The following is a 48313-nucleotide window of genomic DNA, read 5'->3' on the forward strand; positions in this document are numbered from 1 at the left end:
ATAGCATTAACCCCGTCACTAGCAAGACGCTGCGATATGCGCCACGCTAAAAAATTATTTATAAAGCTCTTTGCAAAAGCAAATTCCTAGGCCTTGACTATATCGCGAATGGCATTGCGACAAATAAAGTAGCCTTCGCCCAGCAAATGGAGCTCGTCATCACTAAAACCCATCGCGAATTGAGTCATCCGCTTTATCTAAAAATAGTGGGTAGCGATTTACCCAAGCGGCCTCGCCTGCTATATTTTTTTCAATCATCTCATTTAGCATTTCAATCTCAACTCCATAACTCCCGCGCGAGGAAGCACACTTTGAACATAGATTTTCGTACTGGGCGATGTTGAATTAATTTTCATTACAATTTTATTAATATTTTCGACTGAGCTCCCTATCATTAGTACCGATCAGTAAAAAATATTTTTAGGCATACCAGCAGCCACATCACCGGAAATGCCACGATTGCGCACTTCACTCCTAGGAAAGAGTTCTCCCCGTCAATGATTGAATCACCTAAAAATACAATATCCACATTACCAATGGCTAACAGTTCGAATTGCGAAGCCCAATGATCATAGCCAGGTTGAATCAATTTCGCTAAGATCAATTTTTGGCCGCCCACTGCAGTTACTAACACAGTTAATAAAACCAATACCTTGGTGAAAACTGACAGCCCAATAAATAACCTATTAGTTTCCATAACGCACGCACCATCATAATGTCTAGTTTCTTATGCTTTTAAACTTGCAGTTTTATACACTAAGGTTACTTAAAAGCGCGCTTCCAAACTCACACCAAGTACTCGCGGCGGCAGTGGACTAAAATATGTTAGTGTGGGAGTTTCAGCACCTACCACAATAGGTGATAGCGAGCCGAAGAATACATCAGTATGGTTTTCTATATTTTCTGCAAAAGCATCTACCTTCCATGTCTGTAGTGGACTCGCCCAAGTCAAACGAATGTCGCTACTGACATAGCCTTCAATAAGGTCTTCTGGATTACCATAGCCGCGACGATATTGTTCCCCCCGCCACGATGTTTTGAGCTGCGGTGTAAGTGTGCCGTAGCCCTCAAATGAAAAGGTGTAACTTGCCAATATCGCAGCTGACGTTTTTGGCGCAGCTTGTAAATAAGCACCGGAAAAATCACCACGGGCGTCGTCGGTACACCCTAGGTCGGCTTGCTCTCTTGGCGCGCTAATATCGGTTCCACAAAATTCCCTATATCGAGAATCCAACCAACCTACACTTGCTTGCATATAGAACTCTGCACTTGGTGACCAGCGCATTTCTAGGTCGAGGCCTTTAATAATTGCGCTAGCGGCATTCTCGTCGATGTAGGCGGTTCCGGTTACTTGAGTAACTTGCAAATTAGTGTAGTCATAGTAATAAGCAGACATATTGAGCAAAAATTGGCTGTCAAAATACTCTCCTTTCCAACCTAGTTCCAGTGCGTCAATATGTTCAGCCTCCACCGGTTTTTGCGTTGTATTACCATTCAGATCAGTGATTCGCTGTGCAAATCCTGGCCGGTATCCGCGGCCCCATTTTGCATACACTAAACGATCTTCGTCATAAAACCATCTTGCAGCTATTTCACCCGTCGTTGCAGAAAACTTAGCAAGGCCATCAACTACATTACTATCGTTAGCCAACTCCAGGCTAAATGGCACATTTTGAACATGGGAGATGGTGGCAATATTTTGCCGGTTTTTGAGGGTCGGCTTGTCCCAGTTTTGTCTTATGCCAGCGGTAATTTCAACACCGCTCAAACCCAGCAGTTGATTCATATCAAAATCGAAGCTAGCGTAAGTCGCTAGGCTTTCATCTTCTCGATACGCTCCGATAAATTCAACCGCTAAACCCGTTAATACTGAGGGATTATTTGGCACCGTCGGCAGACCGAGATTATCCTGAGTCAAGTACACGCTAACGTTATAATTTGTATCAGTCTCTAAATAGCTGTTATACCAAAAAACGCCTGCTAACCAGTCTATTGCCTGTTCACTGGCCGATACAAAACGCAGCTCTGCGTTGCTGCGCTTGTCTAAGTTACTGTCGATTGAACCTTCTAATATCGCCGCTTCGGTGCCATCAATGTCGATAATGGTTCGGAAATTTCGCCGTTGTTCCCCGCCGATGAGTACGACATCGACATCGCTAAGCAATGGAAGGTCTGTCAATGACCAAGTAATGTCAGCTTCAAGCCGAGTGTATTTGTCGTAGGCGTCACCTAATCGCGAGGTGGGATTGGAGCGAACAATCTGGATGTCATCTGGTAAAGGTGCTGGGGACCCCGCCTTTTCAAGTTCACCACCGCGTCGCGTCAGCAAACTCGGACTACCATAAGTAATACCTTGTCCGTTCATGCTTTCAAAGCGAACAGCTCGCAATGACAGTTGCAGTGAGTCACTTGGCATACTTGATAAATACAGACGTACAAATTGGTCGTCAACCGAATAGGGATCGCTTTCATTGCTAGTGAAAAGATCATCCAGACGACCGTCACTACGCCGTTTCATACCTGCCATTCGCCCTAGCAAACGTTCATCGCCCTCGCCGAAGAAGGGTATATTCACATAAAACTGAAATTGCTCTTCGGTCAGCGAAGACTGGCGGTAGTTACCGCCGACTCCCCACTCAGAAGCCGGCCTGGCCCATTTAACATTGATCGCACCACCGGTCGCGTTGCGGCCATATACTGTACCTGACGGGCCCCGTGTTATTTCAATATTGGCTAAGTCGTAAAAGGGTTCGCCGCGACTATCAATAAACACCCCATTGACATGCATCGCTACGGGCGAGGAGCCTGCAGCGCTAGTCTTGCTGAGTCCTCGAATCGAAATGGAATTTTCATCCTGCACTGTCATACTCGGAACAAGGTCTGCAAGATCTTGAAATTCTTGAATATTATTGTTCTGTAGATCGGTGCCCATGACAGCGGTGACGGCGCCAGAAACATCCTGAATAGATTCATCTCGCTTTGTAGCGGTGACGATAACCTCTTCTAACGCATGATTGCTACGCTTTTTTGGAGTTACGTCGCTAGCGATGATCTGGGCCTGCACGCGCCCACCAATAAGTACGACAACGCACGCAGCAGTGATGAGAATACCCGCATTTCTTTTAATCATTATTACCTCTGCTAGAGAGAAAGCTTTATTATTTTTAATGCATTAACTTAGAGCCAATACATTACTGCTTAGACTACTATCTCTTATTTAATTTGAGTCGTCAATTAAATATTTGACAGCTGTCTAATATTATTTCGCGCGACGAAAATAAGTCTTATTTTGCGGGTATACATCGGATTGAGCCCACCACAAAAGCAGAACCGTCAAAAGCTTTGACAATAAAGTTAGTTGTAAGTACCTAGCAGTAGACGAGATTGGAGATTTTCAATCAAAAACGCTAACCGCTCTATACTTCTTAGTACTCCGAGCACAAACCAGTTACCTTATAATGATTATTATGAACTGAAGTGTCACCTAGGCAGATAATAGTAGGTCAAAGCGAAGCAGCGCTTTCTCAGAGATCTCACATCGCGATTGGCAAGCGATTTTGCAAATCACCACCGCCACTAGAATGCAGTTTTAACTTTCAAAACTACTTACCTTAGCGGAGCCAACCCAAATTCAATGAGAAGCTGTAAACTTGCGCCGCGCATTAATTGACTACCTATGCCGCCATTAAGTTGATCAAACGAATGCTCACCGTATGGGAATCCAATTACTCGGGCATCAACGCCTGCCGCGATCGCTTTTTTAGCGAAAGCATACACCGGCTCGGGGTGCAGAAGATGATCGGTCAAGCCGGGCAACAAAAGCGTGGCCGGCGCAGATGAATTGATATGTGTCTCAGAAGATATAGCCTTGTAGCGGCCTGGAAACGCCTCGGGCGTGCCACCGGTATATTGAACTCCCATCATACGAGCGAACCGTCCAACGATAACGTCGTCGTTTTCATACATCTGCCGAGCATCAATAATTGGATAAGCAGCAATACTAGCAACTATATTTGGCACCTGCCCTTCACACATGGGTTTTATTAGTCCGGCATTGGCCTGATAAGAGACATTCAATACGAGATTACCACCTGCCGATTCGCCAAACATCGCTAGACGCGAGCCATCACCGCCATAGCGCTCAGCGTTGCGGCCAATCCAAGCTAAAGCGCATGCAACCTGTCGCTCAGCAACGCCCCAAGTGTGGCGATCTTCCGCCGACAAGCTGTATTCAACGGAAAAAACAAGGTAGCCTTGGTCCGCAAACCAGCGCATATCTGCCGCCCGATCATGAACCGTGCCAGCTCCCCAGCCACCGCCATGCACATACACAAGGACAGGCTTTGGCGATTTCTCCTTGCTATTGGCCTGGGAGTATATCGCCACAGCCAAATCGTGGTCTTCATAACGTGTGTAGGTCTCAATAACAGCCGTCACACTCCCATGCCGCTCCCCACCTAGCCACAAGGTTCGAAGCAAGTTTATGTCAACGCCATTTTGCTCAGCCACCGCAATTTGCTGTATTTGAATAAAAGCAGTTCCGGCGAATACAAAACTGGTAAAGGAAGTTAAAACCAGAATTCCGCGCTTACCAAATTTGCGCCAACGAAAAAAAAATAACAACGCAGCAAGCAACGATAAGATCGATACCCACGGGCCAAATGGAAAAACTATTAGCGGTCCAATCACGCCAAATACAGGTACTTGGGGTAAAAAGCAGGCAAGTGTTGCGATTGCGAGAATAGCGGAAAAAGTATAAACGATGAATATCATCGCCTTTTCTGAAATCAACTTTATTGTAGACATTATATTATTGCTAGTATTGCTCATTAGTCAGTGTTCCACTATACGGCCCGCACGGCGGGCCGTACTTTACTTAGATGTAATCGACTTCTGTAACTTCACCTTGGTATGAGATATTTTCCAACCCTGCTCAGTGCGCACTAGCGTTCGATAATACCAACCATTATTTGAGTACTGGCTGTCGTTGCCGGTGAACATATAGCTCTGTATGGTTTCAGCTGAGTCCCCGTCGAGGGTAATGCGAGCCGGGCCGCCGATATGCACGCCGTGCGGCGCCTGCGACAGCATCGCCGCAACTTCATCGTGACCACGCAGCGTTTGACGAAACACTTCGTACACAGTATCAGCGGTAAAAAGATCCAGCCATTCGTCAAAGGTATTCACTTCAAGACGAAGGCAATATTCGTCAAGCACCTCTTTAATAGCTTGTTTATCAATTACGGTCTGTAGGTCCATATTCACTGCCCCGAGTTTCTTATTTTTTAACTTTCTTCACTGCGGCCAATCCGCTCAATCATCATGTTCGCTATTTCACGCCGCGCCACCTTATTACTCGGCAACATTGGCACCTCATCTCGACTGATAGCAATATATTCTCGAGGCACTTTAAAACCCGAAAGTTTTTGACGCAGCTCTTTTTGAACTAATTCAAAATCGAGCTCGACACCATCGCGAGGCACCACCGCCGCAACCACCAACTGCCCCCGCTCTTGGTCAGGAATACCCACAACGTAGGCCGAATGCACGCCATCAATTTGTTGCAGCTCCAGCTCGACTTCAGCGGGCGAAACATTGGAGCTTGCCGACTTAATCATATCGCCGTTGCGGCCCACAAAATGAATGCGCTTACCCTCTCGCACCCCCATATCACCGGTGTGATAAAAGCCATCGGCCGCAAAATAAACGTCGCGCTCAACCTTGTGCAAACCGGGTGTTAGCGGATAGCCGCGCACTTGGATCTCGCCGGGAACTCCCTCTGGAACAGGCATATTATTTTCATCAACCACACGCACTTCATAACCGTCGGCAATATGATCTAAGGGCGCGCTTAGCGGATAACCCTCAGCCCTCAGCTCGTCTCCATAGGAGTATGGCCCAAGGGTCTCGGTCATTCCTAAGGCCCACAACGTAGTGCCCTCTGGGAATTTCGGCATATCTTCTTTCGCTAAAACCGAACCCATCGCGGCGCGACTATTGGTCGAGGTTCCCTCGGTACACATAACCACAGCGCCAACTTCCCATGCTGACAGGAGAAACAGCATCAAACCGCCCACCCAAAACATGGGCAAGGATGCGGGAATTGGCATGCCACGGCCCAGCATACTCTTAGAGCAAAGATAGTGAGTACGGAACATTGTCGGGCCGTGATTGTGTTTTACGCCTTTGGGCAAGGCCATGGATCCGGAGGTATATATTTCTATTAGCTGATCGGTCGGATGAATTTCCGCCTCGACTTCCGCTAATAACTCCTCGCTAACACTCGCCGCAGCAGACTTGATCCAGTCTAAATCGTGAAAAGATTCTGGTAGTGAGTCACCAGTCGATACCAGCCAGCGCAAAAACGGTGCCTCAGGCAAGCGTAAATCCGCGCTACCAGCCTCCGACAAGCTTGGAAATGCATCGCAAAACCGCTCAACATAATCTTTGCCAAGCAGCGTTCGCTGTACAATCACACCGGTCACATCAGATTGACGTAACACTCGAACTAATTCATTACTTTTAATCAAGGTACTGATCGGAATGGCGATAGCGCCGGCTCTGGCAATCGCCGCAAACATCAAAGCAAATGACGGGCCATTACCGTATATAAAGCCAACGCGAGTACCCTTGCCCACACCGCGCGCCAACAAGCCCCGCGCTAGCTCAGCGGATTGGCGATCTAGCTCAGCAAACGAGATCGACTGGTTCTCGATGGCGTCACCTGCGAGATTAAGTGCCACATCATCGCCGTATGCCGCCGCTGCAGCACGGATAAACTGCGGAAAGGTTTTGGCTAGCCGAATGTCGTCGATACCACTCACGAAAAACTCCTTAAGCGTGCAATTTAGTAAAGCATTCCAAATTATGGACCAGCCTTAGCGGCATGAACTTGGGATTCACAAAATTAGGCCTGAATTATTTATTAAATGTTATGCGGCGCTGAGGCTGACTTCAGCCACCAACAGCCCCTCTGGCAGGAGGCTAGAATCACGCAAAATAACACAATGCACATGGATCATAGCATTAATATAAATAGCGACACAATTGCAAGAACGAGCCTCAAAAGTAATCTACGCAGAGGCATCAACACTAGAGGGCAGTATAATGAACGCTGAAAATAGCCCACACTACGGCATTCTAAGTGCGACGACATAAACAGTTGCAATACATATAGGTCATTGCATTATAATGAAATGAGCTATGGTGCCGTAAGAGTCGCCAATTCGCGCCGGCTAAACGCTAATCACACCAAGCGTAAGGCTCCCGCGACTCACGTCAAAGATCGCACTATCTCTTTGATTCAAAAGAACTAATTAATACATAACAGTAAATATAAAGACATTTTTCGCTCATTTTCAGAGCCACACAGGAGTCTACCATGCAGCTCAGCTTGCCAAATGACAGCGTACCGGTAAAAGAAATGTTCGAGCGCTTCTTCGCGACCGAATCCACCTCAGAACGCATTCGAGCTGCAGAACCAATAGGTTTCGACCCCGCACTATGGCGCGAGCTCATCGCCCTAGACCTCCCTTTCATGCGGATGTCAGAGAAGGCCGGTGGCAGCGCTATGAGTCTGTTTGACGCCTGTTTAATGATGGAACAAGCCGGTCGCCGGCTGGCATCTGTGCCCCTTGCCGAGTCGGTGGTTGCCCTGCGTATTCTGGGCGAGCTAGGCGGCGATGTCGCGACTCAGTGGATTGAACAAGTTCGCGACGGCGAAAGCGTACTAACGATTGCGCTACACCCTACGGTTACCGGCAAGCCGCAATTGGTGACCGGCGGCGCGGTTGCCAAAGGCATACTGAGCTTTAACGGCACTGAAGTAACAATCGAAGTGCCATCGCAAGCTTTAGAAGCACCTGCGACCTTGGGTGGCTCTGCCATTGGTGTATTTGTACCTGGCCAAGGCAAGCGCCTCGTCGTGGCCAGTGGTGAGCAGGCCAAAAAAGTTTGGGCGGCTGGAATTGAAGAATGGAAGATTCTCACCGCAGCGGCCTTAGTTGGTCTGTCCCGCGAGGCACTGACCATGGCCGCGGAATACGCCTGCGAGCGGATCGCCTTCGGCCAGCCAATCGGCGCTAATCAGGGCATTGCACACCCCCTCGCCGTGGATGTGATAGACGCCGACGGCGGCGCAATGTTGCTGTGGTGGACCCTCGACGCCATTGCAAACAAACGCGATGATGCTGGCGCCAATATTTCCGGCCTATACTGGTGGGCTAGCCGCACCGCGAGAAATTCCGTCGCTCACGCCATTCAAACCTTTGGCGGCTATGGACTCACAATTGAATATGACATCCAGCTCTATCATCGCCGCGCCAAATCCTGGGCGCAGGTTTACGGTGACCCAAATACCGAACTCACCCGCGCCGGTCGGCGCCTATTATTAAACGAGCCTGTTACCTTACCGGATGTCGGTTTGCTCGAAGTCAATTTCGAGGCCCCGACATTCACTCACCCGCTTGGCGACGAGGCACGGGCGATCTACTCTGCCCTTCTCGACCCAGAGCGCGAAGATTTTGGTGAGCAAAACTTTGAAGCCCACAACTGGGACGTTCATCGCGCCCTAGGCAAAGCCGGACTACTCTACCCCGACTGGCCGTCGAAATGGGGTGGCCGCGACGCAGACTCCGACGCAAGTAAAGCCTGTATGGCGGCGGCGGCGGAAGCGGGTTATGCCGGGCTCGCCCGGGGCGTAACTAGTATGGCCGGTGTTCTAACGCAAAAATTTGGCCAAGCGGAATTGCAAGAAGAAGTCCTGCGCGCCTTCGCCAGCGGAGAAAAAACCTCCTGCCTCGGTTTTACCGAGCCCTCTGGCGGTTCCGACGTCTTTGCTGCCAAAACTCGTGCAGTGCGCGATGGCGATGAGTGGGTAATCAATGGCCAGAAGATGTTCACCTCCGGCGCGGAACTGGCTAGCTACGTACTCCTGCTGACCCGAACAGACCCCGACGTGCCCAAGCACAAAGGCTTAACCCTTTTCCTTGTGCCTCTTGATCATCCCGGCATTGAAATTCAGCCTATACATACCTTTATGGATGAGCTGACCAACGCGACATTCTATGCCGATGTTCGCATACCTGACCGCTACCGCTTAGGCGAAGTGAACAGCGGTGTGAAAACCATGAGCGCGGCGCTCTCAATGGAGCAAGGCGGTAGTTATTACCACTTCCAAATGCGCGACATGCTCGATGCGGTAGCCGAATGGGCCAAAAGTGAAGAGCGCGACGGTGCAACAGTCATCGAGCACCCAGATACACTCAGCCGCCTCGCCCGAGTATTCACCCAGGCCAATGTCAGCGAGTCGTTAAACGCACGCGCACAATGGACTCAAGTTGCCGGTGAAACCGATTTTGCCTACGGCCCAGCATCAAAAGTATTCTCGACTCAGGCATTTATCGATAACTCTGCAGATCTACTCGACCTCGCCGCGCCGGCGTCGATGATACGCAGCCACAAGGGTCTAGGCGTGGTTGAAAAAGGCTACCGTCACTCATCGGCGACATCGGTGTACGGCGGCACCAGTGAAGTGCTGCGCAGTATGGTTGCCGAGCGCCGCCTTGGTCTGCCGCGCAGCCGTTCCTAGCGTATTAAGAGGCTAGTTTGTAGCGATATCGGCAATTATTGTCGACATCGCTACACTGGCAAAATAGCGCCCCTTAATAGCCAAAATAGCACAACGCTAACGTTTTAAATTTAAGGATGACTGTCTATGAATCCGGGAGTTTACGCAAAAACACAGGGTCACAAACCCGCGGTTATCCAACCGGCCACTGGGAAAATGCTTAGCTATAGCGAGCTGAATGCACGCTCAAATCAGCTCGCCCATTTACTGCATGACGAAGGCTTACGCGCTGGCGATCACACTGCTATCTTTCTAGAAAACCATCTCGCCTATTTCGAAGCGATATGGGCCTGCCTGCGCTCCGGCCTGTACTTCACCCCGATCAATAGCCACCTCTCAGCGACAGAAGCGGCCTACATTGTCGACGATTGCGATGCAAAAGTATTGATCGGTTCCGCGGCGCTAGAGCAGACCGCTGAGCTGGGAAAACTCGCCCCCCGCTGCAGTTTGAAACTCTCCGTTGGCGGTGCCATTGACGGGTTTGCGGACTACGAAATGGCACTGAAGGGAAAGCCCGCCACGAATCTCGCCGAGGAACGCCTCGGCACCATGATGCTGTACTCCTCAGGTACCACGGGCAGACCCAAGGGCATATTGCGACCACTGTCCGACGCCCCTGCAGAAAAAGGCAGCCCCAGCGTGCAGTTTCTTGCCGACCTGTTCGGTTACGACAAAAACACCGTTTACCTCTGTCCTGCACCGCTCTACCACGGCGCGCCAATTGGTTCTGCTGCTGCAGTCATTCAAAACGGCGGCACCGTCGTGGTCATGAATAAATTTGACCCAGAGACCGCGCTTAAATTAATTCAAGAACACAAGGTCACCCACAGCCAGTGGGTGCCGGCTATGTTTATCAAAATGCTGAAACTGCCGGAGGCAATACGCAAGCAATACGATGTATCCAGCCTCAAGCACGCAACACACGCTGCGGCTCCCTGCCCCGTCGACGTAAAACGCCAGATGATCGAATGGTGGGGCCCAGTCATTGACGAATACTACTCCTCCACTGAAAGCGCTGGCATGGCGTTTATCAGCAGCGAGGAATGGCTGGAACGACCAGGCTCAGTGGGTAGAGCAAAGGGCAAGGCCTTTCATATTTGTGACGACGACGGCAATGAATTACCCGCCGGGAAAGAAGGTGTCATTTACGGCGAAGTACCAGCTGGCCCGCAGTTCATCTATCATAAAGACCCTGAAAAAACCAAATCTGTCACCCATCCCACTAATCCATCATGGATCAACGTCGGCGATATTGGCTACCTCGACGACGAAGGCTATCTCTATATCACCGATCGCAAGTCGTTCATGATTATTTCTGGTGGCGTCAATATCTATCCCCAACAAATTGAAGACGCACTGGCGCTGCATCCAAAACTCACCGACGTTGCCGTCATCGGGGTGCCAAATGATGATCTCGGCGAAGAAGCCAAGGCCGTAGTGCAGCTCGCACCGGGCGTTACGCCGTCTGAGGAATTGACCGAAGAATTAAAAGAATTTGTTCGCGCCAAACTCGGCAAGCAGTTAGTCCCCCGCTCGGTGAGCTATATCGACGTGCTCCCACGGATGCCCACTGGCAAGCTCAATAAAAAAGAATTGCAGGCCAGATACAAGGCCGCCGCAGCGTCTGCTGCCAACTAAGCATTTGAGAAGGGGTACCCATGCCATTTAAATATGAAGAACTGATAAACAAAAGTTCTGATGACATTGCCTTTAGCTATACTGACACGCAAATGCTGCTGTACAACTTGAGCATTGGGATGGGCCGCGACCCACTCAATGGGCAGGAATTGCCTTTCGTTTTTGAGCGCCCTGCACTGCAAGTCATGCCAAGCGCGGCGGCAGTACTCGGCGGTGGTCGCGCCAACCTTCTTGGCAAGGTGAATTTAAACTGGACAAAGATTCTTCACGGCGAGCAGCGCCTGACCTGCCATAGCACTATTCCACCCGCTGCCAATCTCATTGGCAAAACACGGGTTTCTGAAATTGTCGACAAGGGCGCAGATAAAGGCGCGCTTATCACCTTGCAAATGGACGTGCGTCTCGCCAGTGGCGAGCCACTGTACACAATAGAAAATGTTACCTTTGCCCGAGGTGACGGTGGCTGCGGCGGACCAAACTCTGCGGCACAAGCGCCCCACGCCATCCCCGAGCGCGCGCCAGATATTATTCATATTAGCGAAACCCGCATCGATCAAGCCCTGCTTTATCGCTTAAATGGCGATCGAAACCCACTGCATGCCGATCCGGCGCTAGCGACCAAAGCTGGATTTGAACGCCCTATTCTGCACGGTCTATGTACCTACGGAATCGCCTGCCGAGCGGTATTGGCCAGTGTTTGCGGCTATCAAACAACACGAATGAAAAGCTTTGATGTGCGCTTCACGTCACCTGTTTTCCCCGGCGACACCATCCATACCGACATATGGATTGACGCCAATGTGGTGTCTTTCCGCTGCCGAGTCGAAGCGCGAAATATCATTGCCCTGAATAACGGCCGCTGCGAAGTTAGCGCCTAACAACAATGTTTTTGGAGAATATTATGTCCTCGAATATCAGTGAATCGCCGGTTGCCATTGTGACTGGCGCCGGACGCGGTCTCGGTCGTGAACACGCCTTGGCATTGGCCCGCGCTGGCTACAACCTTGTCGTTAATGATCTCGGTGGTGCTGGCAATGGCATTGGCGCCGACGCCACGCCAGCACAGCAAGTCGTCGCCGAAATTGAAGCCATCGGACGTAAGGCCGTGGTCGATGGCGCTGATGTGTCGAACTGGCAAGCCGCGGGCGAACTCATTCAAAAAGCCATCGACACCTTTGGCAGGCTGGATGGGCTTGTTAACAATGCGGGCATCCTCCGCGACCGCACCATCGTCAATATGACCGAGGAAGACTGGGACCTTTCCATCGCCGTTAACCTGAAAGGCACCGCCGCCCCCCTGCACCACGCCGCAGCCTACTGGCGCAATTTAAGCAAAGCGACTGGAGCACCAGTGCGCGGCGCCGTCGTTAATACGACTTCAGCTTCCGGCCTGTATTCTGGCACTGGTCAGGCGAACTATGCCGCAGCAAAAGCCGGCGTGGCGTCAATGAGCCTAGTCGCAGCTCGGGAGTTAGAACGCTATGGCGTGCGGGTGAACTGCCTTGCCCCCGCGGCTACAACTCGGCTAACCGAGGCGGTAATGGGCGACGAGATGAAGGCAAAATTAAACCCCGCGCTGGTATCCGCCTTAGTGGTTTACCTGCTCGGACCGGAAGCGGTCGAGGTCAACGGCAGAGTATTTGAAATGGGCGGTGGCGCCTACGTTCCTGTCAATATGCCCAGCCCCGGTGCTGGATTGCGGGCCCAGGACGGCGTATGGACGGCGGAACGCATAGCCCAAGTCACGCCAGGCCTGTTAGCGCAGATGCCCGCCTCAACCACACCAGTTGATGCAATTAAATACATGTTCAACGCCCCCGTCGACGGCGCTGAATAAGTTAGTGTACAGCCACTCGCCATCGACCAAGAGCTTGCACAGTCGTTGGCGAGAAATTAAAAGATATTCCTTAAAGCGAAGCTTCAATAATCATAAAATGGAAGTAATGTATGCGTAAACAATTTCAAAATCGTGCCCTGTATCTTCACGAGACGACCAAACTCGGCATCGGCGATATCGAACGCTATAACACCGCTTTTAGCGAACACTATTTACCAACCATGCAGGCGCTAGGCGCCCGTTTATTTGGCCACTGGAAAGGCAGCCCCTATAATTCACACTGGCCGCAAACCACCACAATCTGGGAAATTGACGGCTACGCTCACCTAAGTCAGATTGGCGCCGCCCGCGCCGGTCAAGGCGAGTATGTGCAAGCCTTTACAGCCTGGGACAAAGCCCTGGCGGAATTGCAGGCAACAGGCGAAGGCGCGCTGTGCTACGCAAATAGCCAAATCAAATTAGTCAGTGAATTAATTGCTGACAATTACGATGCCACCGTGGTTATTCAAGAGTTCATGACCACCAAACCCGGCAAACAAGAAGATTATATTGAGCAATTGGAATACGCCTATGTACCATGGTCAGAACGCACCGGCAAGAAGTGGTTGGCGTCTTTTGTGCCGATTTTCAACAATGAACAAGTAATCCACTACTGGGCACTCGACGGGGGCTGGGACGGCTTCGGCAAATGGTTCCCAAGTTGGAAGGGCGATATCCCCGACGATATTAAAAGCTGGATGAAACTCGCGCCGGCATTGCGCGAAAGCTGGGACGACTCCTTTTTGTCGGCGCTACCCACGCACCCATTAATGAAGTAACGATGACTTTAAACGCCAAAACTCGCACTAAATACTCAGAAGGATTCGGCCATGAGCACTAAAATACCATCAGAATACGCCGCGAAACTGGTCGACCCCGCTGTCTACGCGACGGATGAATTGTATGAAATTTACGCGACCTTACGAGCGAATACACCGCTTGCGATAGCTGAAGTCGAGGGCTTTGATCCCTTTTGGGTGGTCAGTAAACACTGCGACGTTATGACTATCAGCCGAGACAATAAGCTGTTCCCCTACGGCGACAGGGCCACAACCCTGCTGAGCAAGGCCAGCCTCAAGATGTCGATGCAAACGGAAGAAAATCGCACAGTCGTCTCCTTGGTCCAAATGGATCAACCCGAGCACATGAAATATCGTTTGCTGACCCAGTCTTGGTTTATGCCGGTGAACATCAAAAAGCGGGAAGCGCAAATTCGCGAGATTGCCCTCAAGGGCGTAGCACGGTTGCACGCTATGAATGGCAACGGCGACTTTGTCACCAATGTCGCGCTCAAATTCCCCCTCGAAGTGATCATGAATATTCTCGGTGTGCCAGAAGAGGATTTTCCCTTCATGCTGCGTATCACCCAGGAGATTTTTGGTCCTCTCGATCCAGACACCAAAAAAGCCATGGCCAAGATGTCGCCGGACGAAATAACCAAAATTCAACGCGCGACAACCAATGAGCTGGTCGCATACTTCAATAAGATCACCGCCGATCGCAAAAATAACCCCACCGATGACTTGGCGACGGTGATTGCCAATGCCAAGGTCGATGGCGAGCCTATCAGCGAAGCCGCTATCAATGGCTATTACATGGTCATCGCAACAGCAGGCCACGACACGACGTCGTCTACAACATCGGTCGCGATGTGGGCCTTGGCGACCCAAGCGGGCCTATTGCAAAGACTTAAATCCGACCTCTCACTGATTCCCGCTTTTATCGACGAATGTATTCGCTGGGCAACACCAGTGAAGCACTTTATGCGCTCGGCCGCAGAAGATACCGAAGTCAGCGGCCAAAAAATTAAAAAGGGCGACTGGTTAATGCTCTGCTACGCCTCTGCCAATCGCGACGAAGACATCTTTGAAAACCCCACTGAATTTAATATCGATCGTTCGCCTAATAAGCATATCGCATTTGGTTTTGGTGCCCATCTCTGCCTTGGGCAACACCTTGCCAAAATGGAAATTCGCGTTTTACTCGAAGAGATACTGCCACGCCTAAAATCAGTAAAACTCGCCGGCGAACCACGTATGGTTGAAAGCTTCTTTGCCAATGGCCTGAAAAATCTGCCCATCGAATTTGAAATGGAGGCCTAAGTTACTTTAAATCATCGGATTAGCAGGCTATAAAAAGCGGTTGCCGTACTTTAAATCTAATCCCGTATACGGAATTACGAAATAGATCATATTTACTTTGCGAAACGTCCTTTTCCCTTTACGGTTTAGGTTTATCAAATAATAAGCTAAGAGTGTTAGTAATGAGCGAGCCCACCCAAGCCAACCCAGCGTCTGACGATATTATTCACGAAAGCCTAATCACGCTCCGGCAAGCACTCGTGCTTCTCGTTTGTTACTTTGCCTATATTCTCGACGGCTTTGATATTGTCGTCATCTCCTATACTGCTCCGGCTATATCCGCTGATTGGGGTATTCAATCTCAGGAGCTCGGGCTGGTATTCAGTTCGAGCTTACTGGGTATGACCTTAGGTGCAATGTTTCTTGCCTCGCTGGCAGACCTCTACGGCCGCAAACTGGTCGTCGGCGGCATGCTGCTCGTGGTGGGCCTAACAACAATCGCCGTGGTCTATGCCGACACCGTTTGGCAGCTGGTGGCATTACGCTTCATCACCGGTCTTGGCCTTGGCACCATTATGGCGGCGCTCGCGCCGCTAGCAGGTGAATTTAGCCCTAGTCGCTATCGCACTCTGATTCTTGCCCTACTTGTCTCTGGCGCGTCGCTAGGCCCCATTCTGGGCGGCTTAGTCACCAGCTCCGCTATCGACACCTACGGTTGGCAATCGGTCTTTATGGCTGCGGGTGTACTTACACTCATTGCCGCGGCTTTGATGTTTGTCCTTGTGCCCGAGTCGATGGTCTTCATCATCCGACGCAAACCGCAAGGCGCCCTAGAACGAGTAAACAAAACCCTCACTTACCTCGGCCATGCATCGCTTGAACAATTGCCCCCTGTTAATGAAGCAGCGGCCAAGGAGTCAGCCTCAGTGAAGTCACTGGTCATGCGTTCGCGCTGGATAGTCACACTAAAAGTATGGGGGGCGTTTTTCTGCGCCTATTCGGCGAGCTACTTTCTATCGAGCTGGCTGCCCCAAATACTCGTCCAAGCGGGCTTCGATCAGGAGCGTGCTATTCAAGCGGTCGTGCTCGCATCTCTGGGCTCACTGGTTGGTGCAGTAATATTTGGTTGGCTCGGCCGGTGGTGGGCCCTAAATCGGCTAATCGCCAGCTCCTTCGTGATTGGCGCATTGTCATATTTGATTGTCGGTGGCCTTATCGACGACATCGACGCGGTGAACCCGGGCTGGTTCTTTTGGACGCTCCTGTTTGTATCCGGCTTCACCACTTCCGGCGCATTTTCTAATTTGTACACCGTTGCAATGAAGATCTATCCCGCGCAAATCCGCAGCACCGGTATTGGCTGGGCGACGGGTATCGGTCGCTGCGGCGCGGTTGTGAGCCCTGCACTAGCGGGTTTTCTCCTCGCGGCTGGGGTATCACTAACAAGCTTACTCGGCGTATTCGGTATCTTTTTCTTGGTTGCGGCGACCTGCGTGTTCCTACTCACCATGCGGGAGTTACCATCAGGATAAATGCCTGAATAGTGACGCCTTTCTTTCATTTACCGCAACTGATGACCGTAAGTTGACTAAGGTTATACAAGTCGATAATAAAACATTTAGTCACGTTTTATTATCGACACCGGTTTTATGCTAATCAGCTACCACACTCCATTTGTCACTCGAACCACATAAAAACCACTATAGCTGTCGGTATACCAAATCTCTTTGCGCTCGGGTACAAACGCCGGCTTTGACATCGCCCGGCTACTTGCTGGCGCGGGTGCAGGAACAATTCTGGATTGAACAGGCGGATTAAAATATGCGACTTCGCGGGGGTTTTCTGGGTCGCGAATATCGAAGATTCGCAGTCCAGATATAATCATACTGCAAGCCGCTATATCGGGGTTCACTCTAGTCGGCACATCACAGTAATGGCCTGCGTAGCCGCCGGTGGTATTGGATGCACCCGGATCGTCAGCAATTTCGGCGCGATTCTCCGGCTCATGCACGGCAAGCCGCAAGTCAGAAACAATTCTAGGTTTAGTCTCATCACTAATATCAATGATGCGCCCGGCACCAACGAACTCACCGTTAGCTGCAAGCGCAGCCGAATTGCCCGGTTCGCTGACAGAGTATTCATCAATTTCTAGAAGATAGGCTTTGCCGTCGCGGCTAAAGGGCATGGCATTTTGGGGAATACTTTGGTTTTCCCAAGAAATAGTAGAAATTTCACGAACCTGGGGGTCCGCCTTTCGTGACTGTATTTCAGAAACATCGAGTATTAGAACACCGTGGCCATTACCCGCCGCGACATAGGCGCGATTACCGTCATCACTCAAAGACAGCCCGTGCGAGGAGTAATCCCCAGTCCATAATTGCTGCGGAAACGAGGGGTCAGATATGTCAACTGCGGTCAGCGTTGGGGCGCTCGGTGTGGCCGAATAGAAGGTCTTCCCATCGGGTGCCATGCCGCTTTCGTGGCCGAGTACACCCACCAAAGCCGAGGAGCGCAACTGGGGATCGCGGCAGTCCTCTGCCAGATCATAGACGTCGACCAATCCGGGATAAGTTACCGAGTTACCTAATACCGCAGCGAGTAAACCCGCTTCTTGCGACACCACCAATGACTCGTGTGGCGATAGCATAGCCGGGGTGACCAAACGATTTGCCAACATCGGCGCGGTTGGATCACTCAAGTCCAAGACATTCACACCAACTTCCATGTCGAGGACACTGGTCGGAAATATCAGGGTGCTATCGTAATAGGCACACTCTCGACCTTCTTTATCGACATACCTTTCGACTTTATAGCCACCCACTGTGCCAACCGCATTGGGCACGATGTACGAACCAACAAGCTCGGTATTGCAGGTGTAGCCCTCCATCGCGCGGCCACTATCGTGTTCAGCTTTCGACACCCGTCCCTGCATACCGATTTCTGGATTGGATCCGGCGCCGCATTGGCTTACCTTGGCTTCGCTGACACCTGCGGGATCTTTGCTGCCACCGCCACAGGCGACCAAGCTCGTGGCGACGCATGTAACTAAGAGTCGATAAAGCGAGTGTTTCATATTTACTCCTCAGGAACGTTTAAACAGCCACAGGGTCTCGATTCAAACGATTCGCAGCAATGAAATAAAACGAAGCGGCAATCAGCATAATCGCGACCGTCGACACCAATGCCCAGCGTAAAGGGTCGGCCAAGCCCATTGAGCGATACAAATCACTTACTACACCGGTTATCTGCGGCCCAAAGCCATAACCGCCCAAATTCAGCGCAATCGACACGTAGGTGATAATTGAGCCGCGCATGTTTAGCGGTGACAGATTCAAAATGATGGATAGACTCGCTGCATAGAAGCAGGTGCCAAGCACTTGAAATATAAATAGGCAAGGAATGGCAACGGCAAGTACCGGAGTACTAAAACCAATCATGCCAAAGGGTACTGCGAGCATCGTCACAATAGCGATAAAGCGGCAGCCACCGCCCGCCGATGTTTTTGCCATTTTATCGGCCATAAAACCACCGGTGATCGTGCCTATCGCAAAGCCTAAGCCTAAAATTAGCCCTGTAATTAGGCCGGCTTTCCCCAACTCAAGATCGTGAACGCGAACAAAAAATGTCGCGCTGAAGGAGCCACTGCCGGCCTGCCCCATAATGACTAATATGGCGCCGCCCGTTACCCACAATAGCGTTTTATCAGCGAATATCGTTTTGAAAATGTCTTTTAGGCCTGCGGGGTGGTCGTCGCCTGACCGTTTCGGCGCTGGATCAAAGCCACCGCGCACGGGCTCCTTCAGAGTCAGCAGCACCAGCAAGGCTAATAACATCCCCGGCATAAAGGCGAGTACAAACGCCATGCGCCAACCGTATTCGGCGGCAATAAAGCCCGACACAGAGAACACCAAGATAGTCGCTATAGAGCTATTAACACTAAATATACCAACCGCGCGACCGCGCTCATGCTTTGGGAAATAATCGCTAATTAGCGCGAGCGTCGTCGGGTTACCACCAGATTCAGCGGCCGCGACCCCCACACGGCACAACGCTAAGCCGAGAAAACTAGACGTCTTCGCTGTTAATAGCGTTAACAAACTCCAGGCCACCAACAAGCCCGCTAACAGTCGGGTGCGGTTGACCCGATCGATCAACAGGCCAATCGGTATCGACGCCACGCCGTAGGCTACCGAAAAAACCAAGCCGACCAATAATCCCAGCTCGGAATCACTGAGATCAAACTCAAGCCGAATCGGCTCCGCCAGCGCCGGTATCAAGGATTTATCTATGGTGTTTAACACCGACACCAGAAAAAGCACAGCGAGTGCATACCAACGATAGGCCGTCGGCTGCTGCATTTTCTCAGCACTTTCATCTGCTATATCTGACGGCGTAACCAAGCGCATTACTCCTTTTATAATTTTTTTCTGTTGCGCGAGATTTAACCTGCTTTAGTAACGTTAACTACCCGCGCTTGGGTGTATTCATGCAAACCTTCTTGCCCCAACTCAACCCCCATACCGGACTGTTTCGCGCCCCGGAATGGAATAAGCGGGTCTAGGCCGAGATGACTATTCACCCACACGGTGCCGGACTCAATACGCTGAGCAACGTGTTGCGCGCGTTCAAGATCATCGCCCCACACTGATCCAGCCAAGCCGTACACAGAATTATTTATTCTGGCGATAGCATCATCCAAATCCCCATAACTTAAAACGGGCAAAATTGGACTAAATTGTTCCTCAGCGACAATACTGGCGCTATCTAAAACATCGCGAATAATCGTCGGCGGTACAAAATAGCCGGGGCGATCCAGCGCTTGGCCACCCGCAATGACCTTCCCGCTCGCTCCTGCCTCAAGCAATAGTTGTTTTACTTTCTCGAATTGCGCGCGATTTTGAATCGGGCCGATTTGGGTAGCCTCCTCGACGCCGTCACCGACGATAGCCGCCGAAGCCAAGCGCGCCAGCTCTTCGCAAAATTCATCGTATTTTGCCGCAGGCACGTAAACACGCTTAACCGCCACACAGATTTGACCAGCATTGTATGTCGCCGCGTTATAAATTTTAGCGGCGACCGACTTCACATCAACATCATCTAAAATCAATGCTGCATCGTTGCCGCCCAATTCCAGCGTCACCCGTTTCAATGAAGGTGACACGCTGGAAAGCACTTTTTTACCCGTCGCGGTTGAACCAGTAAACGACACTTTTGCAACATCGGGGTGCGCGGTTAATGCCGCCCCGAGATCGTTCTCGTCAGTAATCACGTTCACCACCCCTGCGGGGAATATGTCCGCGCAGAGTTCACCAAGCAGCAGCGTTGTTAAAGGCGTGGTGGGCGCTGGCTTTATAACAATAGTATTACCTGCCAGCAGTGCCGGAGCCATTTTATTCACCAGCAGCATCACCGGGAAATTCCATGGCGTAATCGCAGCAACGACGCCAAGGGGGGTGCGGTACTCGACGATACTTGAGCTCTCGTCCTCGCGCAAAACCCTAGGTGACAGCGCCATGCTGGCGAAGGTTTTAATGCTATAAACAGCCGTCATCATCTCAACCCGCGCCTGGGCCAAGGGTTTACCCTGTTCTCTGGTAAGCGTTTCTGAAAATTCTGGCAATCGCGCTTCGATGGCCACGGCCAGCGCCCGCAACTTTTCGGCCCGCGCATCCGCCGAGCATCCAGCCCATGCCGGATAGGCCGATTTTGCTGCCGCTACTGCTTCATTAAGTTGGCTCTCATTCGCACGAGGTGCTGTTTGAAATGATTCACCTGTGGCAGGGTTAACAACCGCCATTTCGGCGGCGCCGTCAACCAATTTCCCGTCAATTAACAATTTAAAGTGTTTCATATTTTCTTCCTATCACGCGGTGATGAAACCCTGCGTTATCGCTAGTGAATTGGCCATTTAGGCGGGCATTTTAATAATTGCTTTAATCGTGGCACCGCACTCGGCATCTTCAATTGCTTGATTGATATCAACTAAATCATAGTACTTAATGATACGGTCTACGGGGAATTGCCCCTGCTTATAGTATTCGAGTAAACGCGGAATAAATTCTTTAATATCAGAATCACCTTCCATCACACCCTGAATTTTTTTACCGCTAGTCATGAACATCGACGCGTCGAAACTCACCTTCGCGTTCAGTGCGTAGCCAGCGACCAAGGCTAAGGTACCCTGACTCACCAATAAATTTACGCAGCGTTCCACTAGCGGCAAGTAAGCGGTGGTGTCGATAATGTAATCGACACCAGCTGGGCAAATTGACTTTATTTCACTATCAAACTCGTTGCTTGCACCATGCACACAGTGCGTCGCACCAACCGACCGTGCCAGCTCCAAACGACTGTCATGTATATCTACCGCAATCACCGTTTCCGCTGCCGCAATATGTGCCGCCGCCATGACGGCGGAAAGCCCTACCGCGCCAGCCCCTAATACCATCACTGACGCGCCTTTAGGCACTTGTAATGAATTCAGCACCGCGCCGGCTCCAGTCTGAAACCCACAACCAAAAGGACCGACGATTTCTAAGGGGATGGCGTCGTCCACTTTAACCAAATTATTCTCAGAGCAAATCGCATGCGTGGCGAAAGACGACTGACCAAAGATATGCGAGGTAATAGGCTCGCTGCCTTTTGCCAAACTGGTTGAGCCGTCGGCGCGGCGACCAAGGATATTCAATGGAAAAAATTGCGTGCAATAGCCCGGCACATGCTTTGCGCATGACGGGCATACACCACAGGAAGAAAAGCTCATTGCCACGCGATCGCCAGGCTTAAATGCAATGACGTCACTGCCAACTTGTTCTACGATACCGGCGCCTTCATGCCCTAGCACGACGGGACGCTTAGTGACGCTGGCATCACGGAGCACCATATCGGTATGACAGATACCCGTGGCAATGATTTTTACCAATACCTCATTTTCGCGTGGTGCTTCCAGCTCAATGTTTTCGAGGACTAGCGTATTGCTGTCAGGCCGCAGTACGGCCGCTTGTATTTGTGTCATAAAATTCTCTGCTGCATTTCCAATACGGTTGGTATTCAAAGCTAAACGCCGAGGCCGCACTACGCGCCATAGGAACACACTGCCAAGCAATAAGGCTCATCGAGGCCAATGTGCACTTGCGCCAAGACGCCATAACCAATCTCGTCACCGCAGCGTGCACTCCAAAACCCTGAGATCCTGGTAGCGCCCATGGCAACACCAAAATACAGCGCGCCGCCTTTACTATGGCCGTTATACCAATAGCGGCCATAGCAAAAGCGATCACTGGTGGCCGTCTGGACTATAGGTTCCGGGATTTGGTAAATCGGAAAACCGTCAAGTTTGGTAATCATATCGCTAATCCAATTTTGCTTCGGTGGTTGCCGATCGCAACAACGTTACAGAGCAAATCCAGAGCTTCCATATTTTAAGCATCGCGCCCTGCTTGCGGAATCTGCATCACTCGGCACTGACGCCGCGATTACAGCAATTCCAGTGAGCCCAAGTCGCGAATCGCAGCGCAGGAGCGCTTTGCCATTGCCAAAAACATGCTGTCAGATTCTTCAGAGCGCTCTCCAGTCGCATAGATACAACCGATAGCGGCAATCATTGGCCCCTGCAATTGCCCTATGCGGTAAGCGTTAAAACACTGTTCAAAGTCATAATTTTTTACGCCCAGTGCTACTAACTCATCAAAATACAAGCCAACAAGCGCTTTTTCATGTTCACGGCGCAGACCCGTGTGCAGACAGGTTCCTAAAAAATAGGCCAAATCACGGGTCGGCGGGCCGATCTCAGACGTTTGCCAATCGAGCGCGACGACGTCACTGTCCTCGCTGCCAAACATAAAATTATCTAAACGATAATCACCGTGTACCAGTGCAAACGGCTCTGCGACTGCACAGGCCCATACTGGAATTGCATCGGCTACCGCAAGCATAGTCGCAAGGTCTTCCGCACCTAATTCCTCGCGATAGCGATCAACAAACTTCACGAAGGTCGCTTGGCTTAAATCACTCATGAATTTTGCCCGCACCGGATCGCAGGATCGCGTTAAAAAATCGAATTCAAATAGTGATTTATCATTCCAGGTCGGCGCATGTAAGCCGGCCAAATTACGGATGACAGCATCGGCGCGGGCAAGACTACAACCTTCGGCTTGAACACCAGCCACTCGCGGCGCTAAATCTTCAAAGATCAGCGTGAATTTCTGGCCATCGCCTGATATCGCTGAATGCCAAAATTTTGGAATGCGTATATCGACTCGTTCTGCTAGATGAGAGTAGAAGCCCACTTCGCGCCGATAACCGCTAGCAACCTTTTTACGGGCTTCCAGCTCACCGCCAGCGACTTTTAAAATTAGCGTTTCCGGCCCTTGATCAGCATCGACGCTGATGCGGTAAGTAGCACCTGTTTGGCCAGTGCCAAACTGCTTAAGTGAGATGGATCGAATCTCATAGCCCAGTATTGCCGACAGCCACTCTGCTGACACATCCTCAACATCAATCGCTTGTTTAATGCTGTTTTTCATAGTGATACTTTCCCTGGATTTGCTGGCAGAGACGCAATATCAGACTTTCGAATAGCCCGATAGGCAGGCAGTATCGGCGCTAATTCTGCGGGCGTGGCACCGTGCAAAATGACACTATGGGCACCTAGATCAAGTTGATGCTGAATTGCCTTCGCGCACTGCGCAGGCGTACCAACAGCGGCCGTGGCCAGCCATTCATCCGGTATGAGTGTTGCAACATGTTCCAACTCGCTGGTGGTAGCGGCAGCGTCGATAGCACCTTTAAAATTTTTCACGAAATCATCTTCACGAAATCGCGTCAAAACCGCTGGGTCCCAATCATTTGCCTTGACCATCATGTCGCCATAGCCACGAAGGTACGATGCCAGGCGGCCAACTGTTTTTTTCAAGCGCTGGTCTTCGGGAATATGATCACCCACCGTTGCGAGTATTGACCATATCCGCACGCTGTCAGGATCACGGCCCGCTTGTTCGGCGCCACGCCGCACGGCTGCGATGGCTTTCTCAACTGCGGGATCATCAAAAAACGTATGCAAAATAACGGCATCCATGCAGCGGCCAGCCAACTCTTGGGTTTTCTCACCCATCGCGACCAATGACAGGGGAATGTCAGCTTTCATGGGTCCGTGCAATTGTAAATTAGGAAATTGCCCTAAAGGGCCATCATAACCCTTGATACTTTCTCCCTGCCAAAGGCGACGAAACATATCGGCGGCATCTTCAAACTGTTTGCCGGTAATCGGCTTTAGTCCCATCGACTTAAACAAGCCGTCAAATCCACGACCTAGACCAAGCGAGAATCGTCCACCAGTCAGTTTATCCATTGTCATCGCAAAAGTAGCGGTAACCATCGGGTGGCGGGTATTGTGGTTCGTCGCTCCCGTCGCCAAGCCTAAACTGTTACTCACTGCTCCTGCAGCGCCACTTATTGTGCAGGCGTCTTTGTAATTAAATCGCTCAGAGATAAATCCACTGCCGAGCCCCAAAGCCTCAGCCTCGCGAACATCCTCGACAATAGCGCGTGGATTATCAGAGTGCCCCGCCAGCATATAAAAACCCAGCTCGGTCAATTGTGGTGTCGATCCGCTTTGATTCATTAATTACTCCTTGATCGCGTAAGCAGGCTCATATGATGGCAAGCACTACGCATTTATATTATGCAGCTCGTATTTTTGAGGGATACAATTAATTTCGCAAAGCTGCTCATGCTCGTGCTCCGAGTTTAATGACGCGCGCAGACATAGGTATGAACCAATTTATCGCTTCAAAGGCCCACAGTAATTATTTGGTCTTGCTCAATCACTGTCGCCATCGCGTAAATAAATGGCAAAACAGTATTTCACACGCAATCAGAGTTATTTTTATTCACTCAAACGCCACCGCCGTTTCGCCGCGGCGTTTGAGGTCAAGCTATTGTTCTAGATCCGACGAGACAAATAAGCCGCTTCGTGGATTGAGTTCCCATAGGAGCGCGGCTTGCGGGAGTCGCCAACTACCTGCACGGCAATACCAGTGCCGAACAGCTCCGTTGACAGCGGATCGTAGGCAACGCGGCTCGGTGCAACAACCAAGGTGCCACACTCGATAGTTTCGCTCTTACCGTCACGAGTGACAGTAATGCAACCCGGCTCAACACCTTCAACTTGGACGCCTGACTCCACTTTCAAGCCAACTTTTTCCATCCACATTTGCACATACTTATAACGTGAACCGATATAGCTCGCGGGCACAAAGGTGGCCGGACTGTCCAGCAAGCGAACGTCGCGCCCCTGTTGGGCAAGATCAAGCGCCAGCTCAACACCATCGGTAGCACCCAAGACCACAACCGGGCCATCAGCAAGATTCTTCTGCTCAGCTTTCAGCACGTCATCGAGCAGCACCGCCGCGCCAGATTCAAGCGCGGAAGACAAGCCACTGATATCGGGCAAAGCGTGGGTAGCCCCCATTGCGACGACCAGCACATCGGGCTTTTCTGCCAAGATAATGTCGCGAGTAACTTCCACGCCGGTGCGAACCTTGATGCCTTCTTTCTCAACCATCAGCCGGTGCCACTCGGGCTGGTAGCGAATCTGTTCCATATTCGGCAAGGTCTTGTAGTTACCAGCCCACCACATTACACCGCCCAGCTCACTGTCCTTTTCCCAGATGGTGACATCGTGACCAACCTGATGAGCAGTAATCGCGTACTCCATACCACCGGAGCCACCCCCGACGACCATCACCTTTTTGGGAGATACTGCGCGCTGTAAACGGAACTCACGATCACGCCCTATGACAGCATTCTGCGCTGATCCAGCAATACCCTTGTTAAAAATATTACCCTGTAATAGTGATGCGCCAGTGCGAGTCGACTTGCGAATTTCTTCCTCGCGGCCTTCAGCTATCTTGCGGGGAAAATCTGGGTCATCGAGCGACAAGCGGCATGATGCAAAGAAATCGGCCGCGCCGTCTTTAATCATAGTGCGCATCTGTTCGGTGGTATTAATATTACAAGAACCCATCAACGGCATATCGATACCTTTGCTCTGTAGGCCAGCGCGCAAACGCTCCACATAAGGCAGCGCAACCAAGTTAGGCACATAGAAACCACCACCAATCACGTCGCCGGAGGGCAGTTCGGGGTTACGGCTTTTTGCCGGCAACATCGAGCCAAAGGTACAGTCAATCGCGTCGACACCCAAGGCATGCAGGCGCGGCGCGTAATGCTCTACAAAGTAATCGACGTCGTAACCACCTTCGTAGTTTTCGTCACAGCACATGCGAGGAATTTGTGGATAGTCTTTGCCACACAACTCTTGAGCGCGCTTAATGATCTGCTCACAGAAAAGAAAGTGATCGGCATACTCGTCGTCGCGACCACTGTTCTCTAAATGTGACAGAGTGACATGGGGTAATGAACCATGGCAGAAATGATAAGAGATATAATCGTAACCCGCTTCCTTAGCCCGGCGTGCTGCCTGACCATAGGCTTCAACCAAATCACGGTAGTCTTGGGTCGTTAGAACGCCGGGCTCTTTATTGCCGATAGGGTATTTTCCGCTTGGCCCCCAAGAAACAGTACCCGGAATCCAGCCCTTGCCTGGCTCCAGTGGCACGGTGGACCCCAAACCAGGAATCAAACCGCCGTAAAATAATTGGATGCCAGCCAACGCACCATTTTTGTGAATGACATCGACCATCTGGCGGTGGCTGATAATATAAGTATCGTCGTAGAGACCGAACATGCGCTCGTTAATTAGTCCGTCCCAACGCACGCAGGTTGCACCCACACAGACTGCACCAAAGCCGCCCGCTGCCAATGCCTCATAAGTGCCTATACCCGCTTCAGTAGCATAGCCTTTGTCATCTGACATGTTCATGGTGGTCGGCGCGTGAACCATGCGATTTTTGAAGGTTAGGCCTTTGGTTTTAAACGGCGTTAATAATTTATCTTTCATTTCAAAACTCCAAATATACTAAAGCTTATATAAGTTGACCGGCACTTCAGAACAACATAGTGCGGTATAAACCAAATCTACTAGGCCTTATGCCTTTTCCAGTATGTGTACGCCAGCGGCGCCAACACCTACGCCGAAGCCCAGCACGTGGGCAAGACCTAAACGGGCGCCCGCGACCTGCCGCGCTCCAGCTTCGCCACGAAGGTGCATCACGATCTCGACAATATTGGCTACGCCGGTGGCACCAATCGGGTGGCCTTTCGACAATAGACCGCCAGATACATTGACCGGAATTCGGCCACCTAAGGCGGTGTCGCCACTGTCAATCAGGGCACCGGCCTCACCTTCTCCGCACAGGCCAAGGTTTTCATAGTGCAGTAGCTCTGCTGTTGCAAAGCAGTCGTGTAGCTCGACAAGATTAAGATCTTCTGGACCAACACCTGCCATTTCGTAAGCCGTAGCCACCGCCAAACGGGTAACTGAATTGGTGTTCATCAACACACCATTGCGGGACTCCCAAGGATCAGACGCCAGCGCCGAACCGCGAACGCGAACGGCTCGACCAAGGCCCAGCTCTTTCGCTTTGCGCGCAGAAACCAATACCGTTGCTGCCGCGCCGTCGACGTTAACAGAGCACATTAGCTTGGTGAGGGGCCACGCGATCATTTCACTAGCCATAACCTCGTCCAGCGGCGTCTCTTTCTGATACATCGCTTTGGGGTTCATGGTCGAATGATGGTGATTCTTCACCGACACTTTAGCGAACTGCTCCATCGTCGTCCCGTATTTGGCGCTGTGGATCACCCCAGCCTCGGCGAACAATGCTGGCATGGTGCCTGAACCAAACAAGCCTTCTGGCGGTGGCCCTTCGGAATTACCCGCCGACAGCATACCCGCGGGATTTTTCTCAGCACCAACCGCAACCACAACATCATAAAGCCCGCTTTTTACGGCAATAAACGCTTCACGGAAGGCGGTCGCACCCGCAGCGCAGGCGTTGGAAACGTTAACGCAGGGAATACCGGTCTGGCCGATTTGAAATAAGATCTGCTGGGCGATCATCGAAGCGGCATTAAAGGTCGATGCCGCATACAGGGCGCCAACGTCGCCGATATTCAGACCAGCATCATCTAGCGCCAATAGTGTCGCCTCGGCGCCAAGCTGGGCTGGTGTACGATCGGGATAGCGGCCAAATTTAATCAGGTCCGCCCCAACTACATATACATCACTCATTGTTCAGCTCCTGACAACGGCAGAAAGTGGTAACCCACATAAGGATTGCCTTTTGCATCACTCGCGCCACCCGCATCATCGAAAATCATTTGCACCCGCATACCCGCTTTAACGGTATCCAGACTCGCTTCACACAATGTGCCTTTTAAGCACAGGCCATCATCGAGATCGACAACGACTGAGAGAAAAGGCACGGCGACACCGGGGTAACTGCGGCGAACTTCGGTGAAAGTGTGCACACGGCCGGTCTCAGAGGCGCGGAATTCAATAGCTGCGTTGCGGCTAAAACACTGGCGACATGCCATAGTTTGATCAATGGCAACGCTAGCGCAGTCTGGGCAGCGAAAACCCGTTATCCAGGGCTGATTATCTTCCCCAATACGGATATAGCGCTTAGCTGGGCTTAGCGACGTAGCTGAACTAGCTGACATTGTGTGTCTCCCTCATCGAGCCAAATGTAAAATCGTAGAGCAGTTTATCATTATAATGCAATACGCCATGTGCAATGCAAGTTAATCCGCTTTCGTTCAGCCGTAAATTACCAACAAACTAGACTCAGCCCGCTTCGCGCTTTCGCCGCGCCACTTGCTTTGGCACATTTGGCTGCCCAGAATGCGCCGTAATACCACCGTCGGCGACCACGATAGAGCCAGTCATATAAGAGGCTTCATCAGAAGCAAGAAATGTCACTACATTAGCCATTTCTGCTGGACTACCATAACGAGACAATGGAATTGCATCGGTCCACGCCCGTCGATCTTCGTCAGAACCGTGAGCGCCCACACCCATCGCTGTATCAGCAATCGCGCCAGGACACAGCGCGTTTACGCGGATATTGTCGCGGGCGCAATCTACCGCCAGCGATCGCGTGTAGTTAATCACGGCGCCCTTCGAGGCATTGTAAGCACTAAAGCCGTAGTCGCCAGCCAAGCCGGAAATCGACGCGATATTGACAATGGCACCACCCGCTCCCGTCGCGCGCATTTGCGGAATTGCGACGCGGCAGGCGTAGTAGACAGATGAAACATTCACAGCGAATAAGCGCTGCCAGTCTTCCTCGGCAAGCTCTGGTGTCTCCGCAAGAATACCAATGCCAGCATTATTGACCAGAACATCTAAGCGACCGAAACGCTCAACCGTTGCCGCGACCATGGCCTCAACTTCAGCGGCGACCGTTACGTCGGTGCGCTGAAATACAATTGCGTCAGTCAAGCTAGCCGGAGGGTTTAAATCGGCAACCATTACTCGCGCACCTTCAGCTACCAGCCGCGCCACCACAGCCGCGCCGATGCCAGAGGCACCACCAGTGACGATGGCGACCTTGCCTTCAAACCTGAAACTCATAAAACCTCCAATCGTGATAGCGCTTCTTGTATATTTAGTTTTTGTTAGCGCCCGAGCCCGCAAGGGACGCCTACCGCGCAGCCTTTTACGGCAGGACCAGCGTCAAACATGCGTCTAAACGTCAGCTATACTGAATTTCAGCGCGAGTTTGCCACCGCCACAACAATAGAATACCATCGTTGCATTGTATATTATAGAGTGCCACAAAACGCCGCAAGGTTTAGCCGGGGAAATGCTATTACACGCTCAAATTAGCTGAGCAGGGACCGCTATTTTCTCACCCCAAATGGCATCACACAGGACAAATAGCAATAATGACTGACGAAACACTCGCATTTTATCGCCGCGAGGGAGATGCCTATAAAGCCACTGGGCTCGGTATCAGCCCCTGGAACGAACAGGCACAAATGGGCGTAGCGCTTGCCGGACTTGCCGCCCACTGCCTAGAAGCAATCCCCTGCCCCGCACCGATGCTTACTACCCGGCTGACCATCGATATTTTGGGTACCGTACCGCCGATAGCGCTGACCCCCGTTACCCGGATTGTGCGCGACGGCCGTCGCATACAAACAGTTGAAGTCACCCTGGAGGCCGACGGACGCAGCTGGGTACGCGCGACCGCCTTGCGCATTCGTACAGAACAAAGCCCCGAAGTTTCTAACCCCGCCACCCGTTCGTTCCCACCAGAGGGACGTGACCCAAACCTGCCCCGAGCGACAAAATGGGCTGAAACCATTCTCCTCGCTGGTGGCTTCCATCAAGCCGGACCGGGCGCCCAATGGGTGCGATTTACCAGCTGCGTCGTTGCAGGAGAACCCCTAAGGCCACTGGAACGACTCGCAATGCTTGCCGATTTTGGCTCTGGAGTAGCACCTGTGCTGCCCGTAAAAGAATGGACCCAAGCCAATACCGATATAAGCCTACATATCAGCAGGACATCGGAAGATGAGTGGCTGCTCATTGATGCTGGCAGCGAAAGCGCTGGCAACGGCATTGCCCTGGTTCACAGCCGGATCAGCGATCGCGACGGCGCAATTGGCATGGCCCATCAATCGCTATTTCTCAATCAGCGCTGATAATAACCCGCAGTGAGAAGGTAAAATAATGCAAAGTAATCCTCCTTGGCGCCTAGCCTTTATGTTCGACGCACCCAACGGCGCATACGGCGATTTAGAAGAGGGCTTAAAACGGATCACAAGCCAAGTTCAGGCACTTGCGGGCGCTGCGCATGTGCGCTTGGGTGTCGCTGATCGACACCCAGACCTTGCCGTAATTTTCGACGCAGAAACGAGCAATAGCCGATCGGTTGATGGCGCCATCGAAATCAGTGTCGATGACACTCGCAAAGCCGAACTCGCCGCGATCTCAATTGCTGTCTCTAAATTGCTGACTGACATCGCCGCGCCGAGAACGCTGGAAATCATGGCCGGCCCTTACTACTCCATGGTGCCTGTACGCGACGGCAATGTCTTTTTATCCCTGGCCTTTCGTCGCGACCCTGACATCAGCTCGGCGCAGTTTCAAGACTGGTGGCTTAATCAGCACGCGGGCATCGCTATTCCGGTGCTAGGCGGAGGCCTTCTCGCCTACGATCAGGTTCACCTTGACCACTCTGCCAATGAAAACTTAGGCCAGGCAGTGAAAATTTCACCCGTTTACTACGACGCCTACGACAATCTGACCTGGACTGACCGCCATGCCTTTCTGCAGTCAATCAGCAATGAAGACGACATGATACGCGTGTATGCCGATGAAGTTGGTAAGATCGATAAACACTCTCAGCGCAGCGCGCTGATGCGTAAACTATAAGCGTACACCGCAGCCAAACGCCAATAAGTTCGCGGTAAATATAAGCAAAATAATAAGGAACGTTTTCATGGCGCCGCACCGCTACTCTCGAGGAGCAATAGCTCTTTTAAAAACCATTATCTTTACAACTATTTTTTTAGCCTTCGTTGCCGCACTAACCATCTATATCACGTCACGAAGGGATACGCCTCCCGTCAGCCAGGTGTTTACTAACGGCAATATAATCACCATGGATTCAGACAATTCCGTTGTGCAAGCCATTGCCCTTCAAAACGACAAAATCATTGCCGCCGGCAGCAACGAAGACATACAGGAGTACATCAGTAAAGATACCCTTGTGCACAATTTGCAGGGCAAAACTCTGATGCCAGGTATTGTTGATGCCCATAGTCACTTCCCTGGTGTTGGCATGTATGTCACGACCGCAGACCTGAGCAGTCCGCCGGTCGGTAGCATTAGCAATATTGCAGAACTACAAGCCCGTTTGCGGGAACGACTCCAAGGCAAGTCAGCAGGTAAGTGGCTTACCGGACTTGGCTATGATGACACCCTGCTTACCGAACACCGCCACCCTACAAAAGAAGAGCTGGACGCTGTATCTACCGAGCACCCCATTTTTATCACCCATGTATCAGGACACGTTGGCGTCGCCAACAGCTTAGCCCTTGCAATAGCCGGCTACGACCACTCCACCCCCGACCCCGAAGGCGGCCATATCGTTAGAGATGATAAAGGTGAATTAACGGGCTTATTAGAAGAAACCGCCGCTGCACCACTCACGCTTAAAATGCTCGATATTTCACCCACGCAAGTCTACGAGATGATCCGCGAAGCCGCCCAAATCTATGCTGCGGCTGGCGTCACCACCGCACAAAGTGGCGGCCTAGACGGCGCAATGTTGAAGGGACTTTACTATGGATCTGAGCTGGGCTTAATCCCACAGAGGCTAGAACTGTGGTCATCGTTATTAATCGGGGAAGAGCTAATTTCCGGCGAGTTTAATTTAGACGATTACAATAATGACTATGTCCATTCTCGTACCGTAAAAATCATCGCTGACGGCAGCATTCAAGGTTTTACTGGCTTTTTAAGCCACCCTTACCACACCCCGTTTCGGGGCGATGAAAACCACCAAGGCTACCCCACGATGAGCCGTGAAAAACTCACCCAGTGGGTGAGCCGCTTACACAAAGCCGGGTTCCAACTTGCTATTCACGGCAATGGTGATGCGGCGATCGATGATATTATTTATGCTTTTGAGCAGGCCCAACAACGTCATCCTAACGACGATCCCCGCCTAATACTTATTCATTCCCAAATGGCAAGGGAAGACCAGCTAGAAGATATGAAGCGCTTAGGGATAAGCCCGTCATTCTTTTCCGCACATACTTACTACTGGGGTGATCGCCACCGCGATATATTCATGGGTCCAGAGCGCGCTCAACGTATGAGCCCCGCTTTTTCGGCACAGCAAAAAGGACTGCGGTTTAGTGTCCATTTAGATTCCCCCGTGGTACCGATGGATCCAATGTTGCTGGTATGGTCAACGGTCAACCGCATATCCAGTAGTGGAAAAGTCATAGGGGCAGAACAGCGCATTGATACCATGAGCGCCTTAAGGGCCGTAACGATCGATGCGGCATGGCAAATTTTCCAAGAACACCGCATCGGCTCGCTGGAACCAGGAAAACTGGCAGACCTGATTGTATTAGACGCAGACCCTCTGCAAGACCCACTTTCAATCAAGGACATTAAAGTTGTACACACCTATGTCGGCGGAGTGAAAATATTTGATCGCCACCAATAGCTGCAATTACAAAAAAAACGCGCCACGTACATGCCTAACACCAAATTAATTAACAGCATTTACCCGCGGCGGTAGATCACAACATCCACACACTCAACGCGCCGGAATTGTTTAAACATTTCCAGCGCTATTCAGCTTAAAAGCTGTAATTCAAACTTAAACCAAAGTTCCGATCGGCATCACGATTCAAGTAATGACTGGTGTCACGGCGGTCATTTACCACACTGAAAGGCGCAATATAAGTAACGTAGTACTGGGCAAATACGTTGTTTACGTAGGCCGCCAATTCTAGCTGGCGCTCAGCGTCGATCCAGCCGAAGCGAATATTCCAAATCGCGAATGCATCCTGAATGGTATTGGGATGCTGCTCAGTATTAAACTGAGTGTCATCTTGCCAGCGGCCCAAAATGGCGACATAAGCCTGATCATCGCCAAAGGAATGCTCGTAACGTCCGCCAACTGACAAACTGACTTTCGGCGAATGCGGCATACTGGCACCGCCAAGATCCTGCGAATCACAACTACCGTTACCATCTTCATCAACGCCGCCACGCTCGCCCGGCTCCTGCCCAACAAAACATTGGGTGACAAAGTCATTGAATTTATTGTCGCTGTACAGCAATGAGCCATGAAGAAATAATGAGTCGACGAGTTCCGCTTGCAGATCAACCTCAATGCCCTTGGCTTCCAACTCACCGGCATTATCTAGCTGGTATGAACCCAATGCTATTAACTCACCGGAAGAGCTGCCAAGCTTTAAAATTTGCGCCTGAAAATCTTCAAAAACAGTACGGAACAGTGCCACATTAAGCTCCACTCTGTTATCAAATAAACGACTTTTAAACCCGAGCTCGGTATTAAATGCGGACTCGGGATCAACCGGGTTTTCCATTGCAGACTCGATATCCGTCGCATTCAAATCAAATGCACCAGCTCGATACCCCGTTGATACCGTACCATATACGATGGTCTCCTCTGTCCAATCGTAGGACAAAGACACTGAGCCAGTGATTGCAGTATCGTCGAAACTCCTTGTAGGAATAGTAATTTGGGTTCGGCTCAACTCTTGCCCAGTTTCGTCGTGATACAGTCTATCGTCACGCTTTACCGAGGCACTCATTTTTTCATAGATATAACGCGCCCCCGCAGTCAAGTGCAGATCATCACCGATATGCCAAGTCGACTGGCCGTAGACGCCGACATTTATGGTTTCTATCTCATTAAATGTATCTACGCTCTGACCGAATGAATCACCGGTCAGCTCAGGAAGGCTGACATCAGGAATGCCATAAACCAAACCACGAACAACAATATCGGCAGGTATATCACTTACACCGCCGTTTACGACTTCGTCGACCCGATTATTGAAAAGCAAAGTACCGACGGTATACTCCAATTCGCTGTCACCATTGCTCGACAATCGAAACTCTTGGGTGACGGTCTCGAGCTTGCGGAACCCACCTACCCGATCAACGTCTACGCGATCTCCCGCAAAATCAGGTATACCGTTCGCTTTTTCCAACTCAAAATCGCGAAATCCGGTTATCGACGTAAATGTCGTTGCCCCCAGATCCCATGCGGCCAATAGCGAAACACCCAAATTTTCTATATCAGACTGATTATTACCGAAAGTTTTTACCTTGCGGTTTTCTTCATCATTGTTATCAATTTCAGGGGATCTAGCAGCCTTGTCAGGATTGGCTGAACGAGCGGCTAGCGGTGTCGCCTGACCGTCTTGCAATTGATAATCAACAGCGAATTTCAACATGAAATCTTCTGACAAATCCCACCTGACTTTAGCGCGAGCCCCAAATATAGTGAAATTTGGCAGGGTGTTATTCTGTAAAACATCTTCATGTATTCCCTTATCCTCTTTGTGAAATACACTCACTCGCAAGCCAATGTCATCCGTAATAGGGCCACTAGCGCTGGCTTGGACTTTGGTCAGCGAACCAGGAAAACTATCCGGCTGTTCATACGTCACCCGTCCGGCCGCTTCAAATTCAGACGCAGGGTCACGAGAAATAACATGCACTAAACCCGCCGTAGCGTTTTTACCAAACAGCGTGCCCTGTGGGCCGCGGAGCACCTCAATACGTTCAAGGTCCAAAAAATCAAAACTTGCCAGTTCATTACGGGCAAGCGGTACCTCGTCAATCACGATTGAAACGCTTGGTTCAACAGATGCGGTATAAACATCTGTACCAATTCCACGAATTCGAACCGAAGAGTTTGACGGATCATCTCGAGTAATCAATCTCAGTGACGGCACCAGTTTAGTAAGATCTTGAACAGTATTTATTTCGTTATTTTCCAGCAGCTCCCGTGCCAAGGCACTAATAGCCATCGGAACATCCTGTAAATTTTGCTCCCTTTTTTGCGCCGTGACTATGACCTCTTCAAGCGCAGATTGCGCTATATTAGGCAGCGCCAGAGATAAGACTGCCACGCTAAAAAATCTGCGCTTCATGGTATTTCTCCTAAATTTTTTTAAGCTTTCGAGGACTCTAAGTAAACCAATCCAAAACCACGGATTGGTTCTAAGGCATGATTCCGAATCAATAAATTTGCAAACCTACGCTTAAATTAGCCTCTGCTGATCAACGCTAAAAACTCAGTGCGCGTAGCTTGGTTGTCCTTGAAAACACCAAGCATGGCGCTGGTCCGCATAACGGAGTTTTGTTTTTCGACACCCCGCATCATCATACACATATGGCGAGCCTCAATAATGACAGCCACCCCCTCTGCTCCTGTTACTTCCTGCACAGTATTGGCAATTTGCGTTGTCAGCCCCTCTTGTATTTGCAGGCGACGGGCATACAGGTCGACTATACGCGCGACTTTAGACAAGCCCAGGACCTTGCCGGTAGGTATGTAAGCAACATGACAGCGGCCAATAAACGGCAGCATATGGTGCTCACACATCGAGTAAAGTTCAATGTCTGATACCACCACCATTTCATTACAATCTGATTCAAACAAGGCACCGTTTACGACCTCATCTACACTGCGGCGATAGCCCGACGTCAAAAAATCAATCGCTTTTGCCGCGCGCCGCGGTGTATCCACTAGGCCATCTCGAGTAAGGTCTTCGCCAATCGCGCGAAGAATGTCTTCATATGCTTTTTCCACTATCTTCCTCATTTATAATATTAATTCGTTAATATTTGGTGTTCTTGGTAAATCACTAGGGTCAGCAGGTGTCGCAGCGCTACCACTACCTCCGCACGCGCTAAACATTAACATGACCTGGTAGACACAAATGATTTCCAGCGAAGCTTAAGGTGTTATCAGTAACATCACGTTTTATTCTAATTGATAAAATTCTTGCATTTTCGCTAGTTCTAACGCACTCCCAAGCGCAAACCACAATGAGGCCTTATTACCTATAAATTAATATTGATATAAGACGATGTACTGACTCATTTGGGTAACAATTCAACTAGGGAGTTATTACAGTAGCTCGCCATACACCGCTGTCGCAATACCCGCCGCACCTGCGGTGTTAGGATGAATGCCATCACCTATAAACCACTCTCGGTGACTGGCCGATAATATATCCATTGGAATGACGGGCAGGCCAAGCTCCTTAGCCAAATGGCGTACAGCCTCGCGTACATCCACTAATACCACCTTACTAATCCCAAATTTATCAGGTGCCGTGGGATCATCCTTAAATACCGCGGGTGGCGCCATCAACAAAATACTCGGCTTCGACGGCAGCGCTTGGTAACTGGCGATAAGGTTTTTGAACTGCGCAAAAAATTCAGCTTCGCCTTGCCAGTTTTGCGGCTTGGAATCATTGGTGCCAAACATCACCACAACGATATTGGGTTGGAAATCCAGACTGGCTTGGTATCGTCCTGTTTCAACATAGGGATTATCCCCAGTCGCCATCGCGGTACGCCCGCTTACCCCAAAATTCCTGACATCGTAGCCTGCACCGAGTAACTGGCCGAGCACTTTCGGGTAACTATTTTTATACCAATTTTTAACGCCCATGCCATAAGTGATGCTGTCACCAACGCAGGCGACTCTGACACTGTTTTCTTTCGGTTCGGGGTCTAAGGGATAAGATGCTATCCCCCAGTAACCCAGCTGCCACACTGCAATGCCAATGAGCACAGTGAAGAGCAAAAATTTTTTCATTAGGACTTACCTGTTTGTCGTCGCGGCTTATCGCACTTTGTCGCAAATGCAGTATGGCTTAATCAAAATGCCCCGAAGCCAAAGCCGCTTCGAAGCCTTCGAGCCAATCCAAGCCTATGCCACCCACTGCCCTATATACCCGAGCTGTACCAGTGTGGGTTGCCGTCACGATATAACTGACCGTAAACATCCCGGCAGCATCGGGATCTGGGGCCTCATACACCATCTCAAACGAAAACTGATCGACTTGATAGTTATAATTGGGGATTAACGCTTTGGCCTCTGCCAACTCCTTATCATAAAGATCCATAGCAGCCTCCTATTTATTAGAATGTTGAATGCTTTACTCTCACACTTCGCTATACGGCAACAGAATCATAAACGACAACTTTGCGCCATAGGTGTTCGCAATCCTTTACAAAGCGTTTGTGTATAGCATCCACTTGGTAGGCATTCTGCCCAGCGATATCATCAAAAAATAACAATTCGGAAACATCAAAACCGTCATCTACCACGTCGCGCTTTGCGGTGGCAGCCGGTAGACCTATTCGAATCGATCTGACCGCAGCGATCTGAATCAAGGTTTTTAGCCCGGCAATTAATGCATCGCGATCTTCTTTCGAATCAGAATTTTTCAGCCAAAAAAACACTGTATGGGATACCGCAGGTAAATCTATAGGTTTCTTTTGGCTGCTCATTATCGTGTCTTTTGTATAAATTTTTGGCGCTAATCGTCACACCATGGGCAAGGAAACCAGGGTTTACTAAGCTGCAACGATTAGCCAATCTCAATCACCGGCAGTTATCAACAATAGCGCAGGCGGAGTGCTTTCTTATCTGGCTTGCCCAGCGGTGACAGAGGCAATGCATCTATAAACTCTACCGTTTTAGGTGCCTGTACGGCGCCCTTGCGACTTTTTACAGCAGCAATAAGCGCTTCCGCTGTTACCGTCGCGCCGGGCTTGAGCACGACCACGGCTTTAACTGCCTCACCCCATTTAGGGTCGGGCACACCAATAACGGCAGCCTGTTGTACGCCCGGCTGCTCGATCAACACGTCTTCAACTTCCCGCGCAAATACATTAAAGCCACCGGTTACGATCATGTCCTTTTTGCGATCGATAATCCGCAGAAATCCATCCGGACTTTTAACCGCTACGTCGCCGGTGTGTAGCCAGTCGCCCGCCAAGGCCGTGGCGGTTTCTTCCGGCTTATTGAGATAGCCGGTCATTAGCAAGGGGCCGCGCACGCAGATTTCACCGGGTTCGCCGTCGGGCACTTCGCGCATATCGTCGTCAAGCAGCGCCACCTTCACTAACTGGGTCGGCCGGCCACAGCTGGACAAACGCACTGGATCATCCGGTGTATGCTCGGCACGGCGCATAATCGTCACCGACATGGGCGCCTCGGACTGACCATAAAACTGGAAAAAAATCTGCCCTAATTTTTCGATCGCATCTTTAAGGCGGGCCGTTGGGAATGCCGACGCGCCGTAGAAAATCACTTCCAAACTCGACAGATCGAACTCGCCGAAACGCGGATGGTCAAGCATGGCAATTACCATGGTAGGTACCATCAGCACCGAGGTGATTTTGTGCTGCTCGATGGCCTGCATCACGCCAACCGGGTCGAAGCCTGGCAACACCACCATATGGCCGCCCAGCGCTAAGACCGAGGTTAGCACCGCAGCGCCAGAATGACTCAGCGGCGCACAGACCAAGTGGCGAATTTCATTAGGCCACTCCCACTCCATGAGCTGAATCATTGAGGATGTCACGGCGGACAATTGCGAGCACATAATGCCCTTGGGTTTACCGGTAGTACCGCCGGAATAGGCGATCCGGAACAAGTCGTTGGGGTTTGCGACCGGCGCGACCAGCCGCTTGGGTTCAAAGCCGCGGCTGGCGGTAAGAATATTCTGGCCGACCACGCCATCTCCCAGCGCCAGAAAGTGCTTTAATTGTGGCGCGCGCTCGACCAGTCCCGCCGCGATATCTTCGTAGTGATCGGCGTCGTATACCAAGGTATCGATTTGCGCGTCTTCTATAACGTAAAGGTAATCGTCGATAGAGCCCATAGGATGCAAGGCGGTCAGTACCACCCCGGCAAAACTCAAACCGTTTGTCGCAAAAAGCACTTCCAAACGATTGCGCGACAACACAGCGGCACGCACCGGACGTGGATTAAGGCCACTGATAAACTGCTGCAGGCGGCTGATTTCATTCGCCATATCACCCGCAGTCACCACCTGACCGTCGCTGTCGATCATTACCGTGCGATCTAAATCCCGCGACAGTGCGTGAGCGATCAAATCTCCCACCATGGCCTGCTGACGAATAGCATCACTCATTTTTCGGCCCCGCTGTCTGCTGGGCGCGCCAGGGAAGGAACACCATGTAACAACTGGTTAGCAATAATGGTGTAGTGCATTTCTGAAGCGCCTTCAGCGATACATTTGGCCTTAGCGTCACGCATATAACGATTCACGCCAGTGGAATCCATGATGCCGCTGCCACCCCACATCTGCAGTAATTTACTGCAGATCTCAAAAGCGGTATCACCAATATAGGCTTTACACACACTGCCCATCGCCGGTTCCATCGCGTCGTTATCGAATGCGCGAGCGTTTGAGTAAAGCAAAGCACGACAGGCCGCGAGCTTGGCGTGGGCTTCGGCCAACCAATAGCTCAGGGGCTGCAGTTCATACATCCCTTTACCGTAGAGCTGGCGCTCTTTTACATACTCAAGGGTTTTGTCGAACATGCCCTGAGCACAACCCAGAGACGTGGCAGCATGGGCCAGAACATTGGCATGGTTCGCGGCGCGGTGTGAGAAACCACCGGTAAGGACATCACCGAGAATGCCGTCATTTTCAATACGCACATTATTAAGGGAGATCGGGCCGGTGTTAGTTCCGCGCCAGCCTAGCTTGTGTTCATAGGGCAGTACTTCAAAGCCCTCGGCCTCCTGCTCAACCAAAATACAGCCGTAGCCAACCTGACCTTCATGATTGCGGGTTTTGCACATTACCAAATAGGACTTGGCCACCGACTGGGTGCAAAATAACTTAGAACCATCAATGCGCCAGCCATCACCGTCTGGCTCAAGCTTAGTAAGGTGACTCGCGACATTCGCCGCCCCGGCAGGCTCACTTTGCGAATACGCCATAAGACGCTCGCCACTAGCAGACAAGGGTAATAGGCGCTGCTTCTGCTCTTCAGTACCAAGGATTTCAACTGTCTTCGGGCACAGCACCATCTGCACTGTCAGCGCGCCAGCAAATGCTGGGCTCGCCTTTGCAATTTCTTCCACCACCAAACAGACTGAAACAATATCTGCGCCCGAACCGCCATACTCTGGCGGTGTATACAAACCAAACAAACCGAACTCGGCGGCCTTGGCAATAAGCGAATCTGGCGTACGCTCCTCGATGTCGATCTGATTGGCCAGTGGCTCCACCTCTTTTTGGGCGAACGAGATCGCCATATCACGTAGCGCGCGCTGGTCTTCATTTAGCCAATCAAGCATGTCAAAATCCTCTGTTTTTATATCTTTACACGGCTCATTTGGCCGCTCTTTTAATTGCAATGAACATCATGTATTGTAATGAATTGTAGTATACATCAGCAGTCGCACAAAGCAACGGGGACTCAATGAGCTCAAACATCACACTCAATGAATTGCGCGCTGCGCCAGTTTCAAATCACCTCGGCGAAAACCCCGTATGGTGCGCCGCCGAGCAATGCCTGTATTGGATTAATTGCGAAAAAGCGCCTGAACTCCACCGCTGGGCACCAAAAACGAATGAACACCAACATTGGCCGATGCCTGAGCGTATCGGCGGCGTCGCAGTAAAACAAAACGGCGGCTTACTGCTTGTACTCGCCTCCGGTATCTATGACTTCGACTGCACCACAGCAGCGCTCACACTGCGGGTCGCCTCGCCACTGCCCGAGCACGTCAAGCTTCACGAATGCAGCTGCGATCGCCAAGGCCGACTTTGGGTTGGCGCCTACGACCACAGTTTTAGCCCGACCAACCGCAACCCTGCCGGCGGAGCCTATTTCCGCTTGGACGGCAACATCCTTACCCCCGTTATCGACAAAATCAACGTCGCCAATGGCCTCGCCTTTAGTCCAGATGGCAAAACACTCTATGCCGCCGACTCTGGCACCAAGCAAATCCACGCCTATGACTTAGATCCTACTAGCGGCGACATCTCTGGCAAGCGCCTATTCTTAGACATTCCCACTGGCATCGGCTTTTTAGACGGCGCCACCGTCGATACCGACGGCGGCTACTGGCTGGCCTTAATGTACGGTAATAAACTCCACCGCTACCTGCCTGATGGCACTTTGGATGATGTTCTCACACTGCCCTTTTCTAGCCCGACAAAAGCGGTGTTTGGCGGTGCAGAGCTCGACACACTCTTTATAGCCACCACAAAAATGCAACTCGGGCCCGACACCCCGCCAGGCTTTGAATTAAACGGTCCGTTGTATGTATTGAAGACAGCATATAAAGGCCTAGAGGATACACACCTAAGGAGTTGAGCTACACTTAGCTCTCAAAAATCGCCCTTGTTGCGCGCAAACGCCGGCTTGCGATTTGAATGTGGTCCAACAGTAATAGATCACACTGAATAAAATAGAAATCGAATAAAAAGAGCAAGGCCATTCCACAACTATAAGTGACGCCTAAATAAAGAGCTGCAATATGAATAACAATACCGATATCAACAAACCCAGCGAAAACGGCGATATAGCAGCCAATGACGACATCAAGGTCTCACCGGGCTACGCCAATTATGTCTTGGGCGTTTTGTTTATCGTTTATGTCTTTAACTTTATCGATCGCCAAGCAATGTCAGTATTTATTGGCCCAATTAAAGAAGAGTTCAACGCCTCAGATACGCAAATGGGACTCTTGGTTGGCTTTGCTTTCGCCCTGCTATATACCTTTGCGGGTATCCCGATTGCACGCCTAGCGGACCGGTCAAACCGTCGAAATATTATCGCCATCGGTTTAACCGTGTGGAGCGCGATGACCATCGTTACTGGTCTAGCGAAAAGTTTTTCTCATCTGGTGATCGCGAGAATTGGCGTCGGTATCGGTGAAGCTGCCGGCACACCACCCGCCCATTCGCTGATTGCCGATTACTTCCCTATCAACAGACGCGCAACAGCGTTGGCAGTGTACTCATCTGGCGTGTTTGTCGGCTCCGCAATTGCCTACTTGGGCGGCGGCTTTTTGCGCGAGCATTTCGATTGGCGTACGGCATTTATCATCCTCGGTGCACCGGGACTATTGGTTGCCCTGATCTTACGATTTACCGTAAAAGAGCCACCGCGTGGCCTTTCAGAACATCGCAGCAATGACTCTGGGGCCTCGACCTTTAAAGAAACCCTCAAATTTCTGCTCAGTTCACCGTCATGGGTTTGCTTGATGGCTGGCGCATCATGCCTATCCATAATCGGCTACGGCATAATGATGTGGGGCTACGAATTTTACGGCCGTATCCATGGCATGTCGCCGATCGTCGTAGGTCAATGGATGGCACTTATTATTGGTATGGGCGGCTGTGCCGGCACCCTGTTGGGCGGTGTCTTAGCTGACCGTCTCGCGGTGAGCAAGCCATCCCACGTCATACGTATTCCCGGGCTGCTTACGCTCGCTGGCATGCCTTTTGGTGTGGCTGCTTTATTGGTCCACTCCAGCACCTTGTCACTGATTTTTCTATTCCCGTTCTACATGTTGTTAAACGTGTATATACCGCCAATGTACAGCGCCAACCAAAACCTAGCGAAATTGAATATGCGGGCCACGGCATCAGCGATTGTATTATTTATTATTAATATCGTTGGCGCCGGCGCCGGACCTTTTATTGTCGGCGCCTTAAGTGATTTCTTTGCCATTAGCCACGGTGATCAAGGTCTACGCTACGCCTTAGTGGCCACAATTGCGATCGGCGTTATTGGCTGTGGGATCTTCGCCCTCAGTAGCCGATGGCTACGTCAGGATTTACAGCGCGTGCAGGATGGGGCTATGGCTTAAGCCGTTACCGACGGGTCGCGCGGCGCGGTGCCGGTTGGGCACCGCTAGCTCGACCCAAATTCACCCCTGCGATATACGCGAACAAATAAACTCGCGAATTTCACGGTCAATCTCTAGACCTTCTGGCGCACCCGGGAAGCCCGTATGGGGACCCGCCTCTGTAACATGCAAACTTGCTGGCACACCCGCCGCCCGCAGCGCGCGATGCATCCTAACGGTGTTTGACAGGTAGAGGTCGCGGGTTCCCGTGGTCAATATCGTGGGCGGAAAACCTTTACTAAAATCGCCGAATAACGGTGAAAGGTAGGGGTGAGCCAAATCCTGACCATTGGCGTATAAAAGATTAACCTGCATCAAGCTACGCAGGCCCGGATCAACACCATCATTGGTCTGAAAGCTATCGCCAGATTCAGTCAAATCAACCTCTGGCGTCGCCAGAATAAGGCCGGCGGGCAAAGGCAGGCCCTCGTCACGCGCTCGTAGTATTAATGCCGCCGCCAAATTGCCACCGGCCGAACCACCGCTAACTATAATCTCACTCGGCGAACGCTCCTGCAGCAATGCGCGATACGCGGACATGCAGTCATCCAAGGCCGCCGGGTAGGGATGATCTGGCGGCATACGATAATCAACCGCCCACACCCGCTGCTGCAAACGTTGGGCAGAGCCCATACCCATTAACCGACACAACTCGCCTCCGCAGAGAATAAGACCACCGCCGTGCATCTCCAATACCACAGTACGATTATCCGGAGATAAGCCCGGTGGTGTGATATCGAAAACCTGTGCGCCATTAGCATCGCGCTCGACCACAACGGCTTCACTCTGGGCATTTAACATCCGCAACATCGGAAGAACGTTTTCCTCAGCGGCGGTAACATAGCCGCGCCAACCCGCCTTGTCATTTAGTGCGGGGTAAGGTGGTGGTGTCGGCTGCGGCATCAAATAGTGACGGGCAATATCACTTAAGTGCGATGGAATTGTTACTTCGCGGGCCGGAAGCTGCGCTTTGCCCATATCTTGCTCGTTCATAAATTCATCTCTCAATGACGGGTTAGACACCGACCAACTACCGGCGTCTTACTCATTAAATCTATTCTGACTAAGGAAGGTAGCGATCCCAATCAAAAGGAACTACCACGAAAAACGGCGCGGCAAGCAAGCCTCGGACAGCACCCGATTCCCAGCGCTTGCGCACATGCTCGGCCAAGGCCTTAGCAGTCTCAACAGGGTCTTTGTCAAGAAAGCAGTATGTAATTCGAGAACCCGTGAAATCACCTGCATAGGGTTCGGGCGCGGGCTGCCCATCAATCGACCACACCCCAGCCACCCCCGGCACGTCGATCAGATTGCTGGCATCTGCCTGCCCCTCTTCAATGATAAGGTAGACCCCAATAGACGGCCGCCAGGGCATCACCTCAGCACCCGCCACCGCACTCGGCGCAGCAACCTTAGCCGCCACAGTACCAGTCACAAATCCAATACTGGGCAGGCGGAGTGGCATGCGCCCACCCTCATGAAGAGCGAGACCCAATGCATTAAAGCCCGGAATTTCGCCATCATTGGTGAACATATAATTCATCACGTGGTCGACCTGATCGTAGGGTGCTTCGTTGGCCGCGCGCACCGCACGACAAGCAGGCGTCGACACTAAGCGTATTGAATGCCGCAGTCCCGGTAAGCGATACTGTTCTGGCCGATGATCCAGCGAATGCCATTCAATATACTCGGCGTCCCGGCCCTCAGGCTCGCGGCCAGAAAGGGAAACTAACACATAACTAGCCGTACTCTTACCAGTAGCCAATACGTCGGGCAACTGCTCCGAAGGCGTTCCTTCCAGTTTCATATATTATTCTCCAGTTTTAAAACTATGTTGTTGAGCCTGTGAACTTTAAACGTACCTAGCGCGGCCACTTAACCATCAAACTCTTACACACGTCGAGACAACTAAACGCTAACCAAATGCTCAACACTTAAGCCTAATTGGCGAGCCGATTTATACAGACCGGCGGCCACAGGTAATTTCCCACTCTGAAGCGTCGTTAAGTTTTCCTCCATATGCTTAAGACTGTAGCCATAGTTCACCATCATACCCGCCGCACTGTTAATACCATTTTCTGACATATCACCAAATAAGTTGATGCGATGAATATAGGCACCGTTGCGTAAATGAAAACGCGCCACAGAATTAATGGGCCGACCGCGGTCCATTGTGGTCAGATATTGCAGGCATTTTCGCTTAAGTAAATTTTCCAATTCCGGCAGCCAAATCGGCTTAGCGGCTGTGCCGAGCGACGCCAAGGCCGCGCCAAAGGTGGTCGCAGAAAACGGCAACTGATCAAAATCCCCTTCAACGAAATTTTTCTCCAACCACGGACGAAAGCCCGGCACCGGTGACAGCGTAACAAAGGTACGAAGATCCGGTAGCTCGCTACGCAGTTCTTTCACCGCTTGTTTAATCAGGTATTCGCCAAAGCTGATACCACGCAAGCCTTTCTGCGGACTGGTAATTGAATAAAAAACCGCAGTGTCAGCATCCTCGGGATTCGTATAGGGATTGTTCACATCCAGCAGGTGCTGAACATTGCTCGCAATACCTTTCGTAAGGGCCACATGCAAAATGGCCAAAGGCTCCTCCGGCATACGTGGATGAAAGAGTGTGTAGCAGCGGCGGTCACCGTCGAGGCGGTTTTTAAGGTCCTGCCAAGACACAATGGAGTGATTGGCCTCGTACTCCATAAGTTTTTCTAACAAGCTCGCCGACGATGACCAAGTAACTCTTTGCACATCCAAAAAGCCGGGATCAAACCACAACCGAAAAAGCTCGGTTAAGTCCGCATCCAGTGTCGCAAGTTTATCTCCCTGCCTCAAACATTCGAGCACTTGCGATCGCATATCAACTAAAAAACGCACTCCATCCGCTAAACTAGTAAAGCGCGTAAGTAAGGCAAAACGTCGCGGCTTTAGCGCCTCTCGCAAAGCGGTGGCCGCCTGCTTGCGACCAATATCATCTGCAGCTTGATATTGCTTGATATACCTATCAATCAACTCGTCATCGTTGCCAAATTCTTCAGTCAACATGATTAAAACTTGTCGCTGTAGATCTTGATTACAAGCGGTGTAGGCCGCACCTAATTCAGCGGCGCGATGCCGGGCATCGACTTCGCCGAAAGGCGCATTAATGCAAAATTCAACGGACTGGCGAAAATCCTCCAGCTCCCACGCACTATTCGCAGCGACTTGGTTACCTGGCGCTGTGAACAAATACTTTTTTACATTTAAACCCCAGCGGCTAAGTTTTTGGTTAACAGTTGGCATAGAGTTTACCGCTCAATAAGTTTTCGTTAACAAATTTATTCGTAAGACGCTAAGCACAATTCACTACGGTGCCAATTAAATTTGCGACCACAGCGACACCTATTAAAAAACCTAAAGTGCTTGGTTTTTTCGCCAAAATGCATTTACTACATAAAACTTAATTTTCAAAGTACGCTTACTTAGTGTCGAGTAAGCGACCGGGATTTAGAATATTTTTAGGATCGAGAGCGTGCTTCAGCATTTTCATTAAGGCCAACTCCTCGGGGGAACGTGTCCACGCCAAAAAAGGCGCCCGCGACTGGCCTATCCCGTGTTCGGCCGCTATTGAACCACCCACATCGCGGACCGCGTCAAAAATAGCAGTATCAACGGCTTTCTGAACTTCTTTACCGGCTTCGCCAACACTAACAATGGCATGGAGATTGCCATCACCGGCATGGCCGTAGAACATGACACTGGCGTTGGGATAAACTTGGCGCAGATTTTTCTCGGCCGCTACAGAAAATGCCGGCATCGCAGCCAAGGCCATACTGACATCAAAAGAATAGAATGGCCGACATCCCGCCAGCCCCAACTCCATCTCTTCGCGCACGGCCCACAACCCTTCCCGTTCGCGTTCAGAGCTGGCAATGACCGCATCCGTTATCAAACCGGTCTCCATGACTTTTTCCAGCTCTCTTTGGAACTGGGCGGCATCGTCCTCAGCGTTACTACCCAGGGCTTCGACCAGCGCATAGAAGGGCGAGCCCGAGGGCAGCGGGCGCGGGCGCTGGGGTAAATTCGCCTCGGTAATACACTGGTAAAAGCTTTCCCACATCAATTCAAATGAACTTAATCGCCCAGACAAGCCCGCCTCGAGCCTACGCAATACCGTGATCACGTCTTCAAAATTGTCAACCGCAACAATCGCCGTCTGGGACGATGTCGGCAAAGGTCGCAGACGCAATACGGCGCGCGTGATAATCGCCAACGTACCTTCGCTGCCGATCAATAAGTGTTTCCAGTTGTAACCGGCATTGTCTTTTAACATTTTGGTTAGTGATGACACCACGGTACCATCGGCCAATACTGCCTCTAGGCCAATGACCATGTCCCGCATCATGCCCCAGCGTACCACCCGATTACCGCCGGCATTGGTCGCAATTACGCCGCCAATCATGGCCGAGCCTCTGGCACCGAGATCTAAGGGCAAAAATCCACCCTCGGCTTCGGCGGCTTCCTGAACTGTCTGTAAAATGCAGCCCGCCTCAACCGTCATTGTCATCGACGCAGTATCAATTTCGACAATGCTATTCATTCGCTCAAGGGAAAGAACAATACCGCCATTCGCGGCAACACCGCCGCCCACTACTCCGGTGCGCCCCGACAGAGGGCTAATGGGTATGCCTGCGCCTGCCGCCAATTTTACGATGGC

39 protein-coding genes (1 of these 39 running past the window's edge) are annotated in these 48313 nt (G+C 51.1%); 12 read left to right on the plus strand and 27 right to left on the minus strand.

Going from position 1 to position 48313, the window contains the following annotated elements:
* The 5 genes from ABYT30_RS00960 to ABYT30_RS00980 all read right to left on the minus strand — a co-directional run.
* A protein-coding gene (locus tag ABYT30_RS00960; RefSeq protein ID WP_373078164.1) for a gluconate 2-dehydrogenase subunit 3 family protein crosses the window boundary here: on the minus strand, positions 1-2 show a 2-nt sliver of it. Its footprint begins 625 nt before the window's first position; just 2 of its 627 coding nucleotides fall inside the window; the start codon is cut by the window's left edge — 2 of its three bases fall inside, at positions 1-2; the stop codon falls past the left edge of the window.
* Positions 3-766: 764 nt separating this feature from the next.
* Positions 767-3130: a TonB-dependent receptor gene (locus tag ABYT30_RS00965; RefSeq protein WP_373094889.1), complete on the minus strand. Its 2364-nt coding sequence runs from the start codon at positions 3128-3130 to the stop codon at positions 767-769.
* Positions 3131-3606: 476 nt separating this feature from the next.
* The gene (locus ABYT30_RS00970) at positions 3607-4806 is read right to left on the minus strand and encodes an alpha/beta hydrolase (protein WP_373078159.1); all 1200 of its coding nucleotides are present in this window, start codon (positions 4804-4806) and stop codon (positions 3607-3609) included.
* A 66-nt stretch (positions 4807-4872) separates the two neighbouring features.
* Positions 4873-5259, minus strand: coding sequence for a nuclear transport factor 2 family protein (locus ABYT30_RS00975; RefSeq protein ID WP_373078156.1), 387 nt, complete (start codon positions 5257-5259; stop codon positions 4873-4875).
* A gap of 26 nt (positions 5260-5285) precedes the next feature.
* Entirely contained in the window at positions 5286-6824 is a 1539-nt protein-coding gene (locus tag ABYT30_RS00980; RefSeq protein WP_373078153.1) for a class I adenylate-forming enzyme family protein, read from the minus strand.
* A gap of 557 nt (positions 6825-7381) precedes the next feature.
* On the opposite strand from ABYT30_RS00980, the gene ABYT30_RS00985 reads away from it, so the two are divergent.
* From ABYT30_RS00985 to ABYT30_RS01015, 7 genes are all read left to right on the plus strand, one after another.
* Complete coding sequence (locus ABYT30_RS00985; RefSeq protein ID WP_373094892.1) at positions 7382-9589, plus strand: acyl-CoA dehydrogenase family protein; 2208 nt, start codon at positions 7382-7384, stop codon at positions 9587-9589.
* Positions 9590-9715: 126 nt separating this feature from the next.
* Positions 9716-11266 carry an acyl-CoA synthetase gene (locus tag ABYT30_RS00990; protein WP_373078149.1) on the plus strand — a complete coding sequence of 517 codons (1551 nt, stop codon included), beginning with the start codon at positions 9716-9718 and terminating at the stop codon, positions 11264-11266.
* A gap of 20 nt (positions 11267-11286) precedes the next feature.
* The gene (locus ABYT30_RS00995) at positions 11287-12144 is read left to right on the plus strand and encodes a MaoC/PaaZ C-terminal domain-containing protein (protein ID WP_373078146.1); all 858 of its coding nucleotides are present in this window, start codon (positions 11287-11289) and stop codon (positions 12142-12144) included.
* Positions 12145-12167: 23 nt separating this feature from the next.
* Positions 12168-13103 (plus strand): SDR family NAD(P)-dependent oxidoreductase, encoded by a 936-nt coding sequence (locus tag ABYT30_RS01000; RefSeq protein WP_373078144.1) that lies wholly within the window; start codon positions 12168-12170, stop codon positions 13101-13103.
* Between the two features lie 110 nt (positions 13104-13213).
* The gene (locus tag ABYT30_RS01005) at positions 13214-13921 is read left to right on the plus strand and encodes a hypothetical protein (RefSeq protein WP_373078141.1); all 708 of its coding nucleotides are present in this window, start codon (positions 13214-13216) and stop codon (positions 13919-13921) included.
* A gap of 51 nt (positions 13922-13972) precedes the next feature.
* Positions 13973-15244: a cytochrome P450 gene (locus ABYT30_RS01010; RefSeq protein WP_373078138.1), complete on the plus strand. Its 1272-nt coding sequence runs from the start codon at positions 13973-13975 to the stop codon at positions 15242-15244.
* Positions 15245-15405: 161 nt separating this feature from the next.
* On the plus strand, positions 15406-16755 hold the full coding sequence (locus ABYT30_RS01015; RefSeq protein WP_373078135.1) for an MFS transporter: 1350 nt from the start codon (positions 15406-15408) through the stop codon (positions 16753-16755).
* A 128-nt stretch (positions 16756-16883) separates the two neighbouring features.
* Here ABYT30_RS01015 and ABYT30_RS01020 read toward each other — a convergent pair whose 3' ends face one another.
* From ABYT30_RS01020 to ABYT30_RS01070, 11 genes are all read right to left on the minus strand, one after another.
* Positions 16884-18296 (minus strand): LVIVD repeat-containing protein, encoded by a 1413-nt coding sequence (locus ABYT30_RS01020; protein WP_373078133.1) that lies wholly within the window; start codon positions 18294-18296, stop codon positions 16884-16886.
* Between the two features lie 19 nt (positions 18297-18315).
* On the minus strand, positions 18316-19623 hold the full coding sequence (locus tag ABYT30_RS01025) for an MFS transporter (protein ID WP_373078130.1): 1308 nt from the start codon (positions 19621-19623) through the stop codon (positions 18316-18318).
* Positions 19624-19664: 41 nt separating this feature from the next.
* Positions 19665-21074, minus strand: coding sequence for an aldehyde dehydrogenase family protein (locus tag ABYT30_RS01030; protein WP_373078127.1), 1410 nt, complete (start codon positions 21072-21074; stop codon positions 19665-19667).
* A 57-nt stretch (positions 21075-21131) separates the two neighbouring features.
* Complete coding sequence (locus tag ABYT30_RS01035) at positions 21132-22238, minus strand: NAD(P)-dependent alcohol dehydrogenase (protein WP_373078124.1); 1107 nt, start codon at positions 22236-22238, stop codon at positions 21132-21134.
* A gap of 59 nt (positions 22239-22297) precedes the next feature.
* The gene (locus ABYT30_RS01040; RefSeq protein WP_373078121.1) at positions 22298-22570 is read right to left on the minus strand and encodes a hypothetical protein; all 273 of its coding nucleotides are present in this window, start codon (positions 22568-22570) and stop codon (positions 22298-22300) included.
* Between the two features lie 128 nt (positions 22571-22698).
* Positions 22699-23748, minus strand: a complete 1050-nt coding sequence (locus ABYT30_RS01045) for a phosphotransferase family protein (protein ID WP_373078119.1) — start codon at positions 23746-23748, stop codon at positions 22699-22701.
* Complete coding sequence (locus ABYT30_RS01050) at positions 23745-24845, minus strand: TIGR03857 family LLM class F420-dependent oxidoreductase (protein WP_373078116.1); 1101 nt, start codon at positions 24843-24845, stop codon at positions 23745-23747. The genes ABYT30_RS01045 and ABYT30_RS01050 overlap by 4 nt, the downstream gene beginning before the upstream one ends.
* Positions 24846-25166: 321 nt before the next feature.
* Positions 25167-27185, minus strand: coding sequence for an FAD-dependent oxidoreductase (locus ABYT30_RS01055; protein ID WP_373078113.1), 2019 nt, complete (start codon positions 27183-27185; stop codon positions 25167-25169).
* An 87-nt stretch (positions 27186-27272) separates the two neighbouring features.
* The gene (locus ABYT30_RS01060; protein ID WP_373078111.1) at positions 27273-28418 is read right to left on the minus strand and encodes a thiolase family protein; all 1146 of its coding nucleotides are present in this window, start codon (positions 28416-28418) and stop codon (positions 27273-27275) included.
* A complete protein-coding gene (locus ABYT30_RS01065; RefSeq protein ID WP_373078108.1) occupies positions 28415-28849 on the minus strand; it encodes a Zn-ribbon domain-containing OB-fold protein in 435 nt (144 codons plus the stop codon). Before ABYT30_RS01065 ends, ABYT30_RS01060 begins: the two co-directional genes overlap by 4 nt.
* A gap of 124 nt (positions 28850-28973) precedes the next feature.
* The gene (locus tag ABYT30_RS01070) at positions 28974-29762 is read right to left on the minus strand and encodes an SDR family NAD(P)-dependent oxidoreductase (RefSeq protein WP_373078105.1); all 789 of its coding nucleotides are present in this window, start codon (positions 29760-29762) and stop codon (positions 28974-28976) included.
* A 314-nt stretch (positions 29763-30076) separates the two neighbouring features.
* On the opposite strand from ABYT30_RS01070, the gene ABYT30_RS01075 reads away from it, so the two are divergent.
* From ABYT30_RS01075 to ABYT30_RS01085, 3 genes are all read left to right on the plus strand, one after another.
* A complete protein-coding gene (locus ABYT30_RS01075) occupies positions 30077-30838 on the plus strand; it encodes a thioesterase family protein (RefSeq protein WP_373078102.1) in 762 nt (253 codons plus the stop codon).
* A 28-nt stretch (positions 30839-30866) separates the two neighbouring features.
* Positions 30867-31571, plus strand: a complete 705-nt coding sequence (locus ABYT30_RS01080) for an EthD domain-containing protein (RefSeq protein WP_373078100.1) — start codon at positions 30867-30869, stop codon at positions 31569-31571.
* Between the two features lie 229 nt (positions 31572-31800).
* Entirely contained in the window at positions 31801-33378 is a 1578-nt protein-coding gene (locus ABYT30_RS01085) for an amidohydrolase (protein ID WP_373078098.1), read from the plus strand.
* 136 nt (positions 33379-33514) lie between these two features.
* Here ABYT30_RS01085 and ABYT30_RS01090 read toward each other — a convergent pair whose 3' ends face one another.
* The 7 genes from ABYT30_RS01090 to ABYT30_RS01120 form a co-directional block, all read right to left on the minus strand.
* Positions 33515-35848 (minus strand): TonB-dependent receptor, encoded by a 2334-nt coding sequence (locus ABYT30_RS01090; RefSeq protein ID WP_373078096.1) that lies wholly within the window; start codon positions 35846-35848, stop codon positions 33515-33517.
* 116 nt (positions 35849-35964) lie between these two features.
* Positions 35965-36510 (minus strand): GTP cyclohydrolase I FolE, encoded by a 546-nt coding sequence (gene folE, locus ABYT30_RS01095; protein WP_373078093.1) that lies wholly within the window; start codon positions 36508-36510, stop codon positions 35965-35967.
* 321 nt (positions 36511-36831) lie between these two features.
* Complete coding sequence (locus tag ABYT30_RS01100) at positions 36832-37527, minus strand: GDSL-type esterase/lipase family protein (RefSeq protein WP_373078091.1); 696 nt, start codon at positions 37525-37527, stop codon at positions 36832-36834.
* Positions 37528-37585: 58 nt separating this feature from the next.
* Positions 37586-37837 (minus strand): hypothetical protein, encoded by a 252-nt coding sequence (locus ABYT30_RS01105; protein WP_373094894.1) that lies wholly within the window; start codon positions 37835-37837, stop codon positions 37586-37588.
* 49 nt (positions 37838-37886) lie between these two features.
* Positions 37887-38225: a Dabb family protein gene (locus ABYT30_RS01110; protein WP_373094896.1), complete on the minus strand. Its 339-nt coding sequence runs from the start codon at positions 38223-38225 to the stop codon at positions 37887-37889.
* Between the two features lie 107 nt (positions 38226-38332).
* The gene (locus ABYT30_RS01115; RefSeq protein WP_373078084.1) at positions 38333-39877 is read right to left on the minus strand and encodes an AMP-binding protein; all 1545 of its coding nucleotides are present in this window, start codon (positions 39875-39877) and stop codon (positions 38333-38335) included.
* On the minus strand, positions 39874-41055 hold the full coding sequence (locus ABYT30_RS01120; RefSeq protein ID WP_373078082.1) for an acyl-CoA dehydrogenase family protein: 1182 nt from the start codon (positions 41053-41055) through the stop codon (positions 39874-39876). The genes ABYT30_RS01115 and ABYT30_RS01120 overlap by 4 nt, the downstream gene beginning before the upstream one ends.
* A 125-nt stretch (positions 41056-41180) precedes the next feature.
* Here ABYT30_RS01120 and ABYT30_RS01125 point away from each other — a divergent pair, with 125 nt between their 5' ends.
* Positions 41181-42080, plus strand: a complete 900-nt coding sequence (locus ABYT30_RS01125) for an SMP-30/gluconolactonase/LRE family protein (RefSeq protein WP_373078079.1) — start codon at positions 41181-41183, stop codon at positions 42078-42080.
* Positions 42081-42243: 163 nt separating this feature from the next.
* Positions 42244-43581, plus strand: coding sequence for a spinster family MFS transporter (locus ABYT30_RS01130; protein WP_373094899.1), 1338 nt, complete (start codon positions 42244-42246; stop codon positions 43579-43581).
* A gap of 60 nt (positions 43582-43641) precedes the next feature.
* Here ABYT30_RS01130 and ABYT30_RS01135 read toward each other — a convergent pair whose 3' ends face one another.
* From ABYT30_RS01135 to ABYT30_RS01150, 4 genes are all read right to left on the minus strand, one after another.
* Positions 43642-44613, minus strand: coding sequence for an alpha/beta hydrolase (locus tag ABYT30_RS01135; protein WP_373078074.1), 972 nt, complete (start codon positions 44611-44613; stop codon positions 43642-43644).
* A gap of 70 nt (positions 44614-44683) precedes the next feature.
* Positions 44684-45427, minus strand: coding sequence for a hypothetical protein (locus ABYT30_RS01140; RefSeq protein ID WP_373094902.1), 744 nt, complete (start codon positions 45425-45427; stop codon positions 44684-44686).
* 101 nt (positions 45428-45528) lie between these two features.
* On the minus strand, positions 45529-46899 hold the full coding sequence (locus ABYT30_RS01145; protein ID WP_373094905.1) for a malonyl-CoA decarboxylase domain-containing protein: 1371 nt from the start codon (positions 46897-46899) through the stop codon (positions 45529-45531).
* 175 nt (positions 46900-47074) lie between these two features.
* Positions 47075-48313, minus strand: a 1239-nt coding sequence (locus ABYT30_RS01150) for an FAD-binding oxidoreductase (protein WP_373094907.1), incomplete at its 5' end; no start/stop codon positions are given.

The organism is Zhongshania sp. (assembly GCF_041623545.1).
In the GTDB taxonomy this organism is placed as follows: domain Bacteria; phylum Pseudomonadota; class Gammaproteobacteria; order Pseudomonadales; family Spongiibacteraceae; genus Spongiibacter.

Excerpts from the sequence above, each read along its gene's own strand:
- ABYT30_RS01065 (WP_373078108.1), bottom strand. The coding sequence starts at position 28,849 with ATGTCAGCTAGTTCAGCTACGTCGCTAAGCCCAGCTAAGCGCTATATC.
- ABYT30_RS00965 (WP_373094889.1), bottom strand. The coding sequence starts at position 3,130 with ATGATTAAAAGAAATGCGGGTATTCTCATCACTGCTGCGTGCGTTGTC.
- ABYT30_RS01090 (WP_373078096.1), bottom strand. The coding sequence starts at position 35,848 with ATGAAGCGCAGATTTTTTAGCGTGGCAGTCTTATCTCTGGCGCTGCCT.
- ABYT30_RS01135 (WP_373078074.1), bottom strand. The coding sequence starts at position 44,613 with ATGAACGAGCAAGATATGGGCAAAGCGCAGCTTCCGGCCCGCGAAGTA.
- ABYT30_RS00970 (WP_373078159.1), bottom strand. The coding sequence starts at position 4,806 with ATGTCTACAATAAAGTTGATTTCAGAAAAGGCGATGATATTCATCGTT.
- ABYT30_RS01080 (WP_373078100.1), top strand. The coding sequence starts at position 30,867 with ATGCAAAGTAATCCTCCTTGGCGCCTAGCCTTTATGTTCGACGCACCC.
- ABYT30_RS01105 (WP_373094894.1), bottom strand. The coding sequence starts at position 37,837 with ATGGATCTTTATGATAAGGAGTTGGCAGAGGCCAAAGCGTTAATCCCC.
- ABYT30_RS01110 (WP_373094896.1), bottom strand. The coding sequence starts at position 38,225 with ATGAGCAGCCAAAAGAAACCTATAGATTTACCTGCGGTATCCCATACA.
- ABYT30_RS01085 (WP_373078098.1), top strand. The coding sequence starts at position 31,801 with ATGGATTCAGACAATTCCGTTGTGCAAGCCATTGCCCTTCAAAACGAC.
- ABYT30_RS00995 (WP_373078146.1), top strand. The coding sequence starts at position 11,287 with ATGCCATTTAAATATGAAGAACTGATAAACAAAAGTTCTGATGACATT.
- ABYT30_RS00985 (WP_373094892.1), top strand. The coding sequence starts at position 7,382 with ATGCAGCTCAGCTTGCCAAATGACAGCGTACCGGTAAAAGAAATGTTC.
- ABYT30_RS01100 (WP_373078091.1), bottom strand. The coding sequence starts at position 37,527 with ATGAAAAAATTTTTGCTCTTCACTGTGCTCATTGGCATTGCAGTGTGG.
- ABYT30_RS00975 (WP_373078156.1), bottom strand. The coding sequence starts at position 5,259 with ATGGACCTACAGACCGTAATTGATAAACAAGCTATTAAAGAGGTGCTT.
- ABYT30_RS01020 (WP_373078133.1), bottom strand. The coding sequence starts at position 18,296 with ATGAAACACTCGCTTTATCGACTCTTAGTTACATGCGTCGCCACGAGC.
- ABYT30_RS01045 (WP_373078119.1), bottom strand. The coding sequence starts at position 23,748 with ATGAAAAACAGCATTAAACAAGCGATTGATGTTGAGGATGTGTCAGCA.
- ABYT30_RS00990 (WP_373078149.1), top strand. The coding sequence starts at position 9,716 with ATGAATCCGGGAGTTTACGCAAAAACACAGGGTCACAAACCCGCGGTT.
- ABYT30_RS01070 (WP_373078105.1), bottom strand. The coding sequence starts at position 29,762 with ATGAGTTTCAGGTTTGAAGGCAAGGTCGCCATCGTCACTGGTGGTGCC.
- ABYT30_RS01075 (WP_373078102.1), top strand. The coding sequence starts at position 30,077 with ATGACTGACGAAACACTCGCATTTTATCGCCGCGAGGGAGATGCCTAT.
- ABYT30_RS01035 (WP_373078124.1), bottom strand. The coding sequence starts at position 22,238 with ATGACACAAATACAAGCGGCCGTACTGCGGCCTGACAGCAATACGCTA.
- ABYT30_RS01050 (WP_373078116.1), bottom strand. The coding sequence starts at position 24,845 with ATGAATCAAAGCGGATCGACACCACAATTGACCGAGCTGGGTTTTTAT.
- ABYT30_RS01015 (WP_373078135.1), top strand. The coding sequence starts at position 15,406 with ATGAGCGAGCCCACCCAAGCCAACCCAGCGTCTGACGATATTATTCAC.
- ABYT30_RS01055 (WP_373078113.1), bottom strand. The coding sequence starts at position 27,185 with ATGAAAGATAAATTATTAACGCCGTTTAAAACCAAAGGCCTAACCTTC.
- ABYT30_RS01010 (WP_373078138.1), top strand. The coding sequence starts at position 13,973 with ATGAGCACTAAAATACCATCAGAATACGCCGCGAAACTGGTCGACCCC.
- ABYT30_RS01040 (WP_373078121.1), bottom strand. The coding sequence starts at position 22,570 with ATGATTACCAAACTTGACGGTTTTCCGATTTACCAAATCCCGGAACCT.
- ABYT30_RS01130 (WP_373094899.1), top strand. The coding sequence starts at position 42,244 with ATGAATAACAATACCGATATCAACAAACCCAGCGAAAACGGCGATATA.
- ABYT30_RS01000 (WP_373078144.1), top strand. The coding sequence starts at position 12,168 with ATGTCCTCGAATATCAGTGAATCGCCGGTTGCCATTGTGACTGGCGCC.
- ABYT30_RS01145 (WP_373094905.1), bottom strand. The coding sequence starts at position 46,899 with ATGCCAACTGTTAACCAAAAACTTAGCCGCTGGGGTTTAAATGTAAAA.
- ABYT30_RS01120 (WP_373078082.1), bottom strand. The coding sequence starts at position 41,055 with ATGCTTGATTGGCTAAATGAAGACCAGCGCGCGCTACGTGATATGGCG.
- ABYT30_RS01060 (WP_373078111.1), bottom strand. The coding sequence starts at position 28,418 with ATGAGTGATGTATATGTAGTTGGGGCGGACCTGATTAAATTTGGCCGC.
- ABYT30_RS01125 (WP_373078079.1), top strand. The coding sequence starts at position 41,181 with ATGAGCTCAAACATCACACTCAATGAATTGCGCGCTGCGCCAGTTTCA.
- ABYT30_RS01005 (WP_373078141.1), top strand. The coding sequence starts at position 13,214 with ATGCGTAAACAATTTCAAAATCGTGCCCTGTATCTTCACGAGACGACC.
- ABYT30_RS01140 (WP_373094902.1), bottom strand. The coding sequence starts at position 45,427 with ATGAAACTGGAAGGAACGCCTTCGGAGCAGTTGCCCGACGTATTGGCT.
- ABYT30_RS01030 (WP_373078127.1), bottom strand. The coding sequence starts at position 21,074 with ATGAAACACTTTAAATTGTTAATTGACGGGAAATTGGTTGACGGCGCC.
- ABYT30_RS01115 (WP_373078084.1), bottom strand. The coding sequence starts at position 39,877 with ATGAGTGATGCTATTCGTCAGCAGGCCATGGTGGGAGATTTGATCGCT.